General features: G+C 62.9%; 48 protein-coding genes and 4 tRNA genes (1 of these 52 running past the window's edge). 19 read left to right on the plus strand and 33 right to left on the minus strand.

All coding sequences use genetic code 11. From position 1 onward, the window contains the following. From HWE17_RS18490 to HWE17_RS18505, 4 genes are all read left to right on the plus strand, one after another. A partial coding sequence (locus HWE17_RS18490; RefSeq protein WP_176389741.1) for a hypothetical protein occupies nucleotides 1-1,143 on the plus strand: 1,143 nt, incomplete at its 5' end. Nucleotides 1,144-1,282: 139 nt separating this feature from the next. Further along, nucleotides 1,283-2,554 (plus strand): TolC family protein, encoded by a 1,272-nt coding sequence (locus tag HWE17_RS18495; protein ID WP_176389742.1) that lies wholly within the window; start codon nucleotides 1,283-1,285, stop codon nucleotides 2,552-2,554. A gap of 28 nt (nucleotides 2,555-2,582) precedes the next feature. Then, nucleotides 2,583-4,715, plus strand: a complete 2,133-nt coding sequence (locus tag HWE17_RS18500; protein WP_217916814.1) for an ATP-binding cassette domain-containing protein — start codon at nucleotides 2,583-2,585, stop codon at nucleotides 4,713-4,715. Continuing rightward, nucleotides 4,712-5,881, plus strand: coding sequence for an HlyD family type I secretion periplasmic adaptor subunit (locus HWE17_RS18505; RefSeq protein ID WP_176389743.1), 1,170 nt, complete (start codon nucleotides 4,712-4,714; stop codon nucleotides 5,879-5,881). Before HWE17_RS18500 ends, HWE17_RS18505 begins: the two co-directional genes overlap by 4 nt. 12 nt (nucleotides 5,882-5,893) lie before the next feature. On the opposite strand, the gene udk is transcribed toward HWE17_RS18505, so the two are convergent. The 6 genes from udk to rnr form a co-directional block, all read right to left on the minus strand. Further along, nucleotides 5,894-6,538, minus strand: a complete 645-nt coding sequence (gene udk, locus HWE17_RS18510) for a uridine kinase (RefSeq protein ID WP_034756921.1) — start codon at nucleotides 6,536-6,538, stop codon at nucleotides 5,894-5,896. 59 nt (nucleotides 6,539-6,597) lie between these two features. Then, on the minus strand, nucleotides 6,598-7,101 hold the full coding sequence (locus HWE17_RS18515) for a DUF2199 domain-containing protein (RefSeq protein ID WP_099380113.1): 504 nt from the start codon (nucleotides 7,099-7,101) through the stop codon (nucleotides 6,598-6,600). A 13-nt stretch (nucleotides 7,102-7,114) separates the two neighbouring features. Continuing rightward, nucleotides 7,115-7,813: a YceH family protein gene (locus tag HWE17_RS18520; protein WP_176389745.1), complete on the minus strand. Its 699-nt coding sequence runs from the start codon at nucleotides 7,811-7,813 to the stop codon at nucleotides 7,115-7,117. A 10-nt stretch (nucleotides 7,814-7,823) separates the two neighbouring features. Continuing rightward, on the minus strand, nucleotides 7,824-8,573 hold the full coding sequence (gene cysE, locus HWE17_RS18525; protein ID WP_099380115.1) for a serine O-acetyltransferase: 750 nt from the start codon (nucleotides 8,571-8,573) through the stop codon (nucleotides 7,824-7,826). A gap of 132 nt (nucleotides 8,574-8,705) precedes the next feature. Next, nucleotides 8,706-9,449 carry a 23S rRNA (guanosine(2251)-2'-O)-methyltransferase RlmB gene (gene rlmB / locus HWE17_RS18530; protein WP_034756912.1) on the minus strand — a complete coding sequence of 248 codons (744 nt, stop codon included), beginning with the start codon at nucleotides 9,447-9,449 and terminating at the stop codon, nucleotides 8,706-8,708. 3 nt (nucleotides 9,450-9,452) lie between these two features. Then, nucleotides 9,453-12,008 carry a ribonuclease R gene (rnr, locus tag HWE17_RS18535; RefSeq protein WP_176389746.1) on the minus strand — a complete coding sequence of 852 codons (2,556 nt, stop codon included), beginning with the start codon at nucleotides 12,006-12,008 and terminating at the stop codon, nucleotides 9,453-9,455. 408 nt (nucleotides 12,009-12,416) lie between these two features. Between rnr and HWE17_RS18540 the strand changes: the two genes are divergently transcribed. From HWE17_RS18540 to HWE17_RS18560, 5 genes are all read left to right on the plus strand, one after another. Next, nucleotides 12,417-12,501, plus strand: a tRNA-Leu gene (locus HWE17_RS18540). Between the two features lie 306 nt (nucleotides 12,502-12,807). Further along, nucleotides 12,808-12,892: transfer RNA gene (locus HWE17_RS18545), tRNA-Leu, on the plus strand. A 67-nt stretch (nucleotides 12,893-12,959) separates the two neighbouring features. Continuing rightward, a tRNA-Leu gene (locus HWE17_RS18550) sits at nucleotides 12,960-13,044 on the plus strand. Between the two features lie 68 nt (nucleotides 13,045-13,112). Continuing rightward, nucleotides 13,113-13,197: transfer RNA gene (locus HWE17_RS18555), tRNA-Leu, on the plus strand. 112 nt (nucleotides 13,198-13,309) lie between these two features. Beyond that, nucleotides 13,310-14,541, plus strand: a protein-coding gene (locus HWE17_RS18560) for an IS3 family transposase (protein ID WP_255206299.1) whose coding sequence is annotated in 2 segments (ribosomal slippage) — nucleotides 13,310-13,675 and nucleotides 13,678-14,541 — 1,230 coding nt in all. Because the reading frame shifts where the segments join, the coding sequence is not laid out codon by codon here. Between the two features lie 60 nt (nucleotides 14,542-14,601). Here the strand turns inward: HWE17_RS18560 and HWE17_RS18565 are convergent. Beyond that, a complete protein-coding gene (locus HWE17_RS18565) occupies nucleotides 14,602-15,453 on the minus strand; it encodes an SDR family oxidoreductase (protein ID WP_176389747.1) in 852 nt (283 codons plus the stop codon). A gap of 116 nt (nucleotides 15,454-15,569) precedes the next feature. Here HWE17_RS18565 and HWE17_RS18570 point away from each other — a divergent pair, with 116 nt between their 5' ends. The 4 genes from HWE17_RS18570 to phaP all read left to right on the plus strand — a co-directional run bounded on the left by HWE17_RS18570 (nucleotide 15,570) and on the right by phaP (nucleotide 19,302). Next, nucleotides 15,570-15,998 carry a helix-turn-helix domain-containing protein gene (locus HWE17_RS18570; protein WP_176389748.1) on the plus strand — a complete coding sequence of 143 codons (429 nt, stop codon included), beginning with the start codon at nucleotides 15,570-15,572 and terminating at the stop codon, nucleotides 15,996-15,998. Between the two features lie 102 nt (nucleotides 15,999-16,100). Next, on the plus strand, nucleotides 16,101-18,353 hold the full coding sequence (locus HWE17_RS18575; protein WP_099380119.1) for an ATP-binding protein: 2,253 nt from the start codon (nucleotides 16,101-16,103) through the stop codon (nucleotides 18,351-18,353). A 47-nt stretch (nucleotides 18,354-18,400) separates the two neighbouring features. Beyond that, nucleotides 18,401-18,595 carry a hypothetical protein gene (locus HWE17_RS18580; protein ID WP_035817380.1) on the plus strand — a complete coding sequence of 65 codons (195 nt, stop codon included), beginning with the start codon at nucleotides 18,401-18,403 and terminating at the stop codon, nucleotides 18,593-18,595. A gap of 107 nt (nucleotides 18,596-18,702) precedes the next feature. Beyond that, nucleotides 18,703-19,302 carry a TIGR01841 family phasin gene (gene phaP / locus HWE17_RS18585; protein ID WP_176389749.1) on the plus strand — a complete coding sequence of 200 codons (600 nt, stop codon included), beginning with the start codon at nucleotides 18,703-18,705 and terminating at the stop codon, nucleotides 19,300-19,302. Nucleotides 19,303-19,475: 173 nt separating this feature from the next. Here phaP and HWE17_RS18590 read toward each other — a convergent pair whose 3' ends face one another. Continuing rightward, the gene (locus HWE17_RS18590; protein ID WP_176389750.1) at nucleotides 19,476-20,705 is read right to left on the minus strand and encodes an MFS transporter; all 1,230 of its coding nucleotides are present in this window, start codon (nucleotides 20,703-20,705) and stop codon (nucleotides 19,476-19,478) included. Between the two features lie 165 nt (nucleotides 20,706-20,870). Here HWE17_RS18590 and HWE17_RS18595 point away from each other — a divergent pair, with 165 nt between their 5' ends. The 3 genes from HWE17_RS18595 (at nucleotide 20,871) to HWE17_RS18605 (ending at nucleotide 25,583) form a co-directional block, all read left to right on the plus strand. Beyond that, nucleotides 20,871-21,575 (plus strand): SMI1/KNR4 family protein, encoded by a 705-nt coding sequence (locus HWE17_RS18595; protein ID WP_176389751.1) that lies wholly within the window; start codon nucleotides 20,871-20,873, stop codon nucleotides 21,573-21,575. A 94-nt stretch (nucleotides 21,576-21,669) separates the two neighbouring features. Then, the gene (locus tag HWE17_RS18600; RefSeq protein WP_176389752.1) at nucleotides 21,670-23,322 is read left to right on the plus strand and encodes a VRR-NUC domain-containing protein; all 1,653 of its coding nucleotides are present in this window, start codon (nucleotides 21,670-21,672) and stop codon (nucleotides 23,320-23,322) included. Then, nucleotides 23,319-25,583 carry an ATP-dependent DNA helicase gene (locus HWE17_RS18605; RefSeq protein ID WP_176389753.1) on the plus strand — a complete coding sequence of 755 codons (2,265 nt, stop codon included), beginning with the start codon at nucleotides 23,319-23,321 and terminating at the stop codon, nucleotides 25,581-25,583. Before HWE17_RS18600 ends, HWE17_RS18605 begins: the two co-directional genes overlap by 4 nt. 7 nt (nucleotides 25,584-25,590) lie before the next feature. On the opposite strand, the gene HWE17_RS18610 is transcribed toward HWE17_RS18605, so the two are convergent. From HWE17_RS18610 to pstS, 16 genes are all read right to left on the minus strand, one after another. Continuing rightward, the gene (locus tag HWE17_RS18610; protein WP_176389754.1) at nucleotides 25,591-26,007 is read right to left on the minus strand and encodes an XRE family transcriptional regulator; all 417 of its coding nucleotides are present in this window, start codon (nucleotides 26,005-26,007) and stop codon (nucleotides 25,591-25,593) included. Nucleotides 26,008-26,040: 33 nt separating this feature from the next. Further along, nucleotides 26,041-26,442, minus strand: a complete 402-nt coding sequence (locus HWE17_RS18615) for a type II toxin-antitoxin system RelE/ParE family toxin (RefSeq protein WP_176389755.1) — start codon at nucleotides 26,440-26,442, stop codon at nucleotides 26,041-26,043. Between the two features lie 57 nt (nucleotides 26,443-26,499). Further along, complete coding sequence (locus HWE17_RS18620; protein ID WP_176389779.1) at nucleotides 26,500-27,237, minus strand: LytTR family DNA-binding domain-containing protein; 738 nt, start codon at nucleotides 27,235-27,237, stop codon at nucleotides 26,500-26,502. A gap of 11 nt (nucleotides 27,238-27,248) precedes the next feature. Further along, nucleotides 27,249-28,325, minus strand: coding sequence for a sensor histidine kinase (locus HWE17_RS18625; RefSeq protein WP_176389756.1), 1,077 nt, complete (start codon nucleotides 28,323-28,325; stop codon nucleotides 27,249-27,251). A 6-nt stretch (nucleotides 28,326-28,331) separates the two neighbouring features. Beyond that, on the minus strand, nucleotides 28,332-29,147 hold the full coding sequence (locus HWE17_RS18630; protein ID WP_176389757.1) for a DUF5668 domain-containing protein: 816 nt from the start codon (nucleotides 29,145-29,147) through the stop codon (nucleotides 28,332-28,334). Then, the gene (locus tag HWE17_RS18635; RefSeq protein ID WP_278318439.1) at nucleotides 29,137-29,520 is read right to left on the minus strand and encodes a DUF5668 domain-containing protein; all 384 of its coding nucleotides are present in this window, start codon (nucleotides 29,518-29,520) and stop codon (nucleotides 29,137-29,139) included. The genes HWE17_RS18630 and HWE17_RS18635 overlap by 11 nt, the downstream gene beginning before the upstream one ends. A gap of 393 nt (nucleotides 29,521-29,913) precedes the next feature. After that, a complete protein-coding gene (locus HWE17_RS18645) occupies nucleotides 29,914-30,828 on the minus strand; it encodes an NAD-dependent epimerase/dehydratase family protein (RefSeq protein ID WP_176389758.1) in 915 nt (304 codons plus the stop codon). Between the two features lie 95 nt (nucleotides 30,829-30,923). Beyond that, complete coding sequence (locus HWE17_RS18650; protein WP_176389759.1) at nucleotides 30,924-32,870, minus strand: UvrD-helicase domain-containing protein; 1,947 nt, start codon at nucleotides 32,868-32,870, stop codon at nucleotides 30,924-30,926. Nucleotides 32,871-32,903: 33 nt separating this feature from the next. Further along, nucleotides 32,904-34,100: a selenoneine synthase SenA gene (gene senA, locus HWE17_RS18655; protein WP_255206300.1), complete on the minus strand. Its 1,197-nt coding sequence runs from the start codon at nucleotides 34,098-34,100 to the stop codon at nucleotides 32,904-32,906. Nucleotides 34,101-34,176: 76 nt separating this feature from the next. After that, nucleotides 34,177-35,493, minus strand: a complete 1,317-nt coding sequence (gene phoR / locus HWE17_RS18660; protein ID WP_176389760.1) for a phosphate regulon sensor histidine kinase PhoR — start codon at nucleotides 35,491-35,493, stop codon at nucleotides 34,177-34,179. A gap of 11 nt (nucleotides 35,494-35,504) precedes the next feature. Continuing rightward, entirely contained in the window at nucleotides 35,505-36,194 is a 690-nt protein-coding gene (locus tag HWE17_RS18665) for a response regulator (RefSeq protein ID WP_034755074.1), read from the minus strand. 5 nt (nucleotides 36,195-36,199) lie between these two features. Further along, nucleotides 36,200-36,910, minus strand: coding sequence for a phosphate signaling complex protein PhoU (gene phoU / locus HWE17_RS18670; RefSeq protein WP_034755071.1), 711 nt, complete (start codon nucleotides 36,908-36,910; stop codon nucleotides 36,200-36,202). A gap of 50 nt (nucleotides 36,911-36,960) precedes the next feature. Beyond that, nucleotides 36,961-37,755: a phosphate ABC transporter ATP-binding protein PstB gene (gene pstB / locus HWE17_RS18675; RefSeq protein ID WP_029496304.1), complete on the minus strand. Its 795-nt coding sequence runs from the start codon at nucleotides 37,753-37,755 to the stop codon at nucleotides 36,961-36,963. Nucleotides 37,756-37,781: 26 nt separating this feature from the next. Continuing rightward, nucleotides 37,782-38,678 carry a phosphate ABC transporter permease PstA gene (gene pstA / locus HWE17_RS18680; RefSeq protein ID WP_176389761.1) on the minus strand — a complete coding sequence of 299 codons (897 nt, stop codon included), beginning with the start codon at nucleotides 38,676-38,678 and terminating at the stop codon, nucleotides 37,782-37,784. Beyond that, nucleotides 38,675-39,646, minus strand: a complete 972-nt coding sequence (pstC, locus tag HWE17_RS18685) for a phosphate ABC transporter permease subunit PstC (protein ID WP_255206301.1) — start codon at nucleotides 39,644-39,646, stop codon at nucleotides 38,675-38,677. Before pstC ends, pstA begins: the two co-directional genes overlap by 4 nt. Before the next feature lie 221 nt (nucleotides 39,647-39,867). Further along, entirely contained in the window at nucleotides 39,868-40,917 is a 1,050-nt protein-coding gene (pstS, locus tag HWE17_RS18690; RefSeq protein ID WP_035817350.1) for a phosphate ABC transporter substrate-binding protein PstS, read from the minus strand. Nucleotides 40,918-41,199: 282 nt separating this feature from the next. Between pstS and ppk1 the strand changes: the two genes are divergently transcribed. The 3 genes from ppk1 to HWE17_RS28730 all read left to right on the plus strand — a co-directional run bounded on the left by ppk1 (nucleotide 41,200) and on the right by HWE17_RS28730 (nucleotide 44,075). Next, nucleotides 41,200-43,293, plus strand: coding sequence for a polyphosphate kinase 1 (gene ppk1 / locus HWE17_RS18695; protein ID WP_176389762.1), 2,094 nt, complete (start codon nucleotides 41,200-41,202; stop codon nucleotides 43,291-43,293). Between the two features lie 25 nt (nucleotides 43,294-43,318). After that, a complete protein-coding gene (sixA, locus tag HWE17_RS18700; protein WP_035817346.1) occupies nucleotides 43,319-43,777 on the plus strand; it encodes a phosphohistidine phosphatase SixA in 459 nt (152 codons plus the stop codon). Nucleotides 43,778-43,949: 172 nt separating this feature from the next. Further along, nucleotides 43,950-44,075, plus strand: a complete 126-nt coding sequence (locus tag HWE17_RS28730; RefSeq protein ID WP_255206302.1) for a hypothetical protein — start codon at nucleotides 43,950-43,952, stop codon at nucleotides 44,073-44,075. A gap of 81 nt (nucleotides 44,076-44,156) precedes the next feature. Here the strand turns inward: HWE17_RS28730 and HWE17_RS18705 are convergent, their stop codons facing one another. The 9 genes from HWE17_RS18705 to HWE17_RS18745 form a co-directional block, all read right to left on the minus strand. Then, on the minus strand, nucleotides 44,157-45,278 hold the full coding sequence (locus tag HWE17_RS18705) for a polyamine ABC transporter substrate-binding protein (RefSeq protein ID WP_176389763.1): 1,122 nt from the start codon (nucleotides 45,276-45,278) through the stop codon (nucleotides 44,157-44,159). A gap of 170 nt (nucleotides 45,279-45,448) precedes the next feature. Beyond that, nucleotides 45,449-48,055, minus strand: coding sequence for an ATP-dependent chaperone ClpB (gene clpB / locus HWE17_RS18710; protein WP_035817343.1), 2,607 nt, complete (start codon nucleotides 48,053-48,055; stop codon nucleotides 45,449-45,451). Between the two features lie 121 nt (nucleotides 48,056-48,176). Further along, complete coding sequence (gene moaE / locus HWE17_RS18715; RefSeq protein WP_035817341.1) at nucleotides 48,177-48,650, minus strand: molybdopterin synthase catalytic subunit MoaE; 474 nt, start codon at nucleotides 48,648-48,650, stop codon at nucleotides 48,177-48,179. After that, a complete protein-coding gene (locus tag HWE17_RS18720; RefSeq protein WP_176389764.1) occupies nucleotides 48,647-51,232 on the minus strand; it encodes a DUF349 domain-containing protein in 2,586 nt (861 codons plus the stop codon). Before HWE17_RS18720 ends, moaE begins: the two co-directional genes overlap by 4 nt. A 192-nt stretch (nucleotides 51,233-51,424) precedes the next feature. Further along, nucleotides 51,425-52,081, minus strand: coding sequence for a hypothetical protein (locus HWE17_RS18725; RefSeq protein ID WP_176389765.1), 657 nt, complete (start codon nucleotides 52,079-52,081; stop codon nucleotides 51,425-51,427). A gap of 116 nt (nucleotides 52,082-52,197) precedes the next feature. Continuing rightward, nucleotides 52,198-54,864 carry a bifunctional acetate--CoA ligase family protein/GNAT family N-acetyltransferase gene (locus HWE17_RS18730; protein WP_176389766.1) on the minus strand — a complete coding sequence of 889 codons (2,667 nt, stop codon included), beginning with the start codon at nucleotides 54,862-54,864 and terminating at the stop codon, nucleotides 52,198-52,200. A gap of 113 nt (nucleotides 54,865-54,977) precedes the next feature. Continuing rightward, nucleotides 54,978-55,970, minus strand: a complete 993-nt coding sequence (locus tag HWE17_RS18735; protein WP_176389767.1) for a DUF2804 domain-containing protein — start codon at nucleotides 55,968-55,970, stop codon at nucleotides 54,978-54,980. Then, entirely contained in the window at nucleotides 55,967-57,250 is a 1,284-nt protein-coding gene (locus HWE17_RS18740; RefSeq protein WP_176389768.1) for a winged helix-turn-helix domain-containing protein, read from the minus strand. Before HWE17_RS18740 ends, HWE17_RS18735 begins: the two co-directional genes overlap by 4 nt. Nucleotides 57,251-57,323: 73 nt before the next feature. Continuing rightward, nucleotides 57,324-57,671 carry the 3' portion of an ATP-binding protein gene (locus HWE17_RS18745; RefSeq protein ID WP_369681749.1) on the minus strand. Its footprint extends 1,005 nt past the window's final position, so 348 of the gene's 1,353 nt are visible here — the last part of the coding sequence; the start codon falls outside the window, past its right edge; its stop codon occupies nucleotides 57,324-57,326.

Raw genomic sequence — 57,671 nt, forward strand, 5'->3', positions numbered from 1 at the left:
GCGGCGCGCGCACTGGCTGCCGCCCCGGCAGCGCAGAACGACGACGACGCTGCCGCGGCCGCAGCCGCCCAGGCTGCCTCCTCGCTGGCCGACACGCAACAGGCACAGGCCGACGATGCGGCGGCGGCAACTGCCACGGTCAACGCCAATACTGCGATAGCTGCGGCTGCGGCGGCCCATGCGGCCGATGCCGCCGCGCCACTGGCGCAGGCGCAGGCCGCCGCCTCCATGCTGGCCCTGCAAGCGGCGCAAGCCGACGATGCGGCCGCCGCCAGCGCGGCAGCGGCAGCGGCGCAAGCGCACGCCAATGCAAACGCGGCGTATGCGGACGACGCGGCAGCGGTTCAGGCCAATGCCGACGCGCAGGCTGCCGACACGGCCCTGGCGCAAGCGAACGCCCTCGCCGCGCAGACCGACGCCAACGCCCTGGCGGTGATATCGAATGCGGATGCCGCCCACGCCGCCGCCGTGCAAGCCATCGCCGACCAGACCGATGCCGTGGCGCTCACGCAGGCCGCCGATGCGGCAGTGGCAGCGGCGCTGGCAGCGGCGCAGACGGCCGCCCTGACGGACGCCAATGCCCTGCACCTGGCAGCCGATGCGGCCGCCGCCGCCGCCCTGCAGGCACAGGCGCAGGCTGACCTGACGGATGCAAGCTCGCTGACGGTGGCAGCGAATGCCGATGCCGCCGCAGCGGCGGCAGCCCAGGCGCAAGCCGACCTGACGGACGCGAGCCAGCTGTTCGTGCTGAGCCAGAATGCCCTGCACAACCCGCTGACGGTAGCCGACTTCAGCACCGGCCTGCCGGCCGCCGGCGGCGACGTGATCGACATGTCGGCCATCGCCGACCTGACGGCCTCGGTCGCCGTGGGCGTCAACGTGGGCACGGACTTCAGCAACAACAACCTGTTCATCTTCGACGGCACATCCGTGTCGATCGGCGCGGCGGCCAGCGCCATCGCAGCCGACGACAGCGTCTTGTCGGGCCAGGGCTACATCGTCATCGCCGATGCGCAGAACAGCGGCGCCGTGACGGTGTATCACTCGAGTGACCTGAGCAACGCCAACGCCATCGACACGGCGCTGGTGCTGCTCAGCGGGGTGAACATTACGCAACTGACGGCGGCCAACTTCGTCGTCTGAAGCGGGGCACCCACGCCAGGCGCCGCGCCTGGCACGGCAGCGGGAGCGAAGCGCAACACGGCGCGCTCCCGCCACAACTTGAAATACGTCAGGCCTGGTGCCGGAAAAATACGGGATGAGATTACGCGGTTTCCCAACATTGTCTTCACTGCCACGCATCGCGGCCTTGCTTGCCGCCGTGACCACGGCATCGGTATCGTCTTTCGCCGGCGCCCAGGGCGCCACCGCCTGGAGCTTCGACCAGGTCTTGCAGCTGGCGCTGCAAAGCCATCCCGCCGTGCAGGGCAGGCGTTCGGCGCAGGCAGCCGCGCGCGCCGAACTCGATGGCGCGCAATGGCAGCGCTTTCCCAGCCTGTCAGCGGAAGTGCCCACCGGTTCCCAGGAAACGGGCGGTGTGGTGCGCATTGAGCAGCCGCTGTGGAGCGGCGGGCGCATCGACGCCGGCATCGATGCGGCCGGCAGCCGGGTCGATGCGGCCGGCGCCGCCATCGAGGAAGAACGCCTGACCCTCTCGCTGCGCGTGATCGCCGCCTACACGGAAGCGCTACGCCAGACGGCGCACGTGCGCTCCGCGGAAGGCGGATTGGCCGAACACCAGCGCCTGCTGGACATGATCAAGCGCCGCGTGGCGCAGTCGGTCAGCTCGCAAACGGACCAGCGCCTGGCCGAATCACGCACCTACCAGGCGGCCAACGATGTATCGAATGCGCGCCAGGCGCTGGAAAACGCGCTGGCGCAGCTGTCGCAACTGGCCGGCAAACCCGTGCGCCTCGTCAGCGCCACGGGCATCGGCGTGGGCGAACCGCTGCCCGACGCCAGCCTGGATCGGGTCATGCGCCAGGCCATCGACTACTCCCCTACCCTGCACCGCCTCGATTTCGAGGCGCAGGCAGCCGATTCCGAAATCACCCTGCAGCGCTCGGCCTACATGCCGAAAGTGGTGCTGCGCATGGAAAAGCCCACCGGCGGCGGCATCAATGCCGACAACCGCACGCGCGCCATGCTCGTGTTGCAGGCGCAGCCGGGCGCCGGCCTGTCGGCCAAGGCTGGCGTGGATGCCGCCGTGGCCCGGCGCGAAGGCGCGCGCGCCGCGCACGATGTGGCCGAACGCGAGGTGCGCGAGCGTTTTACGCTGGATTGGAACGAGGCCGAAGCGAGCCGCCAGCGCCTGGGCAACGCGGGCGAAGCCAGCACCACCTCGACGCAGGTATTCGAGTCGTATGCGCGCCAGTACGTCATCGGCCGCAAGAGCTGGAACGATGTGCTCAACGCCGTGCGCGAAGCAACCCAGGCGCAGTTTTCGCTGGAAGACACGCGCGCGCAGGCGATCGCCGCCAGCCTGCGCCTGGCCGCGCAAACGGGCACCCTGGCCGGGCGCACGGCGCCGGCGGGCATGGTGCGCGCCAATTGACCGCCACAGGACACGAACAGGAGACAGCGTGGATACCTCCATCAAACATGGCTTGCTGACACTCATCGAGCGGGCCGCCCGCCTGACGGGCCAGCACGTGCCCGCCGCCCGCCTGGCCGACCTGCAGCGCCAGCTCGATGACGTCGACGACAGCGGCGCACCCGGCGCGGTATTGACCAGCATCTGGCAGGCGGCCGGCCTGGAAGGCGCGGCGCACCCGCTGCACGAGCCGTCGCCGGGCGAGCTGCCGTTCGCCGTCTACAGCGCCAGCACGGGCTGGGGCTTGCTGCAGTCGCGCGGTGCCGACGGCGCCTGGCGCGGCGAAGGCGTCGATGGGCGCGCCTTGCAACTGGCCTCGCTGGCCGGCCTGGCCTGCGTGGGCCTGCCGCGCCGCAGCAAAAAAAGCGCCGCCCGCCCCGGCGCCCTGGGCCTGGTGCGCAACGCCCTGTGGCTGAAAAAAAGCGTGTTTGTCGACGCCGTGCTGGCCACCGCGCTGGTAACCCTGCTGACCATGGCCACTTCGCTGTTTTCCATGCAGGTGTACGACCGCGTGATTCCGAACCAGAGCTTCAGCACCCTGTGGGTGCTGGTGGTGGGTGTGGCCCTGTCGATCGGCCTGGAATTCATCCTCAAACAGGTGCGCAGCCGCATCGTCGACCACTCGTGCAATGACGTCGACCATGAATTGTCCGAGTGGTTTTTCCAGCGCATGCTGGGCATCCGCATGGAGTCGCGCCCCGCGTCCGTCGGCACCCTGGCGGCGCAAGTGAAAGGCTTTGAAATGGTGCGCGGCGTGCTGACGTCGACCTCGCTGTTCGTGCTGACGGACGTCCCCTTCGCCCTGATTTTTCTCGCCATGATCACCATCATCGGCGGCTGGCTGGTGGTGGTGCCGCTGGTGGCCCTGCCGCTGGCCCTCGTGTGCGGCCTGATGTTCCAGCGCGCCATCGAAAGCCATACGCGCAAGAACCTCAACGCCAGCAACCGCAAGGCCGGCTTGCTGGTGGAAGCCGTCGATGGCGTGGAAACGCTCAAGGGCAGCAGCGCCGAATGGATGATGCAGGCGCGCTGGGCCGAACTGGTGGCCGAGAGCAGCCACGCGGAGCAGAATATCCGCGACTATGCGGCCCTGTCGCAAAACATCACGGCCGCCTTCCAGCAGCTGACCAATGTGGCGCTGATCTCCATGGGCGCGTGGTTCGTGGCCGAAAACCAGATGACCATGGGCGCCCTGATGGCGTGCACCATCATCAGCAACCGCGCCCTGATGCCCATCGTGCAGCTGCCCGCCGTGATGGTGCAGTGGGCGCATGCGCGCGCCTCGATCGACGGACTGGAACAGGTCATCAGCCTTCCCAACGAGGCCGATAACGCGCAGTTCGCGCTGACGCCGCGCAGCCTCGATACGGGCTTGCGCTTCGAACGCATCCGCTTTACGTATGGCGGCGCGCAAAAGGTGGCGCTGGAAGTGGAAAATCTCGCCATCCGTCCCGGCGAGCGCGTCGGCCTGGTGGGCGCCATCGGTTCGGGCAAGAGCACCCTGCTGAAGCTGGCCTCGGGCCTGTACCAGCCGGCCGAAGGCAAAGCCTACCTGGGCGACGTCGACATGGCCCTGCTGGCGCCGGCCGTGGTGCGCGAAATGGTCGGCTACCTGCCGCAGGAAACGCGGCTGTTCAGCGGCACCCTGCGCGACAACCTGTTATTGGGGCTGGCCGACCCGGGCGAGGAAGCGATCCTGGCTGCCGCCAAACGCACGGGATTGATCGAGCTGATACTGGGCCAGCCACGGGGGCTGGCGCTGGGCATCACCGAGGGCGGGCGCGGCGTCTCGGGCGGCCAGCGCCAGCTGATCGCCGTCACGCGTTTGCTGCTGGCCAAGCCGCGCATCTGGCTGCTCGATGAACCGACGGGCGCCATGGATGCGAAAACGGAAGCGCGCATCGTCGGACTGTTGGGCGAACTGGCGGCCGAAGGCGTGACCATGGTCGCCACCACGCACAAGAACGCCCTCTTGCCCCTGCTCGACCGCCTGGTGGTGCTGCAGGCGGGACGGGTGCTGCTCGACGGTCCGCGCGATGCCGTGCTGGCCAAGCTGTCGGGCAAGCCGCAGGCTGTGCCCAGTACAACACCTGCGCCGGTGGCGCAAGGAGCCGTCGCATGAAACTGGCCAGGGTCGAAGCGAAAGAGGAAGCGAAACGGGGCCGGGTGCTGATCTGGAGCTGCACGGCGGCGCTGGCGGGTGTCATCGCCTGGGCTTCATGGGCGGAGCTGGACCAGGTCACGCGCGCCAACGGCCAGGTGATCGCCAGCTCGCGCAACCAGATCATCCAGGTGGCCGATGGCGGCGTGCTAGCCGAGCTGCGCGTGCATGAAGGCAGCGTGGTGAAAAAGGGCGAATTGCTGGCGCGCTTCGACCGCACGCGGGCCGAGACGAGCTACCTGGAAAGCACGGCCAAGGCAGCCGGTCTGAAGGCGGCCGTGGCGCGCCTGCAGGCGGAAGTGTTTGGCGGCGCGCCCAAGTTCCCGCCCGAACTACAGGCGTTCCCGGAATTTCGCGCCAACCAGCTGGCCCTGTTCAGCAAGCGCCAGGGCGCCGTGCAGGCGGAAGTGAGCTCGCTGGAAAGCGCCATGAAGCTGATCAAGGAAGAGCTGGAAATGAATCTGCCGCTACTGGAAACGGGCGATGTCAGCCGCGCCGAGGTGCTGAAACTGCGGCGGCAAGTGGTCGACATCCAGGCGCAGATCACCAACCGGCGCAACAAATATCTGCAGGACAGTCAGACGGACCTCGTGAAAGCCCAGGAAGACCTGGCCGGCGTGCTGCAGACGGTGACGCAGCGCAAGGAGCAGCTGGGTTCGACGGATATCTACGCGCCCACGGACGGCATCGTGCGCAACGTGCGCCTCACCACCCTGGGCGGCGTGGCCAAGCCGGGCGAAGAAATCCTGCAGATCGTGCCGACGGACGATGACCTGATCATCGAGGCGAAAGTCAAACCGGCCGACATCGCCTTCATCAAGCCGGGCCTGCCCACGGCAGTGAAACTGGACGCCTACGACTACGGCATCTACGGGCGCCTGCGCGGCACCGTCAGCTACATCAGCGCGGACACCTTAAGTGAAGACAACAAGGGCAACGAACAGCCCTACTACCGCGTGCAGATCAAGACCAGCGGGCGCAATCTGATGGGCAAGAATGGCGAACCGATCCTGATCCAGCCCGGCATGACGGCCACCGTGGAAATCAATACGGGACGCAAGACGGTCTTGCGCTACCTGACGAAACCGATCACCAAGACGTTCTCGGAATCGATGGGGGAGCGCTGACGCAGCGTGCTTTTAGCCGGCAGGCTTCAGGCGGCCAATGACGCTCGCCACCTTGGCCGTAATCATGTCGACCGCGGGGCCATTCGCGCCATGCGGCAAAATGACGTCAGCATTGCGCTTGGTCGGTTCGATGAATTGCTTGTGCATCGGGCGTACGGTTTCCAGATACTGCTCGATGACGCTTTCCACCGAGCGGCCGCGTTCCGTGATGTCGCGTTGCATGCGGCGGATGAAGCGCACGTCGGAGGCCGTGTCGACAAAGATCTTCAGCGACATCATGTCGCGCAAGTTTTCGTCATACAGGGCAAACAGGCCTTCGATGACGATCACCGGCGCCGGCTTGACGGGAATGGTCCTGCTGGAGCGATTGTGCAGCGTGAAGTCGTACTCGGGCATCTCGATCGCTTCGCCATTGCGCAAGGCCTGGATGTGCTGTACCAGCAATGGCCACTCGAACGCCTGCGGATGGTCGTAATTCTGCTGGCGCCGGACTTCAGGAGAGAGATGGGTTTGGTCGCAGTAGTAGTCGTCCTGCATCACGACCGAGACCATGTCGGCGCCAAAGGACGCCAGCACTTGTTGGGATACGGTGGACTTGCCACTGCCGCTTCCGCCAGCGACACCAATAACAAACGGTTGGAAGGAAATAGTATTCATGCCGAATGATACCGGAAACATGAGCGGACTGACAGGGAGCTGCTGCAAAGCCGGGCCTGTCACGCGCCATGCATCAGTCGCGCATACAGCTCGGCCACCCGCTCCGCCGTGATGCCGTCGCGCTGCTCCACCGCCAGCGGATGGTCGGTCGGTTCCAGCTCGATTGCCGGGCGTATGCCGTCGTCGCGCAGGTGCACGCGGGTTTTCAGGTTCAGGGTAGCCGGATACTCGGACAGTTGCGTGCTGAGCCAACCGAAGAAGGGGCCGATGTGCGACCGCCTGGCTTCATTGAAGCACGCGTCCCACGCATCGAAGCTTTCGCCGCTCAGCGACACCCACACGCCCCAGCTGAATGGTTCATCGGAGCCATGCACGGGGATATCGATGGTGGCGCGCACGAAGCAGTGTTCATCGTCGACGATGCAAGCGTCGCTGTCGAGCTGGCAGCGCGCTTCGCGCTCGGCGGGCGCCATCTGCTCATACATCCAGGGCGCGTCGGCGCCGAAGCTGGGCATCCCCGTGTGGGTCTCGCCGCAGGAGCGGCACAGGAAGGAAAACGTCACGCGTGAAGCAGCCTTATTCGAACTGCTTGCGGAACGCCTCGAACTGCGCCGCCAGGCCATCGAAGTCGCTGCGCAATTGCAGCACTTCCTGTTCCAGCTGCGCCACCCTGCTGCCCTGCTGCGGCGCGCTGACAGTCCCCGCAAAACCGGCCGCCGTCTCGCTCTGCGCCAGCGCTTCCTCGCCGCCCAGCAAGTGGCCGTAGCGCGGCTCCTTGGCGCCAGGAGCCACCATCAGCTTGGCCACCAGCGGCGGGTATTTATCGATCAGGAACTGCAAACCGGATTCCACTTCCGCCACGGACTTGAATTCATGCACTCTGCCGCTGCGGCTGCGGATTTCACCCGCCGTCTGCAAGCCGCGCAGCATCAATATCGTCAGGATGGCCAGCTTGTCCTGTTCCAGCGACCACTTGATGCGCATGCGGTGTTCGTACTTGGCGACGCGCGCGCCCGCCTGCGTGATGCCATTGACGAATTTGCGCTGCATCAGCCGCTGCAGCACGTCGTAGACGGTTTCCTCGGAGAGGGCCATGACGGGGTCGCGGCTGGACAGTTGGTTGCAGCCGTTGGTCAGGGCGTTCAGCGACAGCGGATAGCTGTCCGGCGTCAGCGCTTCCTTTTCGGCCAGCACGGCCAGCACGCGGATCTCGAAGGGGTCGAGCAGATTCGGATTATCGCTACTCTTTTCTGCTGCATTTGCGTCTGTAGTCATGCCTGTATCCTTAATCAACCAGCTTGTTCATTTGCTCGGAATCGAATTTATCACACTCGGGCACGCCCTGGCAGCAGATACCGGCCGCCTTCAGGGTGGCGAGGATGGTTTCGATGCGCTGCTCCTGTGCCACGGCGTGCGTGATCAGGCCTTGCAGGGCTTTCGACAGCGGATCGTCGCCGTTGGGCGTGACGCCATACGCGGCGAACAAATGCGCCGTGCTGCCCTCGCGCAGGGCGCTGACATCCTTTTGAACGATGTGCGCGGGGTTGCCGACCGCAGTCGCGCCGGACGGCACGGGTTTGAGCAGCACGGCGTTCGAGCCCACCTTGGCGTACTCGCCCACCGTGAAGCTGCCCAGCACCTGCGCGCCGGCGCCGACGATGACGCCGCGCTCCAGGGTCGGATGGCGCTTGGCGCCACTGTGCAGCGAGGTTCCGCCCAGGGTCACGCCCTGGTAGATGGTGCAGTCGTCGCCGACGACGGCCGTCTCGCCGATCACCACGCCGAAGCCATGGTCGATGAAGACGCGCCGGCCGATGACGGCGCCCGGATGGATCTCGATGCCCGTGATGATGCGGGCAAGGTAGGAGATGAAACGCCCCACCCACTTCATGCGCCGCGTCCAGCACCAGTGCGCCCATCCATGCATGACGATGGCGTGCAAGCCGGGATAACAGGTCAGCACCTCCCAGCCATTGCGGGCGGCGGGGTCACGTTCAATGATGCTGTTGATATCTTCGCGCAGGTGGTGGAACATAATGACAATGAATAAGGTGGAACGCAAATGGTAGCGTATTCGGCGGGGGAATGCTGGAGGGGAAAGCAAATCGGCCGCCAGCACCAGGGCGGCGGCCGATCATGGAAGCGCTACAAAACGTGCAGGACGTTCTTATGCTTCTAAAGCAATCCGCTGGCGGCGGGCTTCGTAAAGACACACACCGGAAGCGACCGACACGTTCAGACTCTCGACGGAGCCGAACATCGGGATGCTGACGAGGATGTCGCAGGTGTCGCGCGTCAGACGGCGCATGCCTTCGCCTTCGGAACCCATGACGAGGGCCGTCGGGCCCGTGAAATCGGCTTCGTACAAACCTTTTTCGCCGTCGTCCGAGGTGCCGATCAGCCAGATGCCGCGCTCTTTCAATTCACGCATGGTGCGCGCCAGATTCGTCACGGTGATGTACGGGACGGTTTCGGCGGCGCCGCTGGCGACCTTGGCGGCCGTGGCGTTCAAGCCCACGGCACGGTCCTTCGGCACGATGACGGCATGTGCGCCGACACCGTCGGCCACGCGCAGGCAGGCGCCCAGATTGTGCGGGTCGGTGATGCCGTCGAGAATCAACAGCAGCGGCGGGCCGTCGATGGCGTCCAGCAGCTCATCGAGATTGCGCGCCAGCGACAGCTGCGAGGCAAACGCGATCACGCCCTGGTGACGGCGCGTACCGACGATTTTATCGAGACGCGACGAATCGACAGGCATGACGCGCACGTTGGCAGCCTTGGCGGCGGCGATCATGTCCTTCATGCGGCCGTCGACGCGGCTGGCATCGACGAAAATTTCTTCCACGGACGACGCTTCATGACGCAGACGCGAGGTGACGGCGTGGAAGCCGAAAATCATTTTATTCTTCATTATTTATCGTTTCTTCTTGCTTGTTTTTGATACAGATACAGTTTTTGCTGCTCGTGGTGCCGCCGCAGCGGGTGCCGCGGCTGGTTTCTTGCCGCGCTTCGGCGCAGCTGCCTTGGGGGCTTCCTTCAGCGCTGCCTTGACTGCAGGCTTGGCTTGCGCCTTGGCGCCGTTGGAACGGCCGCCGGAACCATTGCCGGGTTTGCCACCGTTGTTGCCGCTGGCCTTGATCTCATGGCGCTGCTCGGTCGCAGGACCGGGCTTGACCATGGATTTTTTTTCGCCCTTGCGCTTGCCGCCGCCATTAGTCTTGGCTGGCGCTTCTTCGCCCGCCAGTTCCGCATCGGTGACCAGACGCAGGTCGATCTTGCGCGTTTCCAGGTCGACACGTGCCACTTGCACCGTCAGACGGTCGGTCAACTGGTAGCGCTTGCCCGTGCGTTCGCCGCGCAATTCATGGCGCGCATCGTCGTACTGGAAGTAATCGGTGCCCAGCTCGGTGACGTGCACCAGGCCTTCGACAAACAGGGTGTCGAGCTGCACGAACACGCCGAAGGTGGTCACGCCGGTAATGGTGCCGGTGAACTCCTCGCCCAGCTTGTCCTGCATGAAGTAGCACTTCAGCCAGGCTTCGACGTCGCGCGACGCTTCGTCGGCGCGGCGCTCGTTGGCCGAGCAATGCACGCCCAGCGCGTCCCAGATCGTCAAGTCCGTCTTCTTTGGCTTGCCGTCGGCCTTGTCCTTCGCCTGCTGCTTGCGCGTGGCGTTCGACACGTTCGTGTTCAGCACGGTCTTCTCGGACAGCTTCGGCTCGTATTTCTTGCCTTGCAGAATGGCCTTGATGGCGCGGTGCGTCAGCAGATCGGGATAGCGGCGGATCGGGCTGGTGAAGTGGGCATACGCCTCGTAGGCCAGGCCGAAGTGGCCGATATTGTCCGGGCTGTAGACGGCTTGCTGCATCGAGCGCAGCAGCATCGTTTGCAGCAGGGCCGCGTCGGGACGCGCCTTGATCTGCTGCATCAGGGTCTGGTAATCGGATGCCGACGGCGTGTCGCCGCCCGTCAGGTTCAGGCCGACTTGCTTGAGGAAGGTGCGCACTTGCGTGAGCTTTTCCTTGGTCGGGCTGGCATGGATGCGGTAGGTGCCTGGATGCTTGTTACGCAGCAACAAATCGGCCGCGCAGACGTTGGCCGCCAGCATGCACTCTTCGATGATCTTGTGCGCTTCGTTGCGCGTGCGGGGGATGATCTTTTCGATCTTGCCAGCCGTATTGCAGACGATATAGGTTTCCGTCGTCTCGAAATCGATGGCGCCCCGCTCCGTGCGCGCCTTCAGCAAGGCGCGGTAGACGGCTTCCAGATTCTGCAGGTGCGGCAGGATGTCCGCGCGGCGTGCCGCTTCGGGTCCCTTGGTGTTGCCCAGCACGGCAGCGACTTCGTCATACGTGAGGCGCGCGGCCGAATGGATCACGGCCGGGTAGAACTGGTAAGCCTTCAGCTCGCCCTTGTCGCTGACGACAGCGTCGCAGACGAGGGTCAGGCGGTCGACGGCCGGGTTCAGCGAGCACAGGCCATTCGACAGCTTTTCCGGCAGCATCGGGATGACGCGGCGCGGGAAGTAGACGGACGTGCTACGCTCCAACGCGTCGATATCGAGCGCGTCGTTCGGTTTCACGTAATGGCTGACGTCGGCAATCGCCACGATCAGGCGGAAGCAGTTGGCGCGGCCAATCTTGACGGGTTCGCAATATACGGCATCGTCGAAATCGCGCGCGTCCTCGCCGTCGATGGTAACGAGCGGCACGTCGCGCAGGTCGACACGGTCTTTCAGGTCGGCGGCGCGCACTTCGAACGGCAGTTTTTCAGCTTGCTTGAGGGCGGCGGCGGAAAAGATGTGCGGCACGTTGAATTTGCGCACGGCAATTTCAATTTCCATGCCGGGATCATCCAGAGCGCCCAGCACTTCGACGATCTTGCCGACCGGCTGCTTGAAACGCATCGGTTGCTCGGTCAGCTCGACGCTGACGATCTGGCCGGCTTTTGCCTTGCCGACCGAACCGGTGACGAGGATGTCCTGGCCGATGCGCTGGTCTTCCGGCGCCACGACCCAGGTACCGTTTTCATGGATCAGGCGGCCGATGACGTGGGTGTTGGCGCGGTAGGTGACTTCGACGATCGTGCCTTCCGGGCGGCCGCGGCGGTCCGTGCCGACGATGCGGGCCATGACCTTGTCGCCATGCAGTACTTTCTGCATTTCTTTCTCAGGCAGGAACAGGTCGGCGCTGGCGTCGTCGGGAATGACGAAGCCGAAGCCATCGCGGTGGCTGGTGACGCGACCGGCGACAAGCGCGCTCTGGTCGGCCAGGCTGAAAACACCGCTGGCGTCAGACTTGAGCTGGCCGTCGCGCTCCATCGCCTTCAGGCGACGGACCAGGACATCCATGGAATCGGCATGCACTTGCAGCGTTTTCCCGAGAGACTGCGGGTCGAGAGGCGCGCTGACGCTGCGGAATATGCCGAGAATGTCCTCCCGGCTGGGGATGGTGTGGGTATTTTGGCTCAAAAGTATTTCTATAGTTGTTATTGACAGTGATCAAACGGAAGACAAAGACCGATGACATCACCGTCAATATTGACACGGTGATGTCCGGTAGTGTACCGGAGGACGCCTTGGTTTGCCTAACGGACAGCGTAGCGGAAACCGAACAAGTGCCCCGCCGATGAAAAAAAGGAGAAAAGCTGCGCAATGCATTTGACTTCGGTAAATATTGCTCTATAATCTCGGTCTCTTGCAGCGACAAACCTTCACGGGAATGCAGTTGCAGGAAAGCGGTACAGGGTTGATGTGCAGTATGGAGCGAAAGCTCATCTGGCGCAAAACTCTTCAAGTCGCTATAATAGCAGAATTGTTGTGAAGTTATTTTTCAACAAGTACTCGAGCAGTAATGTAATAAGTCACAGCAGCATCAGTGCCCACGTGGCGGAATTGGTAGACGCGCATGGTTCAGGTCCATGTGCCTTCGGGTGTAGGGGTTCGAGTCCCTTCGTGGGCACCATTACCTAATTCGCAAAAAGGCCGCAAACTTTCACGAGTTTGCGGCTTTTTTCATTTCCGCAGCAAAAAGCCACCACCACGTTCCCAGCAAGCAGCCTACCCGGCACACCTGCGGACAGAAACCCGCAAGAAACCGCTGAAAAAAGAGGCAGATTCAGCCTTTTTTCATAGGAGGCAGCCGTTTTCAGGCGAAAAAACATGTTTCTTGAAGAAAAGTGCGAAATGTTGATTGACCGAATGCGCGCCAGCCCTTATGATTTTGTCCTCGCTGCAGAACACGCAGCGACAAGCAGCAAGCAGTAACAATGCCCACGTGGCGGAATTGGTAGACGCGCATGGTTCAGGTCCATGTGCCTTCGGGTGTAGGGGTTCGAGTCCCTTCGTGGGCACCACCAGCAACAAGTTGTTCATTGTTGTGATCCGCAGTACAGTAGTAGATAGCAGTAAAAGCAGCACAATGCCCACGTGGCGGAATTGGTAGACGCGCATGGTTCAGGTCCATGTGCCTTCGGGTGTAGGGGTTCGAGTCCCTTCGTGGGCACCACCAGCAACGAGTCGTTTTCGTTGTAGTCCGCAGTACAGTAGTGAGATATCAGCAGTAGCAGCATCAGTGCCCACGTGGCGGAATTGGTAGACGCGCATGGTTCAGGTCCATGTGCCTTCGGGTGTAGGGGTTCGAGTCCCTTCGTGGGCACCATTACCTAATTCGCAAAAAAGCCGCAAACTTTCACGAGTTTGCGGCTTTTTTCATTCCAGTGACCCGTCCTGGAATAAGTTGACACTTTTTCGATGCAGAGATGGAGTGTCAAATGGAACAAGGGTTTAGGCGCAGCCAGCGCGATTACAGTCTGGCTTTTAAATTGAGCGTTGTCGAGCAGGTGGAAAAAGGCGAGATGACGTACAGGCAGGCGCAACTACGTTACGGAATACAGGGTCGGTCGACAGTTTTGGTATGGTGTCGCAAACACGGCCTGCAGGATTGGACGCATCCACGGGGCCGAAGCCAAGGGAGCGCGATGATGACAGACAAGCCGACCAAGCCACTGACGCCAGAGCAACGCATCAAGGAGTTGGAGCGTCAACTCAAGGAAGAAAGACAGAAATCGGCGCTGTTCGAAGCGGTTCTCGACGTCCTGCGTGACGAGTACGGGGTGCCGGTAAAAAAGCCTTTGGGCAGGTCATCGCGCGCAAGCAAGTCGAAGGATTAAGCGTCGAGCGGGCCTGCCGCTGTGTCGGCATCAGTCGCCAAGCCTATTACCAGCGCCGTCAGCGCGAGCGACAGTGCCTGGACAGGGCACAAACTGTCGTCAAACTGGTGCAGCCGATACGTCTGCGCCAGCCGCGCATCGGCACGCGCAAGCTGCACAGCATGCTCGGTGCAGCCTTTTCCCGAGAAAAGATCAAAGTGGGACGCGATGGGCTCTTTGACATCTTGCGGCAGGAGCGGCTGCTGGTGCAACCGCAGCGGGCCTATCACAAGACCACGAACAGCCATCACCGCTTCCGGCGCCATCCGAACTTGCTCAAGGAGGGACCGGGGCAAGTGTTTGCCACGCAGCCGGAGCAGGTGTGGGTAGCCGATATCACGTATCTCCCGACCGCCGGAAAATTCGTCTATCTGAGCTTGGTGACGGATGCATACTCGCGCAAGATTGTGGGCTACCATGTGCACGCGAGCTTGCAAACCGAGGAAGTCAGCGAGGCCGTGAAAATGGCACTGCGAGCGCGACAGCGCAAGACGCCGCTGATCCATCATTCAGACAGGGGCATCCAGTATTGCTCTACTTACTATCAGGAAATTCATCGTCGTCACGGACTGACTTGCTCCATGACAGATGGCTACGACTGCTATCAGAATGCGCTGGCCGAACGTATCAACGGCATTCTGAAAGGCGAGTTCCTGCTGAATCGACCTGCGGACCTGAAACAGGCTAGCAAAATGGTGGCGCAATCGGTGCGGATCTATAACCAGGAACGGCCGCATACGGCCCTGAAATACAAAACGCCCGATGCGGTGCATCGGGCGTTTCTACAGCAATAAATACTGTCAACCTATTTTAGGACTGGACACAGAATGCCGCATCCCTGCGGCACCCTCCCCTTATTTGACCAGCGCCGCCTTCACGGCGTCATGCAGACTCGTCGTCGGACGGCCAATCAACGCGCTCAATTGCTTGCCATGGTCTTCCAGGCCACCCTTGGCCGCGCCCGCATCGGAATCAGCCAGCAGATCGGCAAAGCCTTCCGGCACGCCCACGCTCACCAGCGCCGCCTTGAAGTCCGCCTGCGGCATATCCTTGTACGCAATCGCCTTGCCCGACTGGCGCGCCACTTCGGCCGCATATTCCGCCAGGGTAAAGCACTGGTCGCCAGCCAGTTCATAGATCGCTTGCGGCTGATCCGCCGTCAGCACGGCAGCGGCGGCAGCAGCGTAGTCCCGACGCGCGGCGGACGAGAAACGCCCGTCTTGCGCCGCGCCCAGCACGACGCCATGCTCAAGCACGGGCGCCAGGTGTTCCGTATGGTTTTCCAGATACCAGCCGTTGCGCAGGAAAGTGTACGGCAGGCCGGATGCGCGAATGGCCGCTTCCGTGACCACGTGCTCTGCGGCCAGGCCCAGCGGCGACGTATCGGCGCGCAAGACGCTGGTGTAGGCCAGCAGGGATACGCCGGCCCGCTTGGCCGCATCGATGGCGTTCTGGTGCTGCTGCGCGCGCTGCCCCACTTCGCTCGACGAAATCAGCAAGATTTTCGTTGCGCCCTTGAAAGCCGCATCGAGGCTGGCGCCATCGTTGTAATCGGCCTGGCGCACCTGCACGCCCTGGGCGGACAGGCTGGCGGCCTTGGCCGGGTTGCGCACGGCGGCGATGATGCTGGCGGCAGGAACGGATTTGAGCAGGCTGGCGATGACGTGCTGGCCCAGATTGCCTGTGGCGCCGGTGATGACGATCATGATTTCTCCTTGGTACGTGGGTGGTAAAACCCTATAATAGGACTATTACTTACTTATTGTAAGTACATACCTTTTGGTAAGTATGAGCAATATCTCAATTAACAAGGCCAACTATCATGTCCACAGACACTCCCGGCGCCAGCATGCGCGCCGCCCTCGCCCGCCAGAACCAGGGCGCGCACCTGCTGGCGGCGGCCTGCCCGTCGCGCGCCGTGCTCAGCCACCTGACCAGCCGCTGGGCCGTGCTGGTGCTGGTGCTACTGCTGAGCGGCACGCGGCGCTTCAGCGAACTGCGCCGCGAAGTGGGCGGCGTCAGCGAAAAAATGCTGGCGCAAACCCTGGAAGCACTGGCGGGCGACGGTTTCGTGCTGCGCCAGGCGTATCTGGTGATACCGCCCAAGGTGGAATACAGCCTCACGCCGCTGGGACGCGAAGCGGCCGAACGCCTGGCCGTGCTGGTCGACTGGATCGAGGATAATTACCCGCGCATCGAACAGGCGCGCGCCGATCTGGCCACGGCGCCCGCAGCGCAAAAGGCCGCGTAAACGAGAGCCATCCGCATTGCTTTTAGTCATCAAGAATTATCGTTTACTCCTACTTGCCTTGATGTAATACTAGGCCCATGAAACGCGTAAGGGCGCGACACCATGAACCAGTTGATTTCTTCCATCACCGACCGGGCCAATGTGCTGCTGGTCAGCAATTCGCCGAACGATGTGCGCGAACTGCTGTATGTGCTGGACCGGCATAACCTGGGTACGGGACTGGCGGGCGATATCGACGAAGGCGTGGAACTGGCGGCCGGCGGCACGGACCTGATCCTGCTCGACGCGGCCCTGGCAGGCACGAATATCGGCGCTACCTGCATGCGCCTGCGCAATGCGGGCGGACGCCACAGCGTGCCCCTGCTGCTGATGTCGGCCACTCCCAGCGCCGAGGAACAAGGCCGCAGCGTGGGTGCCGGCGCCTCCGACTACATCAAGATGCCCTTCAATGCGCGCGACGTGGCGGAAAAAATCCTCATGGAACTGGCGCTGCACAAGGCCGAGACGCCCGCTGCCCGCCCCTACACCACGCCTGCCGCGCCGCCGCGCCCCCTGCATCCGCAAACGCTGGAAGTCAATTACCACTCCATACTGGCCGGTTCGCCCGATGCCGTGCTGCTGTTCGACATCGACAACCGCCTGCTGATCGACGCCAACCACCTGGCCGAAGACTTGTTCGGCATGCCGCTGGCCGAGCTGCTGCAAGGCGGCATGGAGCCGCTGTTTCCCAGGCATCAGGACGATGGCCGCGCCTCGCCGCAATTGCTGGAAGAAAAGATCCGCGATACCTTGCAAGGCAAGATCGTCGTCTTTCGCGCCAGCTGCTGCCACCGCGACAGCCACCCGATCGCCTGCGAAATCCGCCTGATGCGCCTGTCCGTGCCGGGCCGCCAGCTGGTGCATGCGCGCATCATCGACTTGACTGAACGCAACCTCGCCGAAGCCATGCGCTCGGGCCAGAGCGCCCTGCTGGAAATGGTCGCCAAGGGCGCGCCGCTGATCCCTACCCTGAACCACTTGCTGCTCCTGATCGAAGGCCAGTCGCGCGGCGTGCTCTGCTCCATCATGCTGCTCGACGACGACGGCGTCCACATGCACAGCGCGGCCGGCCCCAGCCTGCCGGCCGAGTACATGGCCCTGCTCGAAGGCGTGGCCATCGGCGACGGCGTGGGTTCCTGCGGCACGGCCATGTTCCTGCGCGAACCGGTGGTCGTCACCGACATCATGCACGATCCGCTGTGGGCGCCCTACCGCGAACTGGCCGCGCCATTCGGCTTGCGCGCCTGCTGGTCGCGCCCCATCTTCGGCCAGGATGGCGCCGTGCTCGGGTCCTTCGCCATGTACTACCGCGAAGTGCGCAAGCCCGACGCGCGCGATCTGGAACTGATCGACACGGCGACCGACCTGGCCGGCATCGCGATTGGCCGCATGCGCCACGAACGCGAGCTGCAACGCCACCGCGCCCACCTGGAAGACCTGGTGGCCGAACGCACGGCAGCCTTGACGCAGGCCAAGGAACACTCGGAGCAAACGAATCTTGAACTGGCCGCCGCGCTGGAAAACCTGTCCATCACGCAAGAAGAACTGGTGCGCCGCGACAAGCTGGCCGCGCTCGGTGCGCTGGTGGCCGGCATCGCGCATGAACTCAATACGCCGATCGGCAACGGCCTCGTGGTGGCCACCACCATGGCCGAACGCACGCGCGAAATCCAGGCCAGCTTCCTCGACGGCTTGCGCCGCTCCGAACTGGGCGCCTACCTGACCCAGGCCAGCGAGGCGGACGCCATCATGCTGCGCAACCTGCAGCGCGCCGCCGACCTCGTTTCGAGCTTCAAGCAGATCGCCGTCGACCGCGCCAGCTCGCAGCGCCGCCACTTCCTGCTGCGCCAGTTCGTCGCCGAACTGATGCTGCCCCTGTCCACGCCGCTCAAGGCCGCCGGCCTGAGCCTGACGCAGGATGTGCCGGACGGCCTGGCCATGGACAGCTATCCCGGTCCACTGGGCCAGGTGCTGAGCAACCTGCTGGAAAATTGCCTGCGCCACGCCTTTGAGGGCCGCAGTGGCGGCAACATCGCCATCACGGCACGCGGCAGCGACGACGGGCAGACGATCACCGTGTCCATCGCCGACACGGGCGTGGGCATCGCCGCCGACGACCTGGTGCATGTCTACGATCCCTTCTTCACGACCAAGCTCGGTTCCGGTGGCTCGGGCCTGGGCCTGCATGTGGCGCACAACATCGTCACGGGCGTGCTGGGTGGCCATATCCATGTTGCCAGCAGCACCGGTGACGGCGGCGGCACCACGTTCACCCTGCAACTGCCCACCGCCGCGCCGCAAGCGCCCGCCCCCTGAAGGGCAGGCGCGCTACAATGCCAGCAAGCATTTCTTTCGGAGTACCCATGAAATACCTGACCGCCGCCGCCCTGCTGGCAGTTTGCGCCTGCGCAATGGCCGGACCCGCCCCCTGGTACAAATGGCGCAGCAAGATCGACGGCACCCTGTCGTGCGCCCAATCGACCCTGGGATTTGGCTGGGAACTGGCCTCGGGACCGTACAAAGATAGCCGTTGCGAAAAACCGGCGCTTGTTAAATAATGGGGCCATGACCACACGGGGCACCGGCTTGAAAGCAAGCGATGGCAATGCGGCGTCGAAAGAGTATGGAACGATAAGAACGTATCTATTCAAACCGAGGAGACCACATGTTTACGAATCCCGAACAATTCGCAACGGCCACCAAGGCCCTGTTTGAATTCCAGCTGATGACCTTCAACACCCTCACCTCGAAAGCCGTGCAAGGCGTGGAACAGGTATTGGCGCTGAACATGGCCACTGCCAAGTCCGGCATCGAGGATGGCCTCGCCGCCAGCAAGGAAATCAGCCAGGCCAAGGATCCGAAGGCCGCCATGGCCGCCGCCGCCGCCCAGCTGCAACCGGGCGTGGCCGGCGCCAAAGCGTATAAACAGCAACTCGACGACATCATCAAGGAAATCCACACGGAATTCACCACGGCTGCCGAAGCCCACGTGGCCGAAGCGAAAAGCAATCTGAGCGCCCTGATCTACGACGTCACGAAAAACGTGCCGCCAGGCTCGGAAAACGCCGTCGCCATCGTCAAGGCCGCCATCGACAACGCCTTCCTCGGTTACGAACAAGTGACCAAGGCCACGAAACAGGCCGTCAAAACAGTGGAAGAGCAGATCGCCAAGGCCAGCGCGCAAGTGGCGCAGGCAACGGAAAAAGCCACGGCCGCACCTGAAAAAGCAGCGCCGGCGGCCAAGCCGAAGGCTGCCAAAAAGTAAGCCGCAGGTCGGATTAGCGCGGCAAGGCCGCGCGTAATCAGACGCATTGTTGGCGCTCATGGTGATGTCGGATTACGCGCTTGCGCGCTAATCCGACCTACCCGACCTACAATGAATCCACCAGCAGGGTCCGGCATTCGCCCCCTCCCATACCCCCGAAAGATAACCAACTCCTAGCCGCATAAATCCTGGCATGCCTTCGCCTCGACGGCGCCGTCCAGCTGCCGCCGCCAGGCCACCATGCGCCACGCGGCCCAGGCGGCGGACACGGCGCCCGCGGCGAGTATCAGCCGCGTATCGATCAGGGTCAGCACGGAGCCGCTGAGGGCGACGACGATGTTGGCGATGCAAAACGTCGTGGCCAGCAAACCCATCACGGCACCCTGCCCGTGCGCGCTGAAGCGCTCGGCGCACCAGCCCTGTATCACCGTGTTGTACAGCGCATTCGGAATGCCGAACAGCACGATGGCCGCGATGCCCACCCAGATATTACCCAATGCCAAGATCCCCACGGCCAGCGCCACGCCGCAGGCATACCAGCTGGCCCGCAGCAAGGGCGCATGGCGGCTGGGACCGCCCGCCAGCAAAGACGTGATGGTCATCGTGCCGCACAGTCCCACATTCACCCAGGCAATCTCCTGTGCATGGTAATTGGCCGTCTCGACCAGCCACAGCGGATAGAACTCGTAAAAGCTGGCCACGCCGCACGTAAATGCCAGTTGCACGATGAACAGGGTGCGCAGCTCCTCATGGCGCAGCAAGTTGAGCGAATGGCGGTCGCGCGCCACTTGCCACCATGACGTCGTCAAGAGCGAAGGCGTTTCGCGCGGCAAGCCCACGGCCACCAGCACGGCGACGAGCATCAAAGCTGCGGCGGCAATCCAGAACGGCACCGTCACGCCCCAATGCAGAGTCGCGCCCGCCAGGATCGGCCCTACCAGCCAGCCCAGGTAAAAGGCGCCGTTCAGCCATGACATGGCGCGCAGGCGCAGCGGACCCGTCAACTGGTCGGCCAGCATGGCGCGCGCCACGGCGCCGTTCCCTTCCAGCAAACCCGTGATGAAACGGGCGACGATGAACAGCGGGTAGGACTGGATCACCAGCGCCCAGGCCGTGATGGCGTGGCCGATGGCGGCGCCCACGGCAGTGCGCATCAGCAAGGGACGGCGGCCATAACGGTCGGACAAGGGGCCCAGCAGGGCCGAGCCGATCAGCAAGCCCAGCGGGTTGATGGTCAGCGCCAGGCCGAACAGCAATTTCGACGGCAAGCCCAGGAAATTGTTGAAGGCATTCGGCGCCTCGGCCGCGAACAGGGGTGGCAGGATCGGGTATGGCAGCGAGGCGCCGATGGTCGACAGCAGCGCCAGCAGGCAGGCGGCGGAAATCAGGATGATGTTTTTCATGCGGGTTCGGCAAATTTTAGTCTGGCTTAGTCTGGCAAGCATACGTGGCCATGCCACATAAGCAAATGTAAATGTTTATTAATGGCGCCCTCCTTGCTGCGGTGAAGCGTGCCAGGCACGGCCTCGGCTATCATGCCCACACGAATCACGTTTAACGGGGCAAACATGACACTGTCAGAAATTGAACGGCAACACGGCTTCACCTATCCCGCATTGTATCGGCAGCTGGAGCGCGACGGCATGCTGGCCGTGGGCGAATATGGGCCCGACTGGCATAAGCTGGTCTATCCCACCTTGACGGACCGGCCCACCCTGCTGTTGCATGCGGACGATTTCGAACTGCTCAACATCGAGGCCGTTGCCGCGGAAGTGGACGCGCTGCTGGATACGGACGATTACCGGCAGATCGACCCCGCCTTCCAGTTCATCCCGTTCGCGCAAACGGGCGCGGGCGACCACTACTGCTTTTTCGCGTCAGGCGAGCAAGACGGCGAGATGCCCATCGTGCTGCTGTGGCATGACGACAATGAAGCCCAGTACCTGGCGAAAAACCTGCAAGATTTCATGGTTCACATGTTGTTGAACAGCATGGCCGACCAGGATACGTACAACGACGTCAGCGACGAGGCATTCAAGGATCAACTGACGAAAACCCTGGGCACGCATGCACGCTACCTGACGGCGCGGCAAGCCGACGTGCTGCAGGGCCTGCTGGCTCGGGACATCATCGATTACGACGTGGCGTTGCCGAAAGGACGCACGGAGGCGCACCGGGGCTTGCTGACCGATATCGAACTGGCCAGCCTGCGCGCGGAATTGATTCCCTACGAAAAGTTCGACAGCGGTTTTGCCTACAGCGCGGCTGACTGAACATAATTCGCTGGGCAAGCGGCGGCTGAAGGTTTAAACTGTATATAAACACAGTAAAACCCATCACCTTGCATCTTGCCCTATTGCCATCCCCATGTTGAGAGTCCTGGAAAATCCCCTCTACTATCTGGATAATTTCCAGGATGTGCTGAACTGGATAGCCGCGCGTTACGCCGATCTGCTGAGCCCTGAAGAAACGCAATTCATCGCCGCCTTCGGCGCCCTGCCGCAGCCATCGCGCGCCCTGTTCGTGCGCCTCGTCATGCGCAAGGGCTGCCTGTTTCGCGCCAGCAAGCTCAATTACCCGGAAATCGGCGACACGCGCACGGCCGCCCTGCCCTTGCTGGCAACTAGCTGGGTCGAGGCGGATCCAGCGATCTCGCTCGATGAACTGTTCGACCTGCTGCTGAAAGTAGAAATTGTCCAGGCCTTCGCTCTCGACGCGCCCCTGAAGGCGGCGCGCAAGGCGGAGCAACTGGACGCCTTGCGCGAGCAGCATGGGGAAAGCAAAGCGTTTTCCGCCTGGCATCCGGCTTCCACTGATTTGCTGTATCGCATCGGCTTGCAAGCGCTGTGCGACCGCCTGCGCCTGATTTACTTTGGCAATTATCATCAGGACTGGTCGGAGTTCGTGCTGTCCGACCTCGGCGTGTACCAATATGAAAAAGTGGAATTCTCGCCGCAGTCACGCGGTTTTCGCACGCGCCAGGATATCGAACACTATGAAGTGCTGCACCAGTGCCGCGAACGCTACAACGACAGCGCGCCGGCGGACGAGGTGCTGCAGGAACTGGCTGCGCTGCCCTTGTCCGAGGACAACACCTGGCTGGCCAGCCGGCGCGACAAGCTGCGCTTCCAGATCGCCCAGCATCTGGAAAAATGCCAGGACTGGCCGGCAGCCTACCGCGCCTACGCCGATTGCCGCTATCCGGGCGCGCGTGGCCGCGCCATCCGCGTGCTGGAGAAAGATGAGCAGCCGCAAGCTGCCTACGAGCGCCTGATGATCGCCCAGGCCGCGCCGGAAAGCGAAGCGGAACAGCAATTGCTGCTGCGCATGGCCCCCCGTTTGCGGCGCAAGCTGGGCCATGCGAAGCAGGCGGCCAACGCGGCCGCTGCCGTGGAGCGCATCGACCTGCTGCTGCCCTGCCCGGAACAGGCGTGCTACGTGGAAGGGGTGGTACAGCAACATCTGATGCAGGACGGTGCGCCCGTGTATTACGTGGAAAACACCCTGATCAACTCGCTGTTCGGCCTGCTGTGCTGGCCCGCCATCTTCAAGCCCATGCCGGGCGCCTTTTTCCACCCGTTTCACAGGGGGCCGGCCGACTTGCATAGCGCCGATTTTTACCAGCGCCGCAGCAACGATTTTTCCGCCTGCCTGGCGCAACTGGACGACGGCCGCTACCACGCCGCCATCCGCGCCACGCTTGCCGCCAAACACGGTATCGTCTCGCCCTTCGTCAGTTGGAACGTGCTGGACGACGGCTTGCTGGACCTGGCGCTGGACTGCATCCCGGCCGCGCACCTGAAGAAGTCGTTCGAGCGCATCTTGCTCGACATCAAAAGCAACCGCAGCGGCTTTCCCGACCTGATCCAGTTCTGGCCTGCGGAACGGCGCTACCGCATGATCGAAGTCAAGGGTCCGGGCGACCGCCTGCAAGACAACCAGCTGCGCTGGATCGCGTATTGTGCCGAGCACGCCATGCCCGTCAGCGTGTGCTACCTGCAATGGCAGGCGGCGGCATGAGCCGCAACACTTACACCATCGCCGTGCGCGCCCTGTGCGAATTCACGGCCAAGGTGGGCGACCTGGACTTGCGTTTGACGCCGTCCCCCACGGCGCAGGAAGGCATGGCGGGCCACGCCACCGTCACGAGCCGGCGCGATGATGATTACCAGCGTGAAATCAGCCTGTGCGGCGACTTCGGCCCGCTGCACGTGCGGGGCCGCGCCGATGGCTACGACCCGGCGCGGCGCCAGCTGGAAGAAATCAAGACCTACCGGGGCGAACTCGACGCGATGCCCGCCAACCACCGCCAGCTGCACTGGGCGCAGGCGCGCATCTACGGCCATCTGCTGTGCCAGCAGCTGAACTTGCCCATGCTGCGCGTGGCGCTCGTGTATTTCGATATCGTGAGCCAGAAGGAAACCGTCATGCACGAGGAATGCACGGCCGAGGCGCTGCGTCTGTTCTTCGAGCAGCATTGCACGCTGTTTCTCGACTGGGCCGAGCAGGAAATGGCGCACCGGGCCAGCCGCGACGCGCAACTCACCAGCATGGCCTTTCCCCATGCGGACTTCCGCCCGGGGCAGCGGCAATTGGCCGAAGCCATGTACAAGGCCAGCAGCCGTGGCTGCGGCTTGCTGGCGCAGGCGCCGACCGGCATCGGCAAGACGGTGGGCAGCCTGTTCCCCATGTTGAAAGCGACGGCCGCGCATGGCCTCGATAAACTATTTTTTCTCGCCGCCAAGGTACCGGGCCGGCAAATGGCGCTCGACGCCTGCGCCATCCTCAAGGACAGCGCCCCGCTGCTGCCGCTGCGCGTGCTGGAACTGAGCGCCAGGAGCAGCGCCTGCGAGCATCCGGACAAGGCGTGCCATGGCGAATCATGTCCGCTGGCCAAGGGATTTTACGACCGCCTGCCGCTGGCACGCGAAGTGGCGCTGGCCAGCGGCTTGATCCTCGACAAGGAAGCCGTGCGCGCCATCGCCTTGCAGCAGGGTATCTGTCCGTACTACCTGGGCATGGAGCTGGCGCGCTGGAGCGACGTCGTCATCGGCGACTACAATTATTACTTCGACCTCAGCGCCATGCTGTACGGCATGACATTGGCCCACGACTGGAAAGTCAATGTGCTGGTCGACGAAGCGCACAATATGGTGTCGCGCGCGCGCAGCATGTATACCGCCGAACTGGCGCAGATCGACCTGAAAATGCTGCGCAAGTTCGTGCCCGACGCCTTGAAAAAGCCGCTCGACCGCCTCTCGCGCCAGTGGACGGCTTTGCTGAAAGAGCAAGATGGCGATTACCACGTGCATGCGGCTCTGCCCGACAAATTCTTTGGCGCCCTGCAAGGGGTGGCGACGGCCATCGGCGACTACATGGCCGAACACGCGGCCGCGCTCGATGAAGATTTGCAGCGCTTTTATTTCGACGTGCTGCTGATCAACCGCCTGGCGGAAAGCTTCGGCGCGCATTCGCTGTTCGACGTCAGCAAAACGGAGACGGGTTCCACCGTCTGCATCCGCAACATCGTCCCGGCACCGTTTCTCAAGGAACGCTTCGCGGCCAGCCACAGCACGGCCCTGTTTTCTGCCACCCTGAGCCCCTGGAATTACTATAGCGACACCCTGGGCATGCCAGCCGACACCGCCTGGGTCGACGTGGAATCGCCGTTCCAGGCGGAACAATTGTCCGTGCGCGTGGCCGACACCATTTCCACACGCTACCAGCACCGCGCCGCCTCCTTGCTGCCCATCGCCCAGCTGATGGCGAAGCAATACGCTGAAACGCCGGGCAACTACCTGGCCTTCTTCAGCAGTTTTGACTACATGGAAAAGACGGCTACCCTGTTTGCCCAGCATTACCCGGACGTGCCCATCTGGCAGCAGCCGCGCCGCATGGACGATACTGCCCGCGCGCAATTCCTGGGCCGTTTCGGCCTGGACACGCGCGGCATCGGCTTTGCCGTTTTGGGCGGCGCGTTTGGCGAAGGCATCGACTTGCCCGGCGCGCGCCTGATCGGCGCCTTCATCGCCACCCTCGGTTTGCCGCAGATCAACCCCGTCAACGAGCAGATCCGCCAGCGCATGGGCGACATCTTCGGCGCCGGCTACGACTACACATATTTGTATCCGGGCATGCAAAAGGTGGTGCAGGCGGCCGGCCGTGTGATCCGCACGCAGTCGGACAAGGGCGTCGTCTACCTGATCGACGACCGCTTTTCACGGCCGGAAATCCGCCAGCTCTTGCCGACGTGGTGGAATGTGCAGCTAGCTACTGGATAAAGCAGCTTCAGGCGTTGCCAGCCCGCTTGCGCGACACGCCAGCTTTCCGCTTTCCTGGGGGCGTCGCAGGCGTAGCAAGTGCACTGTCACGGACATCGGCATCAACTTCCTGGCTGCGCAGAAAATTTTGCAGTTCGATACGCACGCCGTTTTGCGCAACGACCGACATCTCCAATGTCATGCCCAGCGATTGCAAAAAACGGCGCAAGGTCGAGACATAAGTATCGGTACGCTTTTCCAGTTGGGAAATGGCATGCTGTTGAATCCCCAGTTCCCTCGCAACTTCCGCCTGGGTCTTGCCTACTGCCTTGCGGAAATCCGTCAGCGTGGTGGCGTGCGCTATCATTTCTTGCATCTTTTCTTGGGATAGAGCCGCAATTTTTGCCTGCCGCTCGGCCGGCAAACTGTGGATGACGTCGTTCACATTTCTTCCCATGACAAACTCCTGCTCCTGAAATCATCTACTGCCTTTGTCCTGCCTCGCCTTCGCCGCAGCCAGGTTGGTGAGATGTTGCTCATAGCGAGCATTTGCCTTGAATAACAAATCCCTGTAAAACTTGTCCTCATTGACACCTTGCTTGGCCGCCGCAACCAGAATGACCGCCTCACGCCTCGTATCGAAAGCAAAGACCGCGCGCCACACCTCTACCCCGTTATTGGCCTTGAAACGCAGCTCTTTCATGTTCGGATGTTTAGGATTCTTCAACGTCCCAACGTGAGGACGCCCGGCAGCCGGGCCCAGCTTCGACAGCGCATCGGCACTCGCCAGCAATTCATCTTGAACATCTACCGGCAGAGCATCGAATTCCGCATCGAAGTCATCGTGAAACGTGACCGGCCATGTCCTCGGCGCATTCACTATCACCTCCAGATGATATCATGCGTAGTTGATTATGCATCTACGCCAGCGAAAATGCTAACCCACCAATAATCTGAGCTTCTGATACCCCGCCTTGCTGACGGGTATCCTCGTATCATCGCGCAGGATGGCCACGTGGCTGTCTTTTGTTGCCGCTTCGATGCGGCGAATGCCGTCGATATTGAGCAAGTACGACCTGTGCACGCGCAGGAACTTGGCGGGATCGAGCTGGGTTTCCAGTTCCGCCAGCGTCTGGCTTTTCAGGTAGGACTTGCCTTCGGAACGGATGCTGATGTAATCGTCTTGCGCCTCGATGTAGTCGATGCGCGCGCTGGCGATCACGTGGACCTTGGCGCCGTCGCGTATCAGCACGCGATCAAGCGGCGCGGCGCGCGTGGCCGCCTCGCGTGCCAGCGTCAGCACAGCAGTGGATGCGGCGGGCGTGCTGCGGTTGGCGCGCGCATGGGCCAGCGCCTGGTCGAAGCGCTGTTCGCTGAATGGTTTCAGCAGATAGTCGAGGGCATGGCATTCGAACGCTTTCAAGGCGTACTGGTCGTAGGCCGTGACAAAGATCAGCTTTGTCTTCGCACCGATCAATTCGGCCACTTCGAAGCCGTCCAGGCGCGGCATCTGGATGTCGAGAAACACCAGTTCCGGTTCCAGGTCCGCGATGGCCTTGACGGCTTCGAAGCCGTTGGCGCACTCGGCCACGATGTCGATATCGTCATGGCGCGCCAGGTATTCGCGCAACACGCTGCGCGCCAGCAATTCGTCATCGACGATGGCGACCCGCATTCTTGCCTGCATCATGCTTCCTCCGTGTCGCCGGTCTGCGCCGGCATGGAAATCATCACTTCGAAATGGCCGTCGCGCCGGCCCCAGTGCACGCTGGCCTCGTGGCCATACGCGCCGGCCAGGCGCTGGCGCACGTTCTCCAGGCCGACGCCATTGCCGCGCTCTGGCCCTTGATCCGCATCCACCGGATTGCGCACGGCGATCTGCAGCAGGCTGCCCACGCGCCGGGCCTCGATGGCGATCAGGCCGCCTTCCGTCAAGCCGCAGATACCATGCTTGACGGCATTTTCCACCAGCGGCTGTATCAGCATGGGTGGCAGCAGACACGCCAGTGCGGCAGTGTCGAGGCTTTCCGTCACTTGCAGGCGTGCGCCGAAACGCACGTGCTCGATGGCGAGAAAGTGGCGGATCAGCACCAGTTCCTGCTCCACGGTAATGTGCTTGTGCGCTTCCAGGCTCAGGCTCTGGCGAAAGAAACTGGCCAGCTGCACCGTCATCTGGCGGGCACCCTTCGCATCGATAGACGTCAGGGCGCTGATGGAGTTCAGGCTGTTGAACAGGAAATGCGGATCGATCTGCGTGCGCAGCATGCGCAACTGCGCTTCCTGCGCCGTCAGTTGCGCTTCCAGCCCCCGCTGCTCGGCCATCCTGGCGCGCACGAATTCCAGCAACAGATAATGTACGGCGACAGCCAGGCAATACAGCAGCGCACCGAGGCCGAAGAACAGGGCCAGCAGCGATTGCGTCAGGTTCACGCCCAGCCAGCGCAGCTCCAGCAACAGGCTGACGCTGTTCAAAAATTGCAGCAGGGTGGCCCACAGCAAGCCCGCGAACAGCGCCGCCACGCCCATCACGCCGGCGATGGCGAATGGATGGCGGGAGTGCAAGGGATAGGCGCGGCACAGGTAGTACGCGGAAAAACCGGAACCGATCGCATACACGAGCGTGGCGGGCACCACCAGCACGACGGCATTGAGCCAGGGCGCGTGCGCCACCCTGGCCAGGATGGAAGCCAGGGCCAGGCCCAGCGCGATGCAGACCAGGAACACCACCACGGCGCCGCGCCGCTTCGACAAAGGCCCCGACATGCGCGCCTAGTTGCGGATTTCCAGGCCGCCCATGATGGCGTAGCCCGTCACGTACAGGCGCCTGGCCTGGTTCGGCGGCACGATGGTCTTTTCCTCGAAGCCGCCGAGGATGGGCGTGCCCTGCAGCACGACGCTCCAGTCGGGCGGAATCTTGATGGTGACGCCGCCGCACAGGGCGAACACGTTAAGCACGGCTTCGCCTTCGATCGACGCCTGGCGCAAGTCGATTTCGCAGCCGGCCATGATGACATTGATATCGCCGCCCTTGAAGCGCTGCGACGACACGCGCCGCACGTAGCCGCCGAGGATGGCCGTCACTTCGATGATGCTGTCATCGTCCGCTTGTCCGCTGGCGCCGGGCGCCGCCGTGGCATCGGCGGCGTCCTTGTCGAGCGACACGGCGCCATTTCTGGCCTGGCCGAACGAGTCAGGCGCTGCGGGGCCATCCTGCTGCGCCCCAAAGCGCCGGCGGCGCTGGCGCTGCTGCGCGCCGGGGAGGGATTTCGACACCAAGGCCACGCCCAGGCCGATGATCAGCAAGGGCCACAGCAAGTCCCAGTTCATGTAGAAGATGCCCATGTGCTTGAGGGTCCAGGCCACGCCCAGCAGCACCAGCATGCCGCCCAATAAATAACCGTTCGCGCTGCGGCTTTGCGACAGTTTCAGCAGACCGAACACGATCAGCGCCGTGGGCCAGAAGCGGAAGGTATAGCGCACATCGATGAAACCGAGGTTATCGAGCAGAAACAGCAGCCCCAGGCCGATGACGATGACGCCCAGCACGATCTGCGATGGCGAGTGCAACGGCGGTTTATTTTTCATGCTCGGACTCCCGGTAGGCAATAAAATGTTTGTTCAACAGCGGTTCCAGCACGAGACCCACGCCCCAGGCGATCAGCAAGGCGGGCCAGCTATTGTAAAAATGCAAGTTCCACAGTTCTTCATACGAGACATACCACCACGCGGCGAAAAAGATCAGCCACAGGCCGCTCAGTACCTGCTTGGCGGAAACGGGCGTCAGCAGCTTGTTCAGGCCGAAGACGGCCAGTATCACCGGCCAATAATGCCATAGTGAATAGTAATCGTGGAGATAGATCACATCGAGCCGGTCCAGCAGGACGATGGCGCCGATGGCGATCAGCAGCACGCCCCACAGCAGCTGGGTACGGCGGCAATAGGCTGGTTCAGGTTTCACGGTCACCCCTTGAAGTTGGTTGATCGTAAAGATACGCGGATTTCGGGGAGGAGAAAACAACGCTTCGGCGAATGGCGGAAAGACAGCGGTGAATGGCGCAACGGTGGAAATGACGGAAAAAAACAGGCAAAAAAAAGACCGGCTAAGCCGGCCTTGAAGGGGTTCGCAGTCCACACCGCGACCTGGAGTTGCAGTGCACAGCCGCGTGGCGCAGGGCGCAAACGCGAACAGAAATCTGGTGCCGATCCTCGAGGCGACCGGCTGACCTGCTGGAAGATCGAACATGCCGCCAACTTCACGGCAGTGCGTCTCAACCAAGCAGAGACATCATACTCCCGATCGCCAGACAGCACCGTTCGCTAGCGCACACTGATGGAGTTTTGCTGAGCTGCATCAACCCGTGACGGCGTGCGGCGGTTTGAGCATGTCGTTCCCGATCCATGCCAGCACGGAAGGTCCCTGCGGCTGCCAGCCCAGCAGCTTGCGCGCCCGCTCGCCACGCACGCGGCTGTTGGAGCCAAGGCCATACGACGCCATCTCGTAGCCCCATTCGGCAATCGCCTCGGGCAGCGGCCAGTCCTGCGCGGGACCCAGGTCCAGCGCGGCGGCGATGCCGGCCGTCATGTCGCGGAAAGCCGCTTCGCCCGATTCGACAAAGTAAAAGGTGCCGGCCGGCGACTTTTCCAGCGCCAGCAGATACAGGCTGACGACATCGTCGATGTGCACGTTGGACCAGATGTTACGGCCCGGACCCACGTGGCGCACGATGCCGCTCTTGCGCGCCTGTTTCAATAAGCGGGGCAGCTGCACGCTGTCGCGCGGCAAGGCGCCATGGCCGTAGATCAGGGTGTTGCACAAGACGCTGGCGCGCACGCCCTGGCTTGCGCTGGCCAGGACCAGGTCGTCGATGGCGACGCGGGCCGCCTTGTCGGCCGTGGGCGCCGGCAGCTTGTCTTCGTAATAGATCTGTTCCGTGCCCTCACCGCCCGAGGCGTCGCCCACGATGGACGAGCCGCTGGTGTGCAAAAACACTTTGTTGGTGCCGGCCAGCGCTTCAAGGATGGCTTCGACGGCGCCACGGTGGTCGCTGCTGGCCGCATTGATGACGGCGTCCGCCGCCCTCGCCTGCTCGATGAGCAATGCGCGGTCGTTCAAATCGCCGTGTACGCCCAACACGCCGACCTTGGCCAGCTCGGCCACCTGCTCCGGCTTGCGCACGAGGCCCGTCACCTGATGGCCGGCCCGCACGAGGCCCGCCGCGATGGAACTGCCAATAAATCCCGCTGCGCCCGTAACAAATACCTTCATGTCTTGCTCCTTTGTTGGTTCAGATTGCAATCAATCACACCAGCAAAGTATGCCCGCTTTCGTCTTTCGCAAAAAGCAACCACACAGCAAAAGATCTATGACTTGGACGCAACAGTCTTCTGTTTGAGCTGCAGGGCGGCGATGTAGCGGCTCTGGTAGGCCGGGTCTTCCGGCGTCAGCAAGGTGAGCCTGTCGCGCGCGCGGGTGGCGGCCACATAAAAACGGTTTTCCTCTTCCAGCGGGTCGGTCTTGCTGCGAGGGAATTCATCGACGGCCAGGTAGGGCAAGATCACGTGGTTGTATTCGAGGCCCTTGATCTGGTCGATACAGGCGATGACCAGCTTGGCCTTGCCGGTCGAGACTGTCACGGCTTCTTCCATCTCGCCCAGCCAGCCGGCAAAGCCGCCCAGCGCCACGCCCGCTTCGCGGCACACGGCAATAAAACCGTGCAGGGAACGGGCGACAACGCGCGCCTGTGCCGGGTCGACATAGATGCGGCGCGCCGTCTGTTCCAGCTGCATCAGGCCAAAGATGTGCTGCAGGGCGTCACCGGCCAGGGCGTCGGGAGGCAGCGCGCGCAGGTAATCGACGGCGGCCAGGGTCAGCGCCGCCTTGTCCTGATTCTGCGACTTGGCCAGCTGGTTCGTCAAAAAGCCTTCCAGCAAGTCGGGATAGTTGGCCACGTCGGCCTTGGCTTGCTGCAATTCCGCGCGCGTAAAAGGGATTTCCGCGAAGGCCACCAGGGCTTCGAGGATTTCACCGCGGCGCGGGCCGCTCTTGATCGCGTGCAAATCCTTGCGGGCGATGGCGACCATGCCGCGCAACATCAGCACTTCCAGGCTCAGCAGATAGCTGTTCATGTCCACCAGCCCATACGCGATGCCGCTCTGGAACAGCGCCGTTTCCACGCGGATGGCCTGGTCGCGGTCGCGCAGCAAGATCGCCGTCGTGCCCGCATGCGCATGCTCGAGCGCGGCGATCAGTTGGGCGCTGCAGGCCTGCGGCTGCGTATGCTCGTATTGCAACACTTCGATGTGGGTGGCGCGCGACAGGGCCGACACGCTGGCCTTGTTTTTCAGCACGCCGACAGCCTGCGCCAGCTGCGGACCGTAGCGGTAGGATGCCGTCAGCGGCAGGCGCTGCAAGGCGGGGAATTCCTGCTCGAAGCGCTGGCGCAGGAAGCGGTGGTCGGCGCCCGACCACGTGTAGATGACTTGATCCTTGTCGCCGGCGCCGCAGAAAAATGCGTTGCCGCGGCGTATCAGCATGGTCAGCAATCGGAACGACGCTTCGTTCAAGTCGTGCAATTCATCGGCCACGATGATCTGGAAGGCCGGCAATTGCTGGAGCAGCGGCTCGTCGCCGTCGAGCATGCGCACGAGGTCGTAGGTGGCGTCGAACGGTGCGCGGAACTGGATATCGCCCGTGTCGGCGCCGCGCAAGCCTTCGTATTCGCGCAGCCACAGATAATGCGTGCGCGACATGCCCAGCATTTCCAGATTGTCGTCCAGGGAATTGCTTTCGAAGTCAGGATGTTGAAAATTCAGGCGCGCCTTGGTGCGCAACTGCAATTTCAAGAACTCGGCAATCGCCCCGTTCGTCGTGTTGATTTCCAGCGGATAACGGTGAGCATACTTTTCCGACACCACTTCCAGCGCTTCCCAGGCTACCGGGCGCAGCTCTTCATCGCTGCGCATGGCTGCCACCTGCATGTTTTCCAGCTGCAGCAGCACCTTGGCGGCAAAGGCGTCGAAGGTGTCGACGGTCAGGCGCTTGACGACGCCGAGCGGCACGCCCACTTCCAGCAGACGCTGGCGCAGGGCCACGCGCGCCGCTTCCGTGAAGACCAGGGCCAACATGCGCTCGGGCGCGCGGCCCCGGTGCAGCGCTTCGGCCAGGCGCAGGGCCAGGGTCGTCGTCTTGGCCGCGCCGGCATTGGCGTCGATCAAGACCACTTTCTTTTGCGCCGTCTGGATGGCGACCTGCTCCGGCGTGGGCGTGATGCGTTTGGGAATGAACTGCGGGGCGTTATCTGTACTCAAGGGTATCCTGAAATGATGTCTGTTCTCGGCGCGCTACCAGGCGCAGGTGCGCAGGCCGGCAAAGATGTCGCCCCGTTCGGGCGCATGGAAGGCGCGCATGCGGGGCGAATGCAGGCGCGCTGGCGTGGCGAAGGCGGCGCCGCGCAGCACCTGGTGCTGCATGAAATACGGCGCGGAATATTCGCGCCAGGCGTCCACCGCAAAGCCCGGATACGGTTCGAACGGCGTCGCCGTCCACTCCCACACCTGGCCCCAGTGAAAGCGCGGATGGCCGGACAGCGCAGCATACTCCCATTCCGCCTCGGTCGCCAGGCGGCGCCCCGCCCAGGCGCAGTACGCCTGCGCCTCATACAGGTTGATGTGGCGCACGGCTTCATTCGGCGGCAAGGTCGTGCGCTGGCCGAAACGCATGGTGCGCCACTGCGTTGCTTCGCGCAGCCAGTACAGGGGCGACGAGCGCTCCTGCCGCATCAGCCAGGCGCTGCCGGCCGCGCTCCAGAACTGGCGGTTCTGGTAGCCGCCGTCGGCGACAAAATCGGCAAACTGGGCGTTCGATACGGCGCAGGCATCGATGGAGAACGGCGCCACATAACAGCTGTAAGGCGGCGATTCATTGTCGAAGGCAAACCCGGCCCCGCGCGGCGAGCCCAGTTCGATGCTGCCGCCAGGAAAAGCGATCTCGCCCGCGCCTGGCGGCAAGGCCGGGCTGGCGGCCAGCGATTCCGGTGCTTCCAGACCCAGCCATTGCAAGCCGGCCAGCATTTCTTCGCCGCACAAGTCTTCATGCGCCAAGGCCAGGCGGTACGGCGCCAGGGCACTATCGACATTGGCTTCGCGCGAGAGTTTATCGAGCACCCGGTCGAGTACTTCGCGGCAATACGTTTTCACGGCGCCCGGGCTGGGCAATTCCAGCTTCCAGCGCGCGCGGTGCTCGACCATGTTAGCGTCGAACAAGTCGTCACCGCGCGTCAGCAGGGAGTTATAAATGGCGTCGGCCGGATGGCTGGTAGCGGCTTCGCGCAGGATGAACCACTCGGCAAACCAGGCGATCTGCGCCAGTTGCCACAAGGGCGGAACGAGGCGCGGATGGCGCGGCAAGCCGGCCACCACGTCCAGGCCGGCAGTGACGTAACAGTCGAACAGGGAAAGCGTATTCTGGCGCGCGGCTTGCAGCGACTGGGCCAGTTGCTGCGCGCCGGCATGGCGAAAAGAGGCGTTGATTAAAGTCATGGCCTGATTGTAACGACTTATGCCAAGCTTGCACCAGTCGCCATGGAAACAAGGGGGAAACTATCCCCCTTGCGGCTTACTTGACCAGCAGCTCGCCCTGTAGCGGCGTGACAACGGATTTGGGCATGCTGACGATGAAACTGCTGCCCTTGTCGGCCACGGACTGGATGGCCAGGGTCCCTCCGTGGCGCAGCAGCACGTGCTTGACGATGGCCAGGCCCAGGCCCGTGCCCTGGGTTTCGCGCGAACGGCTCTTGTCGACGCGATAGAAACGCTCCGTCAGGCGCGAGATATGTTCCTGGCTGATGCCGATGCCCGTATCTTGCGCGATGAATTGCGGTCCGGCCGGGCCATCCTGCCAGCGCAGGGTGATGGTGCCACCCGCTGGCGTGTAGCGCACGGCGTTCGACGCCAGGTTGCCGAAGGCGCTGTACAGCTCGTCGTAGCTGCCCAGCACGTCGGGACCCTTGCATTCCATGGTCACTTCATGCTTGCCGGCCGACAGCCCCTTGGCGTCGCGCAAGACTTGCTGCATGAGCTTTTTGACGTCCACGGGCTCGGGGCGCAGCGGGTAGTCGACCGATTCCAGGCGCGACAACGTCAGCATGTCCTCGATCAGATGCTGCATGCGGTGGCCCTGCTCCGTCATCAGCTTGAGGTGGGAGGCGCGCGTGGTGGCGTCCAGGTCCAGCTCGGCGGAAGCGATTTCCAGGAAGCCGACGATGACGGTGAGCGGCGTGCGCAATTCGTGCGAGGCGTTGGCGATGAAGTCACGGCGCATCATTTCAATGCGTTCCGTCTCCGTCACGTCGTGCGTGACGAGGATCTGGCGGCGGTTTTCAAATGGAATGATCTGCACGATCAGCTTGCGGTTGCGGAAAGTGATCGTCAGCGGCTGGTCGTAGCGGCCCAGGATGATGTAATCCATGAACTCGGGGCTGCGGATCAGGTTGGTCACGCGCATGCCCTTGTCGCGCTCGTGCGTGAGGCCCAGGTGCTTCTCGGCAGCCGGGTTGCACCATTCGAGGAACAGCACGTCGTCCATGATGACGACGCCGTCGGGCAACAGGTGCATGGCTTGGCGGAAACGCGCCAGCCATTCCGTCAGCTCGGCCTGGTTTTTCTCGTCGTCGCGGCGCATGCGGTACAGGCGCGCGAAAATGCTGGTCCAGGCGCCCCAGCCGTCGGGCAGCTTGGCGCTTTGCGGATTGTCCAGCCAGTTACTCAGCTGGAACAGATACGACAGCTGCACGAACACCATCATGGCCATCAGCACGAAAGCGATGCCCAGCGCATATGTGGCGCCAAACAGATACCAGACGACGGCCACGCCCAGCAGCGCCAGCACCATGCGCAAGGCGGCCGGTACCCAGAACAGCAATTTCGGATTCATAGAGGCTAGCTTTACTTTTCAGACAACATGTAGCCGACGCTGCGCACCGTCTTGATCAGGCTTTCCGCCTCTTTCAAGGCTTTGCGCAAGCGCAATACGTGGACATCGACCGTGCGTTCCTCGATCACCACATGGTCGCCCCACACCTTGTCAAGCAGCTGGCTGCGCGAAAACACGCGCTCCGGATGGGCCAGCAGGAATTTCAGCAGCTTGTACTCGGCGTGGCCGATATCGATCTTCTGTTCATCCATCATGACGGTGCAGCTGACGGGATCCAGCGCCACGTTGCCGGCGCGCATGGGCGCCTGCGCGTGTTCCGGACTCTTGCGTCGCAAGAGAGCCTTGGCGCGGGCCAGCAGTTCGCGCGGCGAGAACGGCTTGGTGACGTAATCGTCGGCTCCGCTGTTCAGGCCAGCCAGCTTGTCTTCTTCCATGCTCTTGGCGGTGAGCATGATGACGGGGATGGCGGCGAAATTTCGGTCGGCGCGGATGCGCGACAGCAGGCGCAAGCCCGTCTGGTCCGGCAACATCCAGTCCAGCAGGATCAGGTGCGGCGTGCGGTGCTGGATGAATTCCCAGGCATCGGCGACGTTTTGTACGGAACAGCAATTCCAGCCGGATTCGCGCAGCGAATAGGTGACCAGTTCAACGATGGCCGGCTCATCTTCAACAATCAATACCGTGGTTTTATCAGATGCCATAAAGCTTACTCAGGGAGCTCCTCGGAAATGGCGGGAGCAGCCACCTTGGTGTGGCGGATGTCCTTGCCTTCAACCACGTAAATCACGTATTCGGCGATGTTTTTCGCATGGTCGCCGATCCGTTCGATGGCCTTGGCCACCCACAGGGTATCGAGCGCCGCCGAAATCGTGCGCGGGTCTTCCATCATAAAGGTAATCAAGTTGCGCATGATAGACCGAAACTCATGGTCGATGATGGCATCTTGTGCAATTAATTGTAAGGCTTGCTTGCCATCGTTACGCGCGAACGCGTCGAGCGCATCGTGCAGCATGTCGGTGGCCGTGTTGGCGATGCCGCGCACCATCTCGTAATGGTTGACGACGCCGTTGCCGCGCTTGTGCAGATTCTTCGCCACGCGGGCGATTTTGGTCGCCTCGTCGCCTACGCGCTCGAGGTCGGTGATCACCTTGATGGTGGCCATGATGGTGCGCAAGTCGTTGGCGGCCGGCTGGCGGCGCACGATCAAATGGCTGCACGCATCGTCCAGCGACACTTCGAGCTGGTTGACGACGTCGTCTTCGCGCATCACGCGGTCGGCGCGCTCGGCATTGCCGATGCGGAAGCACGTCATCGCATCGAGGAACTGGGTTTCAACGATGCCGCCCATCAGGAGCACTTTCGAGCGGATCGCTTCGAGTTCGTTGTCGTATTGCTTGGATGAATGTTCGCCTATCATGCCGTCTCTCCGTATTCAGTTGTCTTGTATGTATAGCTATGCGGGATGGATCAGCCAAAGCGGCCCGTGATGTAATCCTGCGTTTCCTTGCGGGCCGGATTCATGAAGATCTGGTCCGTTTCGCCGAATTCCACCAGCTCGCCCAAATACATATAGGCCGTGTAGTCGGAGCAGCGCGCCGCCTGCTGCATATTGTGCGTCACGATGGCGATCGTGTAATCCTGTTTCAGTTCGCTGATCAGCTCTTCCACTTTCGAGGTCGAGATCGGATCCAGCGCCGAGGTCGGCTCGTCGAGCAGCAAGACGTCCGGCTTGACGGCCACGCCGCGCGCGATGCACAAACGCTGCTGCTGGCCGCCCGACAGCGACAGGCCGCTCTTCGACAGTTTATCCTTGACCTCGCCCCACAGCGCGGCCTTTTTCAGGGCCCACTCGACGCGCTCGTCCATTTCGCCCTTCGACAGGTCTTCATACAGGCGCACGCCGAAGGCGATGTTGTCGTACACGGACATGGGGAACGGCGTCGGCTTCTGGAACACCATGCCGACCTTGGCGCGCAGCATGTTGACGTCCTGGTCCGCGTCAAGCACGTTGCGGCCGCGGTACAGGATCGAGCCTTCCGCGCGCTGGCCCGGATACAGGTCGTACATGCGGTTCAGGGTGCGCAGCAGGGTCGACTTGCCGCAACCGGACGGGCCGATGAAAGCCGTAACCTTTTTCTCGTGGATGTCCAGGTTGACGTTATGCAAGCTTTGCGTTTTGCCGTAAAAAAAGTTCAGGCCCGAAATCTCGATGGTTTTTTTCTTTGGTGCCAGGTCTTGTGCTGGATTCATTTGCGTATTCATAGGGGTTCGCTTCGCTCGGTATCTGTTTAATTAGGGACTTTTTGGCTGAACACGGTGCGCGACAGGATATTCAAGGCCAGCACGCTGAAGGTGATCAGCAGTGCACCGCCCCAGGCCAGCGAGCGCCAGTTGTCGTACGGGCTCATCGCAAACGATGCGATGACGGACGGCAAGTTGGCCATCGGCGCATTCATGTTGAAGCTCTGGAACTGGTTATTCAGGGCCGTGAACAGCAGCGGCGCCGTTTCGCCGGCGATGCGGGCCAGGGCCAGCAGAACACCGGTGATCACGCCCGCCTTGACGGCGCGCAAGCGCACCAGGGTGGCAACTTTCCAGCGCGGCGCGCCGAGGGCAAACGCGGCTTCCAGCAGGCTGTTCGGTACCAGGCGCAGCATATTGTCCGTCGTGCGCACCACTACCGGCACGGCGATCAGCGACAGCGCGATGGCGCCGGCGTAACCGGAGAAGTGTTTGACGTGCGCCACGTACAGCGCATACACGAACAGGCCGATGACGATCGATGGCGCCGACAGCATGATGTCCGTCACAAAACGCGTCACTTGCGCCAGCTTGTTTTCTTCGCCGTATTCGGCCAGGTAGATGCCGGCCAGGATGCCGATCGGCGTGCTGACGACAGTCGCCAGGCCCACCATCAGGGCGCTGCCGACGATGGCATTGATCAAGCCGCCGCCTTCGCTGCCTGGAGCCGGCGTGGTTTGCGTGAACAGGTCGATGGACAGCGCGCCGAAACCCTTGATCACCAGGGTGAACAGGATCCACACCAGCACGGCCAGGCCCAGGGCCATGGCCGCCACCGACAGGGCGATGCCGATGCGGTGCATCAGCAAACGCTTGCGGTAGACGGGATTCATGGCCGGCTTGGCCGGAACGTCGTGGGGGCTAACTTGGCTGAGTTGGCTCATTTCGTGCCTTCCTTGCGGGACATGCCAGCCAGCATCAGCTTGGCGGCGGATAAGACGATAAAGGTGATGACAAACAGGATCAGCGCCAGCGAGAACAGCGAAGCGACGTGCAGCTCGGATTGCGCTTCGCCGAATTCATTCGCCAGCAAGGAGGTGATGCTGTTACCGGCGGCAAACAGCGACCACGACAGCTTGTTGGCATTGCCGATGACGAAGGTGACGGCCATGGTTTCGCCCAGCGCACGGCCCAGGCCCAGCATGACGCCGCCAACGACGCCGGTCTTGGTGTATGGCAAGACGATCTTGCGCACCACTTCCCAGCGCGTGCAGCCCAGGCCGTATGCGGATTCTTTCAGCACGGCAGGGACGATTTCAAACACGTCGCGCATCACGGAAGCGATGAAAGGGATGATCATGATGGCCAGTACCAGGCCGGCCGTCAGCAAGCCGATGCCCATCATGGGGCCGCTGAACAGCTGGCCGATGATGGGCACGTTACCCAAGGTGGCTTTCAGGATGGGCTGGACGTGGTCGGCAAACAGGGGCGCAAACACGAACAGGCCCCAGATACCGTAGATGATCGAAGGCACGCCGGCCAGCAGCTCGACAGCCGTGCCCAGCGGGCGACGCAGCCAGGCCGGGCAGATTTCCGTGAGGAACAGGGCGATGCCGAAGCTGACGGGAAAGGCGATCAGCAGGGCGATAACGGAGGTCACCAGGGTGCCGATGATGGGGATCAGGGCGCCGTACTGGTCATTGACGGGATCCCATTCCGCGGACACGATGAAATGCAGGCCGAAGGTCTTGAAGGCCGGTATCGATTCCATGATCAGCGAAATGATGATGCCGACCAGGACGATCAGCACCGACAGGGCGAACAGCATCGTCACCTTGTGGAACATGAAATCCTGGAAGCGCTGCTTGCGCATGGTGGAAAGCATTTGCGCGTGACTGATGGAATCGGTCATGGTGCCGCCTGGCATGGGGATCGTGGAAGAGGTAGATTGTGCGCTCATATTGTGCCAGATGTGGGTGGTACTGCCGGTATTGCTGTTTTGAACTCTTGTTTTATCTTGCTTTTTTAGCCAGGACCGTCTGCAAGGGCTTGCGGGCGGTCCTGGCTAACTCCCTGCCCCGCCGTGCTGCTGGCGGGGACAAGGATGGGTACTTATCTGGTCAAGCTATCAAATTAATAGATCGCTTTGCCCGATGCATCTTTCAAATTGGCTTTCCACGACTCTTGCACCAGTTTCACGACCGATGCCGGCATCGGCACGTAGTCCAGTTCAACGGCAGCGGCGCCGCCGTTCTTGTAGGCCCAGTCGAAGAATTTCAGGACTTCTTTGGCCTTGGCTGCGTCAGCCTGAACTTTGTGCATCAGGATGAACGACACGCCGGTGATAGGCCAGCTGTTCTTGCCAGCCTGGTCGGTCAGGACCACGCCGAAGCCTGGGGTTTGCGTCCAAGGTGCCGAAGCGGCTGCTGCCTTGAAGTTTTCGTCGTCAGGCTGCAGGAAGTTGCCGTCCTTGTTTTGCAGCTGGGTGTGCGACATCTTGTTTTTCTTGGCGTAAGCCCACTCGACGTAGCCGATCGAACCCTTGATACGCTGCACGTTGGCGGCGACGCCTTCGTTACCCTTGCCGCCCACGCCCACGGCCCATTTCACAGCCGAGCCAGCGCCGATTTTCGATTTGAATTCCGGGTTGGTTTTCGACAGGAAGTCGGTGAACAGGAAGGACGTGCCCGAACCGTCGGCGCGGTGCACCACGGTGATTTCCGTGTCCGGCAGCTTGACGCCACTGTTCAGTGCGGCGATTTCAGGCGCGCTCCACTTGGTGATCTTGCCCAGGTAGATGTCGCCAACGACTTTACCCGTCATTTTCAGCTGGCCTGGGGTTACGCCGTCCAGGTTGACGATGGTGACCACGCCGCCCATGATGGCAGGGAACTGCATCAGGCCCGCTTCTTCCAGCTCTTCCGCCTTCAAAGGCATGTCGGAGGCGCCGAATTCAACAGTCTTGGCCTTGATTTGCTTGATGCCAGCGCCGGAACCGACGGACTGGTAGTTCAGGCCGTTGCCCGTATTGGCTTTGTACGTCTCGGCCCATTTGGCGTAGATCGGGTACGGGAAGGTTGCGCCAGCACCTGTCATATCTGCCGCCATGACGGAAGCGGAAGAAAATGCCATCGCTGCCGAAGCACCCACGACGATAAATTTGAACATTTGCTTCATTTGCATATCAAGTCCTCAGGGTTGTTAGGGCTCAAAGTCCCGGTTGAATGCTGCGCAGTCTAGCAAGCGAATATGACAGCTTTATGACATGGGTAAAAAATCCTGAAATAATTGCCTACGCCCCGAGGGTGGCCATTTTCGGCATGAAAAATGACAGGACGGGCGACGCTTTATGACAGCTTATGTCACGCTTACGTCATATTTCATGATTACACTCACAACGCGTCATACATGATGAAATACGGATGAAATACGGCTAGAATTAACTATCTGCAAAGACAAAAGAATATGAAACCTGAACTGCACACGGAAGTGACCAAATCGGGCATCCTGCTTGACCGCGAGCTGTCGCAACTGACTTTCAACCGGCGCGTGATGGCCCAGGCGGAAGACCCGAACATTCCGCTGCTCGAGCGCCTGCGCTACCTGTGCATCGTCAGCAGTAACATGGATGAGTTTTTCGAGGTGCGCGTGGCCAGCCTGCTGGCGGCCGGCAGCATCGGCGGTTCGCTGGCCGGCCACCCTGCCCTGGCGGCCAACCTGGAGCGCATCGGCAAGGAGTGCCATGCGCTGGTGGAACGCCAGTACGAGATATTAAATAGCGACGTCTTGCCGGCCCTGCGCGAAGCGGGCGTGCATTTGCTGCGCGACAGCGACCGCAACGAAGCGCAGCGCGCGTGGGTCAAGCAATACTTCGACCGCGAAGTGCGCCCCCTGCTGACACCGATCGGCCTCGACCCGGCCCACCCGTTCCCGCAAGTGGTGAATAAAAGCCTCAATTTCATCGTCTCGCTGAGCGGCAAGGATGCGTTCGGCCGCGGCACGGCGATCGCCATCGTCAAGGCGCCACGCGTCTTGCCGCGCGTCATCAAGCTGCCGGACGAGATTTCGGGCGACGGCGTGTCCTTCTGTTTATTGTCGTCCGTCATCCATGCGCACATTTCCGACTTGTTCGCCGGGCGCGAAGTGATCGCCTATTCGCAATTCCGCGTCACGCGCGACAGCGACCTGTGGGTCGATGAGGATGAAGTCAAGAATCTGCGCCAGGCCCTGAAAGGCGAGCTGGTGGGACGCCAGTTCGGCACCTCGGTGCGCCTGGAAGTGGCGCGCAATTGTCCGCCGGAACTGTCGCAGTTCCTGCTCGACCAGTTCAGCCTGGATCAAAGCCGGCTGTACCGCGTCAACGGCCCCGTGAACCTGGTGCGCCTGTCGGAAATGATCGACCACGTCAAGCAACCGGAGCTGCGCTTCCCGCCGTTCTTCCCCGGCCTCGCGCATAAAGCCATCGGCAACGACATCTTTGCCGCGCTGACCAGGCACGACATCCTGCTGCACCACCCGTACCAGTCGTTCCAGACGGTGATCGACTTCATCCGCAGCGCCGCCTATGATCCGTCCGTCGTCGCCATCAAGCAGACGATCTACCGCACGGGCATGAATTCGGACTTGATGGAATCCTTGATCACGGCGGCGAAGATGGGCAAGGAAGTGACCGTCATCGTGGAATTGATGGCGCGTTTCGACGAGGAAGCCAATATCAACTGGGCCGACAAGCTCGAACAAGCCGGTGCGCAAGTCGTGTACGGCGTCGTGGGATTGAAAACCCATGCCAAGGTAGCGCTCGTCATCCGCCGCGAGGAAGGCGCACTGCGCTTCTACGCCCACTTGGGCACCGGCAACTATCACCCCACGACCACCAAGCTGTACACGGATTTTGGCTTGCTGACGGCCAACCAGGACCTGGCCGTGGAGGTCAATGAAGTCTTCATCCACCTGACCAGCCTGACCAAGCCGCACAACCTGAACCATTTGTGGCTGGCGCCGTTCGGCCTGCAAAGCGAGATCATCAAGGCCATCCGCAACGAGGCGAAGATCGCCCGCTCGGGCCGGCGCGGGCGCATCATCGTGAAAGTCAACGCGCTGGTCGACGAATCCGTGATCCGCGCCCTGTATGCGGCCTCGACCGATGGCGTGAAGATCGACCTGATCGTGCGCGGCGCCTGCACCCTGAAGCCGGGCGTGCCGGGCCTGTCGGAAAATATCAAGGTGCGCTCCGTGATCGGCCGTTTCCTCGAACACAGCCGCATCTACTACTTCCGCAACGACCTGGCGCACGATGTCTACCTGGCCAGCGCCGACTGGATGAGCCGCAACCTGTTCCGCCGGGTGGAAGTGGCTTTCCCGGTACTTGACCGGGCGCTGAAACGGCGCGTGATCGCCGAGGGCCTGAACCCGTATTTGAAGGATAATACAAATGCATGGGAACTGGAGCCGACAGGCCATTACGCGCGCCGCAAGCCGCGCGGCAAGCAAACGCCGTTCAGCGCCCAGCAATATTTGATGCATACACTGGGCACGCCGGGCGCGGAGGTCGGCGAATAGGCAATTCTACACAGAGGAGTACAGCATGGATCTCATCTTGTGGCGACACGCAGAAGCCGAGCCGGGCGTCCCCGACCTCGAACGCGCCCTGACCGTCAAAGGCCAGAAACAGGCGCGACGCATGGGCGAATGGCTCGCTTCGCAACTACCGGAAAATTGCCGTATCCTCGTCAGCCCCGCCCTGCGCACCCTGCAAACGGCGGAAGCGCTGGGGCGCAAGTTCAAGCTGATGCCAGAACTGGCGCCCGGCGCCGAGGCGGAAGACATCCTCAAGGCGGCCAACTGGCCAGGCGGCAAGGAAACCGTGCTCATCGTAGGCCACCAGCCCACGCTGGGCCAGGCGGCCGCCCTGCTATTGACGGGCGAGGAGCAGGAATGGGAAATGCGCAAGGCCAGCGCGTGGTGGTTTTCCCAACGTGAGCCGGGCGACCCGATCAGCGTCTACTTAAAAGCCGTGATGGCGCATGACCTTGTGGTGAAATAAGGGAAATGCGCAAAAAGTGCGCTGGGACAAATACTGGCAGAAATTACAACACGGCAGCCTTGTAAAGCGCTGCCGATCTGCTAGAGTTTAATTGCATCAACTACGTGCTGGAGCACCGCTCTGGCACATTGAGCAACCCAGCGGACAGCCGTCCAACGGCGGCTGAAAGACCATGTTAACCTTCCTCGTTTTTCTCTTCATCGCCATCTTCGCCGCCATCATCGGCTTCGTCGCCTTTGAACTGGTCGAAGAAATGCGCGGCAGTCACCACAAACTGATGGACCGCTACCACGAGTAGTGTTCACCTCGGCAATATCGCATGGCGCCAGCGACGGCATATCCCCGTCCCTCGCGCCATCCTTGTATTTACACTCCCGCCTTACACTCCCGTTTTGAACTTCGTATAGATGCGCGTCATCAAACGGCGAATATCGGCCGTGGTCGCTTCCGGCGCGGCCATGCGCTGCTTGTCGGCGTCCGACAGGAAGATGGCCTTGTTCTCGCCGATATCCTTGCGCACATACTTGATGCTGGCCGGATTCGGATTCGCGTAAAACACCTTGTTGCTCAGGCTGGCATGCACTTGCGGGCGCAAAATGTAGTTGATGAACAGGTGCGCATTGGTCGGGTGCGGCGCGTCGGCCGGGATGGCCATGGTATCGAACATCAGGGCCGCCGTCTTCGGCACCAGCACCTGGATCACATTGCCGTTCTTCGCATCGATGGCGCGCTGGCGGGCGATATTGATGTCGCCCGACCAGCCCAGCGCCACGCAGACGGAACCGTTGGCCATGTCATTGATGTAGCCGGACGAACTGAACAGGGTCACGTAGGGACGGATCGCCTGCAGTACCTTGCCCGCTTCCTGGTAATCGGCAGCCATTTTCGAGTAGGCGGGCTTGCCCAGGTACTGCAGGGCGGCCGGCAGCACTTCCGACGGCGAGTCGAGGAAGGACACGCCGCACGATTTCAGCTTGGCCGCATATTTCGGGTCGAAGATCAGGTCCCACGCGTTGTCGGGCATGGCCATGCCGCCCAGCGCGGCCTTGACCTTGTTGACGTTGATGCCCACCGTCGTGTAGCCCCACAGCCAGTCGACCAGGTAATCGTTGTTCGGGTCGATCTTCGACAGCTTGGCTTGCAGGTTCGGGTCCAGGTTGCCCAGGTTCGTCAGCTTGCTCTTGTCGAGTTTGCGCAGCAGGCCCGCATCGATCTGCAGGCGCGCCCACTGGGCCGTCGGCACGACGATGTCGTAACCGGACTTGCCCGCCACCAGTTTCGCATTGAGGATTTCGTTATTGTCGAAAACGTCGTAGCGCACCTTGATGCCCGTTTCCTTTTCAAAATTCTTGATCGTATCGTCGCCGATATAGTCGGACCAGTTATAGATGTTCAGGACTTTCTCTTCCTGAGCCTGAGCTTGCGTAGACAAGGCCAGTGCGGCCGCCGCCAAGGCCAGTCCCACTCCAATGCGCCGCCCTGCTTGCCATGTGTTTGCCATCGTACCGCCTCCGGAATTAGTCAGAAAATAGTGACGATGATAGCAAGAAGGGCGGCATCAGGTCTAGCCTGATACCGCCCTGCTTTCACCGCTGGGGTCAGACCCTCAACACCGCCAACGCAAAATTCAGCGCTGACAATGACGGGGGTCTGACCCCGGCCTTTGCGACATTACACCTTGTCCAGCCCCACCTGCGCGCCCGTAAACACCAGGTTGCCGTTCTGGGCGTCGATGCGGATCTCGTCTTTCGGGCCAAACTTGCCTTCCAGGATCAGCTTCGACAGCGGATTTTCGATCTGCTGCTGGATCGCCCGTTTCAAGGGACGGGCGCCATACACCGGGTCGTAGCCCGCTTCGGCGATTTGCTGCAAGGCCGCGTCCGTCAAGCTCAGCTGCATATCCATGCGCGCCAGGCGTTCTTCGAGAATTTTCAGCTGGATCTTCGCGATCGCACCGATGTTTTTCTCGTCGAGGCCGTGGAACACGACGATTTCGTCGATGCGATTGACGAACTCGGGACGGAAGTGCGAGCGTACCTCGGCCATCACGGCCAGCTTCACGACACCGGGATCATCGCTATCCATGGCCTGGATTTTATGCGAACCCAGGTTCGAGGTCATGATGATGACGGTATTCTTGAAGTCCACCGTGCGGCCCTGGCCGTCCGTCATGCGTCCATCGTCGAGCACTTGCAGCAGCACGTTGAAGACGTCGGCATGCGCCTTTTCCACTTCGTCGAGCAGGATCACGCTGTACGGCTTGCGGCGCACGGCTTCCGTCAGGTAGCCGCCCTCGTCGTAGCCCACGTAGCCCGGTGGCGCGCCGATCAATCGGGCCACGGAATGCTTCTCCATGAACTCGCTCATGTCGATGCGTATCATCGATTCTTCCGTATCGAACAGGAAAGTGGCCAGCGCCTTGCTCAATTCCGTCTTGCCGACGCCCGTCGGTCCCAGGAACATGAAGGAACCATATGGACGGTTCGGGTCGCTCAAGCCGGCGCGCGAGCGGCGGATGGCGTCCGCCACGGCCGTGATCGCTTCATCCTGGCCCACGACGCGCTCGTGCAGCTTCTCTTCGATGTGCAGCAACTTGTCGCGCTCGCCCTGCATCATGCGCGACACGGGGATGCCCGTCGCGCGCGACACCACTTCGGCGATTTCCTCGGCGCCCACTTCCGTGCGCAGCAGCTTCGGCTGATCCGGGTCGAGTTTCGGGATGCCGCTGTCTGCCTGCTTGAGCTGGGCTTCCAGCTGCGGCAGCTTGCCGTACTGCAGCTCCGACACTTTCTGCCAGTTGCTCTCGCGCGTGGCCTGCTCCATCTGCAGCTTGACTTGCTCGATCTCTTCCTTGATGTGCGTACTGCCTTGCACCACGGCTTTTTCCGCCTTCAGGATTTCTTCGAAGTCATTGTATTCGCGCTGCAGCTTGACGATCTCTTCCTCGATCAGGCCCAGGCGGCGCAACGATGCCTCGTCTTTTTCCTTCTTGACGGCTTCGCGCTCGATTTTCAGCTGGATCAAGCGGCGTTCCAGCTTGTCCATCACTTCCGGCTTCGAGTCGATCTCGATCTTGATCTTCGCCGCCGCTTCATCGATCAGGTCGATCGCCTTGTCCGGCAAAAAACGGTCCGTGATGTAGCGGTGCGACAGCTCGGCGGCGGCGATGATGGCCGCGTCCGTGATTTCCACCTTGTGGTGCAGCGCGTATTTATCCTGCAAGCCGCGCAGGATGGCGATCGTCGCCTCCACGGTCGGCTCGTCGACGAGCACTTTCTGGAAGCGGCGCTCCAGCGCGGCATCCTTCTCGATGTACTTGCGGTACTCGTCGAGCGTGGTGGCGCCCACGCAGTGCAGCTCGCCGCGCGCCAGCGCAGGTTTGAGCATATTGCCCGCGTCCATCGCGCCGTCGGCCTTGCCCGCGCCCACCATGGTGTGCATCTCGTCGATGAAGACGATGGTTTGCCCTTCATCCATGGCCAGTTCCTTCAGCACGGACTTCAGGCGCTCTTCGAACTCGCCGCGGAACTTGGCACCGGCAACCAGGGCGGCCATATCCAGCGCCAGCACGCGCTTGCCTTTCAGGGACTCGGGCACTTCGCCATTGACGATGCGCTGCGCCAGGCCTTCGACGATGGCCGTCTTGCCCACGCCCGGTTCGCCGATCAGCACGGGATTGTTCTTGCTGCGGCGCTGCAGGATCTGGATGGTGCGGCGGATTTCATCGTCGCGGCCGATGACAGGGTCGAGCTTGCCCTTGCGCGCCCGCTCCGTCAGGTCCAGGGTGTATTTTTTCAGGGCTTCGCGCTGGCCTTCGGCTTCTTGCGAGTCGACCTTGTTGCCGCCGCGCACAGCCTCGATGGCCGCTTCCAGGGCCTTGCGGGTCAGGCCGTTTTCACGCGCCAGCTTGCCGCAGTCGGACTTGTCCTCCGTCATGGCCAGCAAGACCATTTCGCTGGAGACGAACTGGTCGCCCGCCTTTTGCGCTTCCTTGTCGGCCAGGTTCAGCAAGGCCACGAATTCGCGGCTGACCTGCACGTCGCCGCCCGTGCCCGACACTTTCGGCAAGCGTTCGAGGGACGCGCCCAGGGCCTTGGACAGGCCGCCCACATTGACGCCGGCACGCTGCAACAGCGAGCGGGCGCCGCCGTCGTCCTGGTTCAACAGGGCCGTCAGCAAATGGACTGGTTCGATATAGGGATTGTCGTTGCCCACGGCCAAGCTTTGCGCATCGGCCAGGGCTTCCTGTAATTTGGTAGTGAGTTTGTCTTGTCGCATGAAAAGCGCTCCCGGTTAATTAGTTGTTAACCAAATTGGGGTGAGGCAGTACTTTTCAAGCATACACAAAGCAGAAAACCGATGCTTTCGGGCAAAAGCTAGGGTGCGGGGCGCGTACGATTCAGATGGCGCTTGCTTTTACGGCCCACTTGTCCAGCGCCGTCTCATCGCTGTCGCGCGCATCAACCCAGCGCGCCCCTTCGGGCGTGTCTTCCTTCTTCCAGAATGGCGCTTCCGTCTTCAGGTAGTCGATGATGAACTCGCAGGCGGCAAACGCCTCGCCCCGGTGTGCGGACGAGACCGCCACCAGCACGATCTGCTCCTGTGGCAGCAGCGGCCCCACGCGGTGGATCACCAGCGCACCGGACAGGGGCCAGCGTTCCCGCGCCTGCTCGACGATGGCGACGATGGACTTTTCCGTCATGCCCGGATAGTGTTCGAGCTCCATGGCGGCCACGTCCAGCCCTTCGTTCATGTCGCGCACCGTGCCGACAAAGCCGACGACGGCGCCCACCTTGGGGTTGCCTGCACGCAATTGTGCGATTTCTTGACTCAAGTCAAAATCGGCTTGCTGGATGCGGACGCTGGTACTCATTTGGCATGGCCTCCAATGCGACGCAGCAAGGTTTCGATGCGGCTGGCCGTGCGCGCATCGGTGGCGGCGGCAATCGCGCACAGTTGCATCAGCTGCGACGCTTGCGTGAGCGGCTTCTGGCCTGATTTGAGCGACGATTGCAGCACTTCCACCTGCATTTTCAGGCGGTCGCGGGCAAATTCGGCGCCGCTATCGACACCGGCGACGATTTCCAGTCGTAATACTTCCTCAAGCAAGCGCTCCTGATTCGATTGCAATTGCTGCACGTAGGCGGCGCTGCCTTCGCCCAGCGCGGCCTGGGCGGCGGCAAAGCGCTGCTGCAGACCGCGTTCGTACTGGGCGTCGAGTGGCGGCAAGGCGCTCCAGCGCTCGCTCCACGCTTGCGCGTCGATGGCGGCACCGGCGTCAAGCAGCGCCGCTTCCAGCGATTGCACCAGGCGCAGCTTGTCGCGCAGGGCATTGGCTTGCGCCGCACCGGCCCGTTCGGCGATGGCGTCCGCCTGCGCTTGCACGCCAGCCACGGCCGCCTGGTAGCGCTGCTCGATCTTCGCTTCGCTGGCGCGCGGCACGGGGCCCGTGGCGTTCCAGGCGGCGCGCGTGTCGCGCAGCAAGTGGTTGATGAAGGCGGAGCGGCTCTTGTCGTCACCCTCGGGCACGACGGCCGTTTCCAGCGCGGCGCACAGCGCTTCGCGCGCATGCAGGTGTTCGCGGCGTTCGTGGTCGGCCGCGTGGGCCGTTTCCTTGCGTCTGGCGAAGATGTCGTCGCAGGCGGCGCGGAAACGCTGCCACAGCGCCTGCTCCGCGCGGCGCTCCAGCGGCAGGGCTTTCGCCAGTTCCTGCCATTTATCCTGCAAGGCTTTCAGCATGTCGACCGTGTTGCGCTCGGATGGCTTGAGCAAGCCCACTTCGACGATCAATTGTTCGCGGCGCGCCGTCTCGATCTGGCGCTGGGTATCGAGCGGCTTCGACAGGGCGTCCAGCGCGGCGCCGAACTCCGTATCCAGGCGTTTCTTTTCCTTGCGATCGATGGTGCCCAGGCGCGTCCACGCCTGGCGCAAGCGCTGCGAGGCGGAAGCGACGTGTTTCCAGTCGGTACTCTCTTCGGCCGCCAGGGCCGCCGTTTCCGCGATCAGTTCCTGGGCCTTGGCCGCATTGCCGTGGCGCTCTTCGGCCAGTTGCTTGAAATGCTGGGCGGCCGGCGCATACGCCACGCTGCAGGCCGCGTCGAAACGCTCCCACAGGGACTTCGGCGCGGGGCCGGACAAGGTGTCGAGCGACTTCCAGCGCTCGCGCAGGCTGCCCACTTTCTTGGCCAGCTCGGCCATTGGGAGTTGCTGCGCCGGCAATTCCTCGCCCGCCTTGACCAGTTCCTCGCGCGAGACGTTGCCGCCCCAGCGCGCCCAGTCGGCCAGGCGCTTGAATTCGCCGCGCACATGGGCCAGGCGGTCCGCTTGCGCTGGCGTCAGACGGCCGTGCTTGGTGTCGCGCAAGGTCTTGTCGTGCTCGGAAGCCACGTGCAACAAACCATCCTGCAGGGCCGCTTCCATGGCGTCAAGCACCTTGAAGAATTGCTCCGTCGCTTCTTTCGACACGGGCGCGTGCTCCTGGCGCGGCTTGCGCAGCACAGGTACAGGCTCGGCATGGGCCGATGCGGACTCTGGCGCCGCCGCCTGCACGGGCGCCGGCGCGCTGGCCAGCAGGGCCGCGAATTGCTGCTGCAGGCTGTCGGACAACGGCGATTCGGGCAGGCGCGGCAGGGCTTGCCACGCGCGTTTCAAGGTGTCCGCGTCGAGCGTGGCGGCGTCCTGCGTCTGCCATTCGGCCAGCGCGGCCTGGCACGCGTCGAACACGGCCTGGTGTTGCTGCAGCGCCTGCAGGGCGGACTGCGCCTGCTCGCGCGCCTGGCTGAAATCGCTTTCCAGGTGTTTCGGCAAGGAAGCGCGCTCAGGCGATTGCGCATGCCGCGCATGGTCGGCATCGAGGCGGGCCAGCGCCTGCGCCAGCTCGTCGGCGGACTGGCCATTGCTGGCCAGCGCGCGCATGGCACCCACGGCGTCGATCACGGCGCGCTGCAGCAGCACTTGCGCTTCCAGGCGGGCGGCCAGCGCGGCGCGCGCGGCGGCAAACGCCGTCGCCAGTTCCGGCGTAGCCTTGATGACCTGCCATTGGCGGTCCAGCTCGGCTACCTGGTTCGGGCTCAGCTTTTCATCGTTCAACAGGCGCTGGGCCGTGTCGATGCTGGCCTGGGCGCGTTGCATCTCGGCCGCCTGGTGGCGGATCAGGTCGATGCGGCCCTGCATCAGCTTGGCCACGCGGCGGTCCGTGTTGCGCATGGCGTGGTGGACTTTTTCCAGCAAAGGCAAGGCATGGACGTGTTCGGCCGCGATCAGACGGGCATCGGCAAATTCGCTGGACAGGATGAAATCGGCAGCTGCGGCTTCGTCGCCGGCCACGGCATGGGCACGCGCAACCTGTTCAGCGCGGCGCGATGCGCTCTGCGCCGAGGCGGCGGCCTGTTCTGCCACGACAGGATCGGGTGCGGCAGTCTTGCTGGCAGAACGCTTGAAGAGAAATTCGAACATGACGGGTTTCGCGTGGATCAAAACCACCATCATAACAAAGCCCCGGGTATTGCATCGGACAGGACTGAACAAGTTATCAAATGAATAAAGCGAATCTTTCCCTATATCTTTTCCCTATGACGGCGCGCCAGTCACCATCATAAAAACGCCTCCGGCAGATAGCGCCTGGCGGGGTGTGCGCTTGCTACCCATTCAAGCCTGCGCACGCAGCGGCTGTGGCGGCACGGGCGGCGTGAAAGCGGCGCCATCCACTGCCGTTTCAGCGCTGCCGCCGGCTGCCTGCAAGGGCGCTGGCAAGGGCGCTGGCAAAACAAAGGGCAGCACTTGCGCCTTGCCACGGCGCGCTTCCTGCGCGCGCGCATCGTGGGCGAGGAACTGGTAGGCGATGGCAAACCACGCTTCGCCGACGATGACCTTGCGCGCCAGCGCGAACAGCTCGCGCTCTTCCTTTTCCAGGCGCTGCAGCAAGGCCGCGCAAAAGGCGTCGATGGCGGCGCACAGCTGCCCGGCCTGCAATTCGGAATGGTCGATGGCGGCGCCCGCGCGCTGCTGCACCACGTTGATGCTTTCCAGCGCCGCATGGTTCAAGCCATTGAGCTCATTGAGCAAGCCGTCGGCATGCGGTGCGGCCTGGCGGATGGCGGGGATCAGATACATCTCCACCTTGCGCCAGTAGCCCCCCTGGTACAGCCGGTTCAGCCAGTCGCCCGCATATTGCAGTTGCGCCAGGCTGAGCTGACTCTGATGGCGCAACTGCACATGCATGTACTTCTGAAAAGCCAGCAAGCTCAAGCGGATGCTGGCCTGTTCCACCGACAGGGAAACCAATATATATGTTGCCGTAAGCATGCACTCACTCCCGAAAATGCGCTGGATGTCTCATCCTGGAAGTGAAAGTGTAAAGACTACCGACAGGGGTGGGCTTGATCCTGCACAAACCCGCGGCGGGCCAGCCGCGCTTTCTTTTACGGCGTGCGCAAGCCGATATGCAGGTTCACGACGCCAGGCTCTTCCGACGGCGTGACTTCGCCGCCAAAGCTTTTCACCAGCCGCTGCATGCCCTTGTTGCGCGCCATGGCCTCGCCCACCAGCGCCTCCGTGCCGCGGCTGCGGAAATAATCGACGAGCTTTTCAAACAGGATATGCCCCAGCCCCTTGCCCTTCAGGGCCGAGCGCACGGCGATGGCGAAATCGGCGTGAATGTTATCCGGGTCGGCCACGGCGCGCACCACGCCCAGGGTTTCCGGCTTGCCGTCCGGGCCCGTGTGCGTGGCGATGAAGGCCATGGCGCGGTCGTAATCGATCTGCGTCAGGCGCGCCAGCTGCGACACGGGCAGCTCGCGCATGGACGTGAAAAAGCGCAGGCGCACGTCGTCCGGGTCCAGCGCGTGGAACAGGTCCATGTGCTGCGGCGCGTCTTCCGGACGGATGGGGCGCAGCAGAATCGGCTGGTCCATCCACGTCACCTGCTCTTCCAGTTCCTGCGGGTACGGGCGGATGGCCAGGCGGTCGCGCTGCTGGCCCGGCTGCAAACGGATGCGCGCGTCGAGGGCGATCACGCCGTCCGCGTCGGCCACCAGCGGGTTGATGTCGAGTTCGGCCAGCTCGCCGATGTCGGCCACCAGTTCGGCCACCTGGATCAGGGTGTAGCAGATGGCGTCGATGTCGGCCGGCGGCTGGTTGCGGTAACCGGCCAGCAGTTTCGACACGCGCGTGCGCGCCAGCATGTCGCGCGCCAGTACCATGTTCAGCGGCGGCAGGCCGATGGCGTGATCGGCCGTCACCTCCACGGCGATGCCGCCCTGCCCCACCAATATGACGGGGCCAAAGGCGGCGTCCGTCGTCACGCCGACGATCAATTCATGCGATTGCGGCCGGCGCGCCATCTGCTGCACGGTAAAACCGTCGATCAGCGCGTCGGGACGCATGCGCCGCACGCGCTTGAGCATGGCGGCGGCGGCCGTGCGCAGGATGTCGGGCGTGTCGAGGTCAAGCGCCACGCCGCCCACGTCGGATTTGTGGGCGATGTCGGGCGAATGAATTTTCAGCGCGACGGGATAGCCGATGTCCGCCGCCACGGCCAGCGCTTCTTCCACGTCGGCCGCCATGCGCGTGGTGGCGACGGGAATGCCGTAGGCGGCCAAAATCTCTTTCGAGCGGCATTCGCCGAGCACCGTCTGGCCGGCCGCCAGCGCGGCGGCGACGATTTCGCGCACCCTGGCGCGGCGCGGCGTGGCCGACATGGGCAGCTGCGCCGGCACCTGCATCAGGGTTTCCTGGTTGCGCCGGTACTGCACGATCTGCATGAAACCATGCACGGCCTTTTCCGGCGTGTCGTAGGTGGGAATCCCGGCCCGGTTGAAGACCTGGCGCGCGGGCGCCACGGTGGTGCCGCCCAAGAGGCACGACAGCACCGTGCGCGAGGTCGCCTTGATCAGCGGCGTGACGGCTTCGGCGATGTCGATCGACGACACCATGGCCGTGGGCGCATGCAGCAGCAGCAAGGCGTCCGCCTGCGGCTCGTCGAGCAAGGGCTTGATGGCGTCGGCATAGCGCTGCACGGCCGCGTCGCCGGGCAAGCCGACGGGGTTGTCGTGCGACCAGCCCCGTGGCAGCGCCTTTTCCAGCGCGATGACGGTATCGGGCGACAGTTCGGCCAGCTTTCCGCCGCTGCTCACCAGCGCGTCGGTGGCCATCACGCCCAGGCCGCCGCCGTTACACAAAATCGCCAGGCGCTCGCCGCGCTGCGAACGAATGTGTGTGAGGGTTTCCACGGCGTCGAACAGTTCTTCGGCCGAATACACGCGCAGCATGCCGGCGCGGCGGATGGCCGCGTCGTACACGGCGTCGGAACCGGCCAGCGCGCCCGTATGCCAGGCCGCCATGGCCGCGCCTTCCGCCTCGCGCCCCGCTTTCAGCACGATGACGGGTTTGCTGCGCGCAGCCGCCCGCGCCGCCGACATGAATTTGCGCGCCGCCTGGATGTCTTCCATGTACAGCAGGATGGCGGCCGTGTCGATGTCGCCGGCCAGGTAATCGAGCAGGTCGCCGAAATCGATGTCGTAGCTGGCGCCCAGCGAAATGAACTTGGAAAAGCCCACGCCGTGCGCATTGGCCCAGTCGAGCACGCCCGACACCAGCGCCCCCGATTGCGAGACGAAGGCGATCTTGCCGCTGGTCGCACCGACATGGGCGAAGCTGGCGTTCAAGCCCAGTTTCGGCACCAGCAACCCCATGCTGTTGGGGCCGAGGATGCGCAGCAAATGCGGCTTGGCCGCCTTCAGCATGGCCAGGCGCAGCGACTGCTCGCGCACGGGATCGAGGCCCGACGTCATGACGATGGCCGCGCGCGTGCCCAGCGCGCCCAGTTCGCGGATCAGGGCCGTGATGGTGGCAGGCGGCGTACAGATGATGGCCAGGTCCGGCGCCTTGGGCAAGTGCGCCAGCTTGCGGTAGCATTTCAGGCCCATCAGCTCGTCATACTTGGGATTCACTGGCCAGATTTCCCCTTGGTAGCCGCCGCCCAGCAGGTTGTACAGGGCGATGGCGCCCAGCTTGCGCTCGCGCGCCGTGGCGCCGATCAGGGCCACCGAGGCCGGCTTGAACAGCTTGTCGAGATTACGGATGCTCATGTTCTGGCCTCATGGATTGCCGGAGTGGCTTGCTTGGTAACGCCCCAGTGTAAAGGATGCGTTGCCAAAAAAATTTGACCTTGCGATGCGTTTCACAAAAAACCATGCGCCTACTACCAGCGCGAGCGGTGGCTTTCCGTCACCCCGGCCAATTGCGCCACGATGCGCTTGGGCGACTCCGCGCTGGCGCGCACCCACCCGCTGAACGTGCCGATCGGCTGGATGTAGCGGCTGGCGGCGATCCACAGGTTTTTATCCTCGCGCCGCGCGCCTTCCGGCTTGAAGTGCAGGTCCAGCAAATCGTCGTCCGTCCACACATGCCACGGCGCCAGCGGATTGTCGGGATTGAAGTCAAAATGCGCGCGGCCCAGCGGATACAGCTGGCCATCGAGCCACAGCGCGTTTTCATGCGCGCCGAAATAGCCAGCCTGCAGATTGAAACCCAGGTCCAGGCTGTGCGCCGAGGCCCAGCGCCATTCCGTCTCGCGCGCCAGCAGCCCGTTCGAATAATCGAAGCTGGCCACGCCGTCATCGAGGCTGTAGCCCATGGCGCCGCAGCGCACGGTGCCCCACAAGGGCAGGCCGCCCGACTTTTGCGTCGCATGCACGCTGCCGCCCTCGCCCACGGGGCCCACGGCCAGCAAGGTGGGCGCCACGGGCGGGCCGCATTCCGCGTCGATGCCGAAATGGCCGCAATCGAGCCGCAATCGGTAGCGCTGCTGCGGCAGGGCCTCGATGGAGATCACTTGCGAAAGGAAGCGGAAACGGCTGCTGGCGCCCGCGTGCGGCGCGACAGTAGCGGACAGGCCCGGCACGCCATCCTGCGAAAAGGCCGCCACGATCTTGCCCTTGTGGCGGTCGAAGGCATACGCGAAGGCCGTGCTGGTCCAGCCCAGGTCGACGATGGCCACGCCGCAGAACAGGGTGGGCGTGGACAGGGCCACGTAATGCCAGCGCTTGTGGTGGAACAGCCGCCAGAGGGCGCCGCGTGCATGCGGCGGCGCCAGCGCAGCCCAGTCGAAGGCGTCCAGCTGGCCCGTGTAGCGGCCAAAGCGGGGCTGGCCGTCGGCGTCGAGCAGGTGGGAAGGAGCAGCTGGCAGCGTCATGCGGCCTGCCTTGCGGCAGCGCCGCCGTCGTGCAGCGCCTCGGCCAGCTGGGCGCCGAAGGCTGCCGGCTGTGTCTGCGCAATATCAATCTCCGGGCAGGCATGCCAGAGCGCCAGGCGCCGCACGGCGCCTGCCACGTCCTGCACCAGGCGGGCACTGAGGCGCACGCCCTCTTCCAGCGCCAGCGATTTGATCTCGAAGCGCCCCTGCGCGCGGTGCGCCTTGGCGTCCAGCCGTCCCACCAGCGCGCCACGCCGCAAGATCGGCAAGGTGAAGTAGCCATAGCGGCGTTTTTCAGCGGGCGTGTAGCATTCGAGCCGGTAGTCAAAGCCGAACAGTTCCAGAGCGCGGCGCCGGTCCCAGACAACGGGATCAAACGGCGACAAGATCGTCGTCAGGGTGGGCGCCAGCTTGCCGGCGGCCGCGTCGCGCAGCAATTGCGCATGGTCCGCATGCACGTACACGGCGTCCATCCAGCCATCGACCGTGCAGCGCAGCAGCGCGCCCTCGCCCACCAGCGCCTGCAGATCGTGCGCCAGGCTGGCGCGCGACTGTTTCGTGCGGAAGTAGTCGCTGATCCAGCTGGCCCGCGCCAGGCCCAGCGCCTTCACGCTGGCCAGCAGCAGGCGCCGGCGCACCTGTTCTTCCGGCGGCAGCAAGCCGTCGTGCCAGCCCGGCAAGACGCGTTCGGCCAGGTCGTAATAGCGCTGGAAATTATGGCGCTTGGCGATCATCAGCACGCCCGAGGTAAACAAGACTTCCAGCGAGCGCTTTTCCGGTTTCCAGCTCCACCAGCCGCCCGCCTGGCCATCCGTGCGCTCGAAGTCCGCCGAGCGCGCGGCGCCGTTCACGCGGATATGTTCGAGCACGGAGGCCACGGCATCGCCCTGTTCGGCCATCCATTTGACGGAGTATTTCCAGCCCATGGCGGCCGGGTCCAGCATGCGGTGGCGGTACAAGCCATAGTCTTCGATGGGCACGAAGCACGCTTCATGCGCCCAGTATTCGAACAGCGCGCCCTCGGCCAGCAATTGCTCCAGCCACGGCTGCGGATAGTCGCCCAACCGGCTCCACAGCACCAGGTACGGGCTGCGCGCCACCACGTGGATGGTATCGATCTGCAGCACGCCCATCTGGCGGATGGCGGCCAGCACGTCGACCTTCACGGCCTTCTTGCGCCGCGCCTGCAGCAAGCCCTGCGCGGCCAGGTGCAAGGCGCGCGCGGCGGGCAGCGACAAGGGGGGTACTTCGGAAGGAATGGGCTGTTGGGGGCTGTGCATAACAGAAAGATACCGCATTCTGCCCGTCGCTTGTGCGTTTTATCGCTATCGGATCGCGCGGCCGCTGGCCACGCTAGGCTGCGGGAAACACGACCGTCACCGCCAGCCCCCTGCCCTGCAAGCCGGCGCCGAGGATGATGTCCGCGCCATGCCGCTCGGCGATGCGGCGCACGATGGACAATCCCAGGCCGCTGCCGGGCAGATGTCCGCCGCCCAGGCGCACGAAGCGTTCGAACACGCGCTCATGCAATTCCTCGGCGACGCCCGGCCCCGTATCGGCCACGCGCAGGTAGCTGCGCCCCGCTTCCACGCCGCAGCTGACGGCCACAAAGCCCGGCGCCGGCGTGTAACGCAGCGCATTCTCGACCAGGTTGCGCAGCAGGATATGCAGGCTGCCCGCATGCAGCGCGCACGGCGCCGG

The organism is Janthinobacterium sp. BJB401, assembly GCF_013372745.1.
GTDB lineage: Bacteria > Pseudomonadota > Gammaproteobacteria > Burkholderiales > Burkholderiaceae_D > Janthinobacterium > Janthinobacterium rivuli.

What these genes read in the sequence shown, in the direction of transcription:
- HWE17_RS18505 (WP_176389743.1), top strand. Translation starts at nt 4,712, where the DNA reads ATGAAACTGGCCAGGGTCGAAGCGAAAGAGGAAGCGAAACGGGGCCGG.
- udk (WP_034756921.1), bottom strand. Translation starts at nt 6,538, where the DNA reads ATGAATACTATTTCCTTCCAACCGTTTGTTATTGGTGTCGCTGGCGGA.
- HWE17_RS18520 (WP_176389745.1), bottom strand. Translation starts at nt 7,813, where the DNA reads ATGACTACAGACGCAAATGCAGCAGAAAAGAGTAGCGATAATCCGAAT.
- cysE (WP_099380115.1), bottom strand. Translation starts at nt 8,573, where the DNA reads ATGTTCCACCACCTGCGCGAAGATATCAACAGCATCATTGAACGTGAC.
- rlmB (WP_034756912.1), bottom strand. Translation starts at nt 9,449, where the DNA reads ATGAAGAATAAAATGATTTTCGGCTTCCACGCCGTCACCTCGCGTCTG.
- HWE17_RS18565 (WP_176389747.1), bottom strand. Translation starts at nt 15,453, where the DNA reads ATGATCGTCATCACCGGCGCCACAGGCAATCTGGGCCAGCACGTCATC.
- HWE17_RS18570 (WP_176389748.1), top strand. Translation starts at nt 15,570, where the DNA reads ATGTCCACAGACACTCCCGGCGCCAGCATGCGCGCCGCCCTCGCCCGC.
- HWE17_RS18575 (WP_099380119.1), top strand. Translation starts at nt 16,101, where the DNA reads ATGAACCAGTTGATTTCTTCCATCACCGACCGGGCCAATGTGCTGCTG.
- HWE17_RS18580 (WP_035817380.1), top strand. Translation starts at nt 18,401, where the DNA reads ATGAAATACCTGACCGCCGCCGCCCTGCTGGCAGTTTGCGCCTGCGCA.
- phaP (WP_176389749.1), top strand. Translation starts at nt 18,703, where the DNA reads ATGTTTACGAATCCCGAACAATTCGCAACGGCCACCAAGGCCCTGTTT.
- HWE17_RS18590 (WP_176389750.1), bottom strand. Translation starts at nt 20,705, where the DNA reads ATGAAAAACATCATCCTGATTTCCGCCGCCTGCCTGCTGGCGCTGCTG.
- HWE17_RS18595 (WP_176389751.1), top strand. Translation starts at nt 20,871, where the DNA reads ATGACACTGTCAGAAATTGAACGGCAACACGGCTTCACCTATCCCGCA.
- HWE17_RS18600 (WP_176389752.1), top strand. Translation starts at nt 21,670, where the DNA reads ATGTTGAGAGTCCTGGAAAATCCCCTCTACTATCTGGATAATTTCCAG.
- HWE17_RS18605 (WP_176389753.1), top strand. Translation starts at nt 23,319, where the DNA reads ATGAGCCGCAACACTTACACCATCGCCGTGCGCGCCCTGTGCGAATTC.
- HWE17_RS18620 (WP_176389779.1), bottom strand. Translation starts at nt 27,237, where the DNA reads ATGCGGGTCGCCATCGTCGATGACGAATTGCTGGCGCGCAGCGTGTTG.
- HWE17_RS18625 (WP_176389756.1), bottom strand. Translation starts at nt 28,325, where the DNA reads ATGTCGGGGCCTTTGTCGAAGCGGCGCGGCGCCGTGGTGGTGTTCCTG.
- HWE17_RS18630 (WP_176389757.1), bottom strand. Translation starts at nt 29,147, where the DNA reads ATGAAAAATAAACCGCCGTTGCACTCGCCATCGCAGATCGTGCTGGGC.
- HWE17_RS18645 (WP_176389758.1), bottom strand. Translation starts at nt 30,828, where the DNA reads ATGAAGGTATTTGTTACGGGCGCAGCGGGATTTATTGGCAGTTCCATC.
- senA (WP_255206300.1), bottom strand. Translation starts at nt 34,100, where the DNA reads ATGACTTTAATCAACGCCTCTTTTCGCCATGCCGGCGCGCAGCAACTG.
- phoR (WP_176389760.1), bottom strand. Translation starts at nt 35,493, where the DNA reads ATGAATCCGAAATTGCTGTTCTGGGTACCGGCCGCCTTGCGCATGGTG.
- HWE17_RS18665 (WP_034755074.1), bottom strand. Translation starts at nt 36,194, where the DNA reads ATGGCATCTGATAAAACCACGGTATTGATTGTTGAAGATGAGCCGGCC.
- phoU (WP_034755071.1), bottom strand. Translation starts at nt 36,910, where the DNA reads ATGATAGGCGAACATTCATCCAAGCAATACGACAACGAACTCGAAGCG.
- pstB (WP_029496304.1), bottom strand. Translation starts at nt 37,755, where the DNA reads ATGAATACGCAAATGAATCCAGCACAAGACCTGGCACCAAAGAAAAAA.
- pstA (WP_176389761.1), bottom strand. Translation starts at nt 38,678, where the DNA reads ATGAGCCAACTCAGCCAAGTTAGCCCCCACGACGTTCCGGCCAAGCCG.
- pstC (WP_255206301.1), bottom strand. Translation starts at nt 39,646, where the DNA reads ATGACCGATTCCATCAGTCACGCGCAAATGCTTTCCACCATGCGCAAG.
- pstS (WP_035817350.1), bottom strand. Translation starts at nt 40,917, where the DNA reads ATGCAAATGAAGCAAATGTTCAAATTTATCGTCGTGGGTGCTTCGGCA.
- ppk1 (WP_176389762.1), top strand. Translation starts at nt 41,200, where the DNA reads ATGAAACCTGAACTGCACACGGAAGTGACCAAATCGGGCATCCTGCTT.
- sixA (WP_035817346.1), top strand. Translation starts at nt 43,319, where the DNA reads ATGGATCTCATCTTGTGGCGACACGCAGAAGCCGAGCCGGGCGTCCCC.
- HWE17_RS28730 (WP_255206302.1), top strand. Translation starts at nt 43,950, where the DNA reads ATGTTAACCTTCCTCGTTTTTCTCTTCATCGCCATCTTCGCCGCCATC.
- HWE17_RS18705 (WP_176389763.1), bottom strand. Translation starts at nt 45,278, where the DNA reads ATGGCAAACACATGGCAAGCAGGGCGGCGCATTGGAGTGGGACTGGCC.
- clpB (WP_035817343.1), bottom strand. Translation starts at nt 48,055, where the DNA reads ATGCGACAAGACAAACTCACTACCAAATTACAGGAAGCCCTGGCCGAT.
- moaE (WP_035817341.1), bottom strand. Translation starts at nt 48,650, where the DNA reads ATGAGTACCAGCGTCCGCATCCAGCAAGCCGATTTTGACTTGAGTCAA.
- HWE17_RS18720 (WP_176389764.1), bottom strand. Translation starts at nt 51,232, where the DNA reads ATGTTCGAATTTCTCTTCAAGCGTTCTGCCAGCAAGACTGCCGCACCC.
- HWE17_RS18725 (WP_176389765.1), bottom strand. Translation starts at nt 52,081, where the DNA reads ATGCTTACGGCAACATATATATTGGTTTCCCTGTCGGTGGAACAGGCC.
- HWE17_RS18730 (WP_176389766.1), bottom strand. Translation starts at nt 54,864, where the DNA reads ATGAGCATCCGTAATCTCGACAAGCTGTTCAAGCCGGCCTCGGTGGCC.
- HWE17_RS18735 (WP_176389767.1), bottom strand. Translation starts at nt 55,970, where the DNA reads ATGACGCTGCCAGCTGCTCCTTCCCACCTGCTCGACGCCGACGGCCAG.
- HWE17_RS18740 (WP_176389768.1), bottom strand. Translation starts at nt 57,250, where the DNA reads ATGCACAGCCCCCAACAGCCCATTCCTTCCGAAGTACCCCCCTTGTCG.